At 59.4% G+C, this 56,436-nt stretch carries 53 protein-coding genes and 2 tRNA genes; 17 read left to right on the top strand and 38 right to left on the bottom strand.

Annotated features, from left to right (window positions below; genetic code table 11):
- Positions 1–553 precede the first annotated feature (553 nt).
- Both HNQ99_RS11985 and HNQ99_RS11980 read left to right on the top strand, forming a co-directional pair.
- A complete protein-coding gene (locus tag HNQ99_RS11985) occupies positions 554–730 on the top strand; it encodes a hypothetical protein (protein WP_184475897.1) in 177 nt (58 codons plus the stop codon).
- 168 nt (positions 731–898) lie between these two features.
- Positions 899–1,357 carry a CBS domain-containing protein gene (locus HNQ99_RS11980; RefSeq protein ID WP_184475896.1) on the top strand — a complete coding sequence of 153 codons (459 nt, stop codon included), beginning with the start codon at positions 899–901 and terminating at the stop codon, positions 1,355–1,357.
- 5 nt (positions 1,358–1,362) lie between these two features.
- On the opposite strand, the gene HNQ99_RS11975 is transcribed toward HNQ99_RS11980, so the two are convergent.
- The 12 genes from HNQ99_RS11975 to HNQ99_RS11920 all read right to left on the bottom strand — a co-directional run bounded on the left by HNQ99_RS11975 (position 1,363) and on the right by HNQ99_RS11920 (position 16,979).
- Positions 1,363–3,258, bottom strand: coding sequence for an XrtA/PEP-CTERM system amidotransferase (locus tag HNQ99_RS11975; protein ID WP_184475895.1), 1,896 nt, complete (start codon positions 3,256–3,258; stop codon positions 1,363–1,365).
- A 67-nt stretch (positions 3,259–3,325) separates the two neighbouring features.
- Positions 3,326–4,855, bottom strand: a complete 1,530-nt coding sequence (xrtA, locus tag HNQ99_RS11970; protein ID WP_184475894.1) for an exosortase A — start codon at positions 4,853–4,855, stop codon at positions 3,326–3,328.
- On the bottom strand, positions 4,852–6,096 hold the full coding sequence (locus tag HNQ99_RS11965; RefSeq protein ID WP_184475893.1) for a TIGR03087 family PEP-CTERM/XrtA system glycosyltransferase: 1,245 nt from the start codon (positions 6,094–6,096) through the stop codon (positions 4,852–4,854). The genes xrtA and HNQ99_RS11965 overlap by 4 nt, the downstream gene beginning before the upstream one ends.
- Entirely contained in the window at positions 6,093–7,166 is a 1,074-nt protein-coding gene (locus tag HNQ99_RS11960) for a FemAB family XrtA/PEP-CTERM system-associated protein (RefSeq protein ID WP_184475892.1), read from the bottom strand. Before HNQ99_RS11960 ends, HNQ99_RS11965 begins: the two co-directional genes overlap by 4 nt.
- Positions 7,166–8,038, bottom strand: coding sequence for an XrtA system polysaccharide deacetylase (locus HNQ99_RS11955; protein WP_184475891.1), 873 nt, complete (start codon positions 8,036–8,038; stop codon positions 7,166–7,168). The genes HNQ99_RS11960 and HNQ99_RS11955 overlap by 1 nt, the downstream gene beginning before the upstream one ends.
- Positions 8,039–8,066: 28 nt before the next feature.
- Entirely contained in the window at positions 8,067–9,239 is a 1,173-nt protein-coding gene (locus HNQ99_RS11950; RefSeq protein ID WP_184475890.1) for an XrtA/PEP-CTERM system-associated ATPase, read from the bottom strand.
- A gap of 34 nt (positions 9,240–9,273) precedes the next feature.
- Positions 9,274–10,884 carry a porin family protein gene (locus HNQ99_RS11945; RefSeq protein WP_184475889.1) on the bottom strand — a complete coding sequence of 537 codons (1,611 nt, stop codon included), beginning with the start codon at positions 10,882–10,884 and terminating at the stop codon, positions 9,274–9,276.
- Positions 10,881–11,825, bottom strand: a complete 945-nt coding sequence (locus tag HNQ99_RS11940) for an AAA family ATPase (protein ID WP_184475888.1) — start codon at positions 11,823–11,825, stop codon at positions 10,881–10,883. The genes HNQ99_RS11945 and HNQ99_RS11940 overlap by 4 nt, the downstream gene beginning before the upstream one ends.
- Before the next feature lie 10 nt (positions 11,826–11,835).
- Positions 11,836–13,353: an XrtA system polysaccharide chain length determinant gene (locus HNQ99_RS11935; protein WP_184475887.1), complete on the bottom strand. Its 1,518-nt coding sequence runs from the start codon at positions 13,351–13,353 to the stop codon at positions 11,836–11,838.
- Between the two features lie 46 nt (positions 13,354–13,399).
- Positions 13,400–14,044, bottom strand: coding sequence for an XrtA/PEP-CTERM system exopolysaccharide export protein (locus HNQ99_RS11930; RefSeq protein WP_184476014.1), 645 nt, complete (start codon positions 14,042–14,044; stop codon positions 13,400–13,402).
- Between the two features lie 176 nt (positions 14,045–14,220).
- Positions 14,221–15,453, bottom strand: a complete 1,233-nt coding sequence (locus HNQ99_RS11925; RefSeq protein ID WP_184475886.1) for a pyridoxal-dependent decarboxylase, exosortase A system-associated — start codon at positions 15,451–15,453, stop codon at positions 14,221–14,223.
- The gene (locus tag HNQ99_RS11920) at positions 15,450–16,979 is read right to left on the bottom strand and encodes an acyl-CoA ligase (AMP-forming), exosortase A system-associated (protein ID WP_184475885.1); all 1,530 of its coding nucleotides are present in this window, start codon (positions 16,977–16,979) and stop codon (positions 15,450–15,452) included. The genes HNQ99_RS11925 and HNQ99_RS11920 overlap by 4 nt, the downstream gene beginning before the upstream one ends.
- On the opposite strand from HNQ99_RS11920, the gene HNQ99_RS11915 reads away from it, so the two are divergent.
- From HNQ99_RS11915 to HNQ99_RS11900, 4 genes are read left to right on the top strand one after another with little or no spacing between them, the layout of a single operon-like run.
- Positions 16,980–18,062, top strand: a complete 1,083-nt coding sequence (locus tag HNQ99_RS11915; RefSeq protein WP_221232676.1) for a GNAT family N-acetyltransferase — start codon at positions 16,980–16,982, stop codon at positions 18,060–18,062.
- 41 nt (positions 18,063–18,103) lie between these two features.
- Positions 18,104–18,373: an acyl carrier protein gene (locus HNQ99_RS11910; protein WP_184475884.1), complete on the top strand. Its 270-nt coding sequence runs from the start codon at positions 18,104–18,106 to the stop codon at positions 18,371–18,373.
- On the top strand, positions 18,370–19,068 hold the full coding sequence (locus tag HNQ99_RS11905) for an alpha/beta hydrolase family protein (protein WP_184475883.1): 699 nt from the start codon (positions 18,370–18,372) through the stop codon (positions 19,066–19,068). The genes HNQ99_RS11910 and HNQ99_RS11905 overlap by 4 nt, the downstream gene beginning before the upstream one ends.
- Positions 19,065–19,874 (top strand): hydrolase 1, exosortase A system-associated, encoded by an 810-nt coding sequence (locus tag HNQ99_RS11900; RefSeq protein WP_322790364.1) that lies wholly within the window; start codon positions 19,065–19,067, stop codon positions 19,872–19,874. The genes HNQ99_RS11905 and HNQ99_RS11900 overlap by 4 nt, the downstream gene beginning before the upstream one ends.
- Before the next feature lie 30 nt (positions 19,875–19,904).
- Here the strand turns inward: HNQ99_RS11900 and topA are convergent, their stop codons facing one another.
- The 3 genes from topA to plsY form a co-directional block, all read right to left on the bottom strand.
- Entirely contained in the window at positions 19,905–22,463 is a 2,559-nt protein-coding gene (gene topA / locus HNQ99_RS11895; protein WP_184475881.1) for a type I DNA topoisomerase, read from the bottom strand.
- Positions 22,464–22,618: 155 nt separating this feature from the next.
- Positions 22,619–23,719, bottom strand: a complete 1,101-nt coding sequence (gene dprA, locus HNQ99_RS11890; RefSeq protein ID WP_184475880.1) for a DNA-processing protein DprA — start codon at positions 23,717–23,719, stop codon at positions 22,619–22,621.
- A gap of 11 nt (positions 23,720–23,730) precedes the next feature.
- Complete coding sequence (plsY, locus tag HNQ99_RS11885) at positions 23,731–24,327, bottom strand: glycerol-3-phosphate 1-O-acyltransferase PlsY (RefSeq protein WP_184475879.1); 597 nt, start codon at positions 24,325–24,327, stop codon at positions 23,731–23,733.
- Between the two features lie 152 nt (positions 24,328–24,479).
- Here plsY and murI point away from each other — a divergent pair, with 152 nt between their 5' ends.
- Entirely contained in the window at positions 24,480–25,289 is an 810-nt protein-coding gene (murI, locus tag HNQ99_RS11880; protein WP_184475878.1) for a glutamate racemase, read from the top strand.
- Positions 25,290–25,425: 136 nt separating this feature from the next.
- Positions 25,426–26,646: a 5-aminolevulinate synthase gene (gene hemA, locus HNQ99_RS11875; RefSeq protein ID WP_184475877.1), complete on the top strand. Its 1,221-nt coding sequence runs from the start codon at positions 25,426–25,428 to the stop codon at positions 26,644–26,646.
- A gap of 1,159 nt (positions 26,647–27,805) precedes the next feature.
- Here hemA and HNQ99_RS11870 read toward each other — a convergent pair.
- The 3 genes from HNQ99_RS11870 to HNQ99_RS11860 form a co-directional block, all read right to left on the bottom strand.
- Entirely contained in the window at positions 27,806–28,378 is a 573-nt protein-coding gene (locus HNQ99_RS11870) for a PEPxxWA-CTERM sorting domain-containing protein (protein WP_184475876.1), read from the bottom strand.
- Between the two features lie 98 nt (positions 28,379–28,476).
- Positions 28,477–29,874, bottom strand: a complete 1,398-nt coding sequence (lpdA, locus tag HNQ99_RS11865) for a dihydrolipoyl dehydrogenase (protein ID WP_184475875.1) — start codon at positions 29,872–29,874, stop codon at positions 28,477–28,479.
- A 164-nt stretch (positions 29,875–30,038) separates the two neighbouring features.
- A complete protein-coding gene (locus tag HNQ99_RS11860; protein WP_184475874.1) occupies positions 30,039–31,364 on the bottom strand; it encodes a pyruvate dehydrogenase complex dihydrolipoamide acetyltransferase in 1,326 nt (441 codons plus the stop codon).
- Between the two features lie 141 nt (positions 31,365–31,505).
- Between HNQ99_RS11860 and HNQ99_RS11855 the strand changes: the two genes are divergently transcribed.
- Positions 31,506–31,961 carry a universal stress protein gene (locus HNQ99_RS11855; protein WP_184476010.1) on the top strand — a complete coding sequence of 152 codons (456 nt, stop codon included), beginning with the start codon at positions 31,506–31,508 and terminating at the stop codon, positions 31,959–31,961.
- 13 nt (positions 31,962–31,974) lie between these two features.
- On the opposite strand, the gene HNQ99_RS11850 is transcribed toward HNQ99_RS11855, so the two are convergent.
- Positions 31,975–32,862, bottom strand: coding sequence for an N-formylglutamate amidohydrolase (locus tag HNQ99_RS11850; protein WP_184475873.1), 888 nt, complete (start codon positions 32,860–32,862; stop codon positions 31,975–31,977).
- 236 nt (positions 32,863–33,098) lie between these two features.
- On the opposite strand from HNQ99_RS11850, the gene cpdR reads away from it, so the two are divergent.
- Both cpdR and HNQ99_RS11840 read left to right on the top strand, forming a co-directional pair.
- Positions 33,099–33,476 (top strand): cell cycle two-component system response regulator CpdR, encoded by a 378-nt coding sequence (gene cpdR, locus HNQ99_RS11845; protein ID WP_184475872.1) that lies wholly within the window; start codon positions 33,099–33,101, stop codon positions 33,474–33,476.
- 72 nt (positions 33,477–33,548) lie between these two features.
- Positions 33,549–33,623 (top strand) — tRNA-Val (locus HNQ99_RS11840).
- Positions 33,624–33,677: 54 nt separating this feature from the next.
- Here the strand turns inward: HNQ99_RS11840 and HNQ99_RS11835 are convergent.
- Positions 33,678–34,715 (bottom strand): hypothetical protein, encoded by a 1,038-nt coding sequence (locus HNQ99_RS11835; RefSeq protein ID WP_184475871.1) that lies wholly within the window; start codon positions 34,713–34,715, stop codon positions 33,678–33,680.
- Positions 34,716–34,926: 211 nt separating this feature from the next.
- On the opposite strand from HNQ99_RS11835, the gene HNQ99_RS11830 reads away from it, so the two are divergent.
- On the top strand, positions 34,927–35,580 hold the full coding sequence (locus HNQ99_RS11830) for an SRPBCC family protein (RefSeq protein ID WP_221232675.1): 654 nt from the start codon (positions 34,927–34,929) through the stop codon (positions 35,578–35,580).
- Positions 35,581–35,598: 18 nt separating this feature from the next.
- Entirely contained in the window at positions 35,599–36,768 is a 1,170-nt protein-coding gene (locus HNQ99_RS11825) for a zinc-dependent alcohol dehydrogenase (RefSeq protein WP_184475869.1), read from the top strand.
- Here HNQ99_RS11825 and HNQ99_RS11820 read toward each other — a convergent pair whose 3' ends face one another.
- The 4 genes from HNQ99_RS11820 to hrcA form a co-directional block, all read right to left on the bottom strand.
- Entirely contained in the window at positions 36,769–37,131 is a 363-nt protein-coding gene (locus tag HNQ99_RS11820) for a response regulator transcription factor (protein WP_246414923.1), read from the bottom strand.
- A 132-nt stretch (positions 37,132–37,263) separates the two neighbouring features.
- A complete protein-coding gene (locus HNQ99_RS11815; protein WP_184475867.1) occupies positions 37,264–38,682 on the bottom strand; it encodes a helix-turn-helix domain-containing protein in 1,419 nt (472 codons plus the stop codon).
- A gap of 118 nt (positions 38,683–38,800) precedes the next feature.
- Positions 38,801–39,361, bottom strand: a complete 561-nt coding sequence (grpE, locus tag HNQ99_RS11810) for a nucleotide exchange factor GrpE (protein ID WP_184475866.1) — start codon at positions 39,359–39,361, stop codon at positions 38,801–38,803.
- On the bottom strand, positions 39,358–40,401 hold the full coding sequence (gene hrcA / locus HNQ99_RS11805) for a heat-inducible transcriptional repressor HrcA (protein WP_184475865.1): 1,044 nt from the start codon (positions 40,399–40,401) through the stop codon (positions 39,358–39,360). Before hrcA ends, grpE begins: the two co-directional genes overlap by 4 nt.
- A 174-nt stretch (positions 40,402–40,575) precedes the next feature.
- Between hrcA and rph the strand changes: the two genes are divergently transcribed.
- Entirely contained in the window at positions 40,576–41,292 is a 717-nt protein-coding gene (gene rph / locus HNQ99_RS11800; protein ID WP_184475864.1) for a ribonuclease PH, read from the top strand.
- Positions 41,289–41,906, top strand: coding sequence for an RdgB/HAM1 family non-canonical purine NTP pyrophosphatase (gene rdgB / locus HNQ99_RS11795; protein ID WP_184475863.1), 618 nt, complete (start codon positions 41,289–41,291; stop codon positions 41,904–41,906). Before rph ends, rdgB begins: the two co-directional genes overlap by 4 nt.
- Before the next feature lie 204 nt (positions 41,907–42,110).
- On the opposite strand, the gene HNQ99_RS11790 is transcribed toward rdgB, so the two are convergent.
- The 3 genes from HNQ99_RS11790 to HNQ99_RS11780 are packed head-to-tail and all read right to left on the bottom strand — an operon-like array spanning position 42,111 to position 45,940.
- Positions 42,111–42,389, bottom strand: coding sequence for an ETC complex I subunit (locus tag HNQ99_RS11790; protein WP_221232674.1), 279 nt, complete (start codon positions 42,387–42,389; stop codon positions 42,111–42,113).
- A gap of 52 nt (positions 42,390–42,441) precedes the next feature.
- A complete protein-coding gene (gene hrpB, locus HNQ99_RS11785; RefSeq protein WP_184475862.1) occupies positions 42,442–44,898 on the bottom strand; it encodes an ATP-dependent helicase HrpB in 2,457 nt (818 codons plus the stop codon).
- A gap of 28 nt (positions 44,899–44,926) precedes the next feature.
- On the bottom strand, positions 44,927–45,940 hold the full coding sequence (locus HNQ99_RS11780; protein WP_184475861.1) for a polyprenyl synthetase family protein: 1,014 nt from the start codon (positions 45,938–45,940) through the stop codon (positions 44,927–44,929).
- Between the two features lie 100 nt (positions 45,941–46,040).
- On the opposite strand from HNQ99_RS11780, the gene HNQ99_RS11775 reads away from it, so the two are divergent.
- Positions 46,041–46,322: a chorismate mutase gene (locus HNQ99_RS11775; protein ID WP_184475860.1), complete on the top strand. Its 282-nt coding sequence runs from the start codon at positions 46,041–46,043 to the stop codon at positions 46,320–46,322.
- A gap of 37 nt (positions 46,323–46,359) precedes the next feature.
- Here HNQ99_RS11775 and HNQ99_RS11770 read toward each other — a convergent pair whose 3' ends face one another.
- The 8 genes from HNQ99_RS11770 to HNQ99_RS16910 form a co-directional block, all read right to left on the bottom strand.
- On the bottom strand, positions 46,360–46,719 hold the full coding sequence (locus HNQ99_RS11770) for a HesB/IscA family protein (protein WP_184475859.1): 360 nt from the start codon (positions 46,717–46,719) through the stop codon (positions 46,360–46,362).
- Positions 46,719–47,192 (bottom strand): SUF system Fe-S cluster assembly protein, encoded by a 474-nt coding sequence (locus HNQ99_RS11765; RefSeq protein WP_184475858.1) that lies wholly within the window; start codon positions 47,190–47,192, stop codon positions 46,719–46,721. Before HNQ99_RS11765 ends, HNQ99_RS11770 begins: the two co-directional genes overlap by 1 nt.
- Entirely contained in the window at positions 47,189–48,394 is a 1,206-nt protein-coding gene (locus HNQ99_RS11760) for a cysteine desulfurase (protein WP_184475857.1), read from the bottom strand. Before HNQ99_RS11760 ends, HNQ99_RS11765 begins: the two co-directional genes overlap by 4 nt.
- Positions 48,391–49,143, bottom strand: coding sequence for a SufD family Fe-S cluster assembly protein (locus HNQ99_RS11755; RefSeq protein WP_184475856.1), 753 nt, complete (start codon positions 49,141–49,143; stop codon positions 48,391–48,393). Before HNQ99_RS11755 ends, HNQ99_RS11760 begins: the two co-directional genes overlap by 4 nt.
- 70 nt (positions 49,144–49,213) lie before the next feature.
- Positions 49,214–49,957 carry a Fe-S cluster assembly ATPase SufC gene (gene sufC / locus HNQ99_RS11750; RefSeq protein ID WP_184475855.1) on the bottom strand — a complete coding sequence of 248 codons (744 nt, stop codon included), beginning with the start codon at positions 49,955–49,957 and terminating at the stop codon, positions 49,214–49,216.
- Between the two features lie 80 nt (positions 49,958–50,037).
- Complete coding sequence (gene sufB, locus HNQ99_RS11745) at positions 50,038–51,522, bottom strand: Fe-S cluster assembly protein SufB (protein WP_184475854.1); 1,485 nt, start codon at positions 51,520–51,522, stop codon at positions 50,038–50,040.
- A 2-nt stretch (positions 51,523–51,524) separates the two neighbouring features.
- The gene (locus tag HNQ99_RS11740) at positions 51,525–52,016 is read right to left on the bottom strand and encodes an SUF system Fe-S cluster assembly regulator (RefSeq protein WP_184475853.1); all 492 of its coding nucleotides are present in this window, start codon (positions 52,014–52,016) and stop codon (positions 51,525–51,527) included.
- An 86-nt stretch (positions 52,017–52,102) separates the two neighbouring features.
- Positions 52,103–53,314 (bottom strand): diguanylate cyclase domain-containing protein, encoded by a 1,212-nt coding sequence (locus HNQ99_RS16910; protein ID WP_184475852.1) that lies wholly within the window; start codon positions 53,312–53,314, stop codon positions 52,103–52,105.
- 395 nt (positions 53,315–53,709) lie between these two features.
- On the opposite strand from HNQ99_RS16910, the gene ypfJ reads away from it, so the two are divergent.
- The gene (gene ypfJ / locus HNQ99_RS11730) at positions 53,710–54,576 is read left to right on the top strand and encodes a KPN_02809 family neutral zinc metallopeptidase (RefSeq protein ID WP_184475851.1); all 867 of its coding nucleotides are present in this window, start codon (positions 53,710–53,712) and stop codon (positions 54,574–54,576) included.
- 98 nt (positions 54,577–54,674) lie between these two features.
- Here ypfJ and HNQ99_RS11725 read toward each other — a convergent pair whose 3' ends face one another.
- From HNQ99_RS11725 to HNQ99_RS11715, 3 genes are all read right to left on the bottom strand, one after another.
- Positions 54,675–55,544, bottom strand: a complete 870-nt coding sequence (locus HNQ99_RS11725) for an alpha/beta fold hydrolase (protein WP_184475850.1) — start codon at positions 55,542–55,544, stop codon at positions 54,675–54,677.
- A gap of 4 nt (positions 55,545–55,548) precedes the next feature.
- Positions 55,549–55,941, bottom strand: coding sequence for a VOC family protein (locus tag HNQ99_RS11720; RefSeq protein ID WP_184475849.1), 393 nt, complete (start codon positions 55,939–55,941; stop codon positions 55,549–55,551).
- A gap of 187 nt (positions 55,942–56,128) precedes the next feature.
- Positions 56,129–56,202, bottom strand: a tRNA-Gln gene (locus HNQ99_RS11715).
- Positions 56,203–56,436 lie beyond the last annotated feature (234 nt).

The raw sequence follows: 56,436 nt of genomic DNA, 5'->3' as shown, positions 1-56,436 counted from the left end.
TGAACAAGGCTGGCATCACCCGCACCGACACCGGCGCAAACACAGGCAGATCGAATGCCGGCAGCTCGGATGTCCGAGGCCACCAACCAACAGACCTGATGTCGGATCATCATCCAGGTCCAGAGGATCGCGCTCCCGAAGCCTTCCGGCCTGACCCTACCGCGCCCTTGTCTGCCGAAGATCGAGAAGCAATGCGGCCAGCCACAACACCTGTGAACTTCAGGAGCGAATAGATCAGGAAATCAGTGCCGCGGTGCTCACGATAATTCCTCTCAGGATGCCCCTCCTGTCACAATATTCCAACGGTCCATCAGCGGCGTGACATTCATGCAACGGAAATCGCGTCCAAATGACCATTGTTTGTGGGGATTTACATACAACTCGTTGCTTTTCCTCAATAAACATAAAAAGTTTTCCACAGGAGTTCCACTTTATGCTATCAGAGTCGCTGTACGGAGGCTGTGCCAGCAGCCGATGTCAACGTCTCGCATAATGAAAATAGATATGCATAAAACTAATGAGGCGTGGCCACATGTCGAAGGAGAGGAACGGCATGGACTTGAACTATCTTTTTTATCGTCAGCAGATGTCACTGCTGCGCGCCAGGACCGCCTCTAGCCCGGAAAGCCGCAGGGCCCACGAAGGGTTGGCCCGGGGTTATACGGAGCAGATCCTGGCTTACCGCAACAACAATCGCCTGCTGGAATTGGCTGAGCGCGAGAACGCCTGAGGAGGCGCAGCAACGGCTCCCCTCCCCCTTCCCCCTTTGGGGGGGGACGCCACCTATTTGCCCCTCTGAATTGCCTGCAATTAAAGCAGATTTTTCCGTTCATAGGTATTTTTCCGCATTGTTCCCCTCGCCGCAACGGTCCAAGCCTGCCTTATAAAGGAGAAGATAATGGCCACGATAAATGCAGGTCCGCGTGTCGCGGAGGCAATGAGCCAGGGCCTCTGGACGGCCGCCCCGGACATGACGATCCAACAAGCGGTCGAGTTCATGGCCGCAGAGGGGCTGGACATGCTGACGATAGAAGATAGCGGCGGCTGTGTCGCGGGCATCATTTCACGGGAGATCGCGACCGATGCAGCAGCCCGGAACATTGGCGATCTACCGGTGACGGCGATCATGGAGCCGTTGCGGGAAATCTGCCATCCAGGGGACAGGCTTGAACGGGCAAAAGCGCTTATGTCGGCGCTTGGCACCCATGATCTGCCCGTATGTGATAAGAACGGGCATCCGCTTGGCATCATTTCCTTCGGAGCCAAGTCCAACCGGAGCCTTTATCCTACCGCGATGCCGACCTCTTTCCGACCCACCGGCGCCGGAGGCAGCGGACGCTTTCCCACCCTCCACTAAGTTCGTCAGAGGCTGAACAATCCTTTTAACGAGCGGTCCAGCATCACCAACTGCCAAAGCAGGCGGCCATGATCGGCAAGTCCGCTCCTATGCTCCGCAGCGGCGGTCGCCATGACGTTGCGATCCAACCAGCCGGTCCGCGCCAGAGCCGAGCCTCCCGCAATCGCCGAGGCTTCATGCGCCAACGGTCCGCGGAACCAGTTGCTGATCGGTGTCACAAACCCCATCTTCGGACGGTATAAAATGTCTGTCGGCAAATAGGCTTCCATCGCCTTTTTGAGCAAATATTTGCCCTCTTGCCGGCGCAGTCGCATAGACACGGGAAGCCGTGCAGCAAACTCCACCAGGCGATGATCGAGCAGCGGCTCGCGCGCTTCAAGACCAACCGCCATGCTCATCCGGTCGGTCTTGGTAAGAATGTCGCCCGGAAGCCATATTTTCAGGTCAGCATATTGGGCCCGGTCCAGCGCCTCGCGTGCCGGGGCATCCCGCATCGCGCGAATATATCGGTCCTCCGCCCTGTGACCCTGAAGCGCGGTTCGAGCGTCTTCCGTGAACAAACGATGCCGCATCGATTGCCCCGTCACGCCCACGGATGCTGCATAAGCTTCCGCCCCGTTTTGGGCGAAGTTCAACAAGGTTGTCTTTGCTCGCAAAGGGCGCGGCGCCCAATCGGCCTTGGGATAGATACGCCCAAGCGATCCGAACAGAGGTCCTCGTATAGACTGAGGCACTAGCCGTCGCAGCCGCTCTTCGGCATGCTGAAACCGGTGCCGGCGATATCCGGAAAAAGCTTCGTCTGCGCCATCGCCCGACAGCGCCACCGTCACCGTTTCCCGCGCCAATTGGCACACCCGGTAGGTTGGCAAGGCCGAAGCATCCGCGAAGGGCTCATCAAAATGGCGCGCCAGCGTGTCGATGAGCGCATAATCGTCTGGCGATACGATACGCTTTCGGTGATCCGTGGCAAAGCGCTTGGCGATCCGCTCCGCATAGCCGCTTTCGTCCAAGTCATCGACATCGAAGCCGATGGTGCAGGTCTTCACAGCGCGTTTGCTGACCTCGGCCATGAGCGCCACGACAGAACTGCTGTCGACGCCGCCCGAAAGAAACGCGCCTAACGGCACGTCCGCCACCATACGAGAGCGAACGGCCTGCTGCATCAAGGATATCAGCTCTTCTTCAAGTGTTGCAGGCTTGGCGTTGGTCCGGTCAGCGAAGTTCACGTCCCAATAGCGGACGGGTTGCGGCACCGGCCGCCCGCGCTGGAGCAACAGCGTCTCCCCCGCGCCAAGCTTTCGCACACCTTTTACGATAGAAGCGTCGTCCGGAACATAGCCCAGGCCCAGAAAGTCCTCGACTGCTCGAATGTCCGGCTCCTTGCGCAGGAGGGGATGAGCCAGCAGTCCCTTCAACTCTGATGCGAAGATCAAGCTGCCGTCTGAGAGTGTCGTGTAATGGAGGGGCTTCACGCCCAGCCGATCGCGCGCCAACCAGAGCGACTGCTCCCGCGCGTCAAACAGACCAAAGGCAAACATGCCGTCGAAATGGCGAACGCATTCCGTTCCCCATTGCCGCCAGCCATGCAGAATGACTTCGGTGTCGCTGTGCGTGCGGAACACATGGCCCTTGGCCTGCAATTCGTCGCGAACCGCAGCGAAATTATATATTTCGCCATTGAAGGTTACCGCAAGCGCTCCGTCATCGGTCAGCATCGGTTGCGCGCCGCCGCCCAGATCAATGATCGACAGGCGACGATGACCCAGGCCAACGCCGTGGGCGGTCCAAACGCCCGATCCGTCGGGGCCCCTATGAACCATGGTATCGGTCATCAACCGCACCCTGGCCGGGTCCACCGGCTTGGCCGTTTCAAGGTGAAAAATGCCCGCTATTCCGCACATGCGAACAGGCTCTATGCGCAATTGCGGAGGTAAGAAACCGGCTTTACCTCTAAATGGCTAAAAATGTTTATTTTCTTCCGGCGCTGCGATCGGCAAGGCGGCTGATCGGTCCCAAATCATCCAGAAACGCGGCAATGGCTGCGTCGGCGGGATACCCCTCTCGATCTTCGGCGGATACCAGCACCGCCACCGCCCTTTGATCTCCGCCAATAATCCGGTTTTTCAAGCCAAACAGCTTCACATCCGCGGCGCTGCCGGTCGTTACCCCGCCCACATCGTAAAAGCTCACGACATCCCGAGTCACTGGGCCAGGGGCGACAATGCGATCCCCTGCCCCCCCGCGCGGCGCTTCGATGAAGGACGACCAGGCCCATTTGCTCTCGGGATCGACCGCGCCCTGACCAAATCCCACCAGCTCGCGCCCTTCCTCCTGCCGCGCATAGACAGCTATCGCCAGGTCAGCCTCCCGACCCTGCCGATCACGATAACGGCCGAGCAATTGATGATTGGCACCCGCAAAGCGCGGCTTCCAAGGATAGGAGGGCTGATAGTCCACGACGGTCCAGCCCGGCACTTGGGGCAGTGCTATACGGGCCGGAACTGTGTCCGAAGTCGCCGCAATGGCCGCCGACCAAAGTGGCGGAATGGCGATAAGGGCCAGCAAAAGCGGCAGAATGGTGGATAGTCGAGCAGTCTGACGCACCTCGCCTCTCAGATCCTCGACATTGACAGCCGCCTCATCCGCCCTGCGATCGAAAAGCGGCCAGCCTGCCGCCATCACAAGCGCCAGAATTACCGCAAAAAAAACCCAGCCATAGATCACATGATCGAACCCGACCGCAAAATCGGAACTGGTGCGATGCGCCACATAGATGGTGCCGAACGCCCGGATGCCATTGGCCATTACCGCTATTGATAGCGACATCAGCAAGAACACCGCCCGCCGCGGCCAGCTTTTGAAGCATATATTGCAGACCAGCACCGCATAGGCCGCCATGGCGATCAGGAACTTGGCCCCGGAGCAAGCCTCCGCCACCTCGAAATAGCCGGTGGGGGTTGTGATGAAGACGCCGTTCAAATGGGCAGGCACCCCCGACAAGTCCAGAAAGGCCATGGAGATGTGGGCCGTGACGGTTTGCAGCGCAGGAACAAGCTCCTCGCCAAAGGGGACCAGGAAGAAAGCGTAGAATAGCGGGAATGCCAATGCACGTGAAATCCGGGGTCCCAGCGCCGTTATCAACGCACCCTGCAGCATCACGACCAGACCCACATGGCGCGCCAGCGCCAAGCTGGCCGCGTCACCCATAAGCCAGGACAACCCGCCAACCGCCACCCAGATGAGGCCGGGCCACCACGCGACGGGGTTCAACGACCGTAGTTCGATCATCCGCTGATGCACCATCCAACCGATGATGAAAGGAATGAGCAAGCAATGACCGAATGTCGAAGCGTTCCACCAGATCGATACCATTCCAGCAGCGTCTTGATAGTAGACCGCAAGGCAAGCAGCCCATGCGAGGCCGAGCAGCGCGAGGTGTCGAGACCAATTGCCGCCCCAGAACCGAGCCAGGGGAGCAGGCGGAGCAATCGACGTCATGCGACCTGCACGCGTTCTGCAACAGGCTGGTGCGCCCCGGTAACTATCGCGGGCAGTTCGGCCAGTGTCGCGTCCCAGCTATAGCGCTCTTCCATTTGCTGGCGCGCCGCTCTGCCCATTCGGGCCGCCGCCTGACGATCATTCAGGAGCTTTATTGCCATTGCCACCTCATCGGCGCCGCACTTGGCCACCATGAGGTGGACCCCGGCCGTTGCATTGATGCCCTCAGCGGCCTGTGAAGAAGCGATCACGGGCCGGGCCATCGCCATTGCTTCAAGAACCTTGTTTTGTACGCCCCGCGCCAAACGGAGCGGCGCGACCACTATATCGGCGGCGGAAAGCCATCCCCGAACGTCACTGACCGCGCCTGTCACCTGCACTCCAGGCAAGGAAGCAAGCCCTTTGACCGCTACTGTCGGATTACGCCCTACAATGACGAAACGCGCCTCGGGGTAATGCTCGCGGATGTGAACGAAACTGCTCCGGGCGAACCCATCCACGGCCTCTATGTTCGGGCGATAGTCCATTTGTCCGGTAAAGACGAACAACGGCCCCGACCCGCGCTGCTCCACAGTTAGGGCGTCAAAGACGGCGTCCGGGCTGAAATAATCAAGATCCACGCCATTTTCGAGCGCCTTGATAGAATTTAGACCGAGCCCCGTAAGGTCACGGAACAGCTTCGCCTCCGCCTCGCTCACGAGCAGGCTCATGTTCGCCCGGGCGGCTACCTGCTGTTCAAATGCGAGAAGCTTCCGCCCTTCACGCCGGTTGATCCAAGCCATAGGACCGCTCTGCGCCTGCCCATAAGCCGCATATTTTTCCGAATCGACGTCCACGAAGTCCATGATGAAACGGGCAGAAGGCGGCAGCTTTGGCACATATTGGGCAGCTTGGCTGGAATAGGCGAACACAGCCCCTATCGGGCGCTCCATCAGCAATTCTGTGACGTAATCGTGCATTTTCGCGTAATCGAACAGCTCCACGGAAAGAGGACGACCACCCCACAGGCCGCGCAACGCCGCTGCCGCACGCCCCCTGTTGCGCAGGATGATCCTGCAGCTCGCCGCGACCTTCGCAAGCTCGTCTGCATGCGCCATGTCCTCTGCATCATCGGCAAAGGCGGCAATGTGAACCGGGGCGATTTGCGCCAGCCGCTTCACGATGTTCCACGACCGGATCTTGTCGCCTCGGTCGGGAGGAAATGGAATGCGATGCGCGATGAAGAGTATCTCTCCGATCATCCCAGCCCTCGCGCGATATAGGGGCCAATGCGGTTCGCCAGCGAAAGCGGCAGCTTTTTCCAAAGCATGATCTTCCGCCGATACTGAGGGCTTAGCGGGTTAACGTCGCGCATCTCATGCCCTTCAATCGCGCGCCAATGATAGCTTAGCGCCTCTGGTTCCCAGCCCCAGCTTTTCTTCCATGCTGCCGGGCCGGTTCCGACCTTTGAGCGGCCGAAGTCAAAGTAGCTATAGCCCCGCTCGCGAGCCAAGTTCATAAGCCGAAAATATGCGACCTCGTTGGACCGAAGCTGCCGCGCCGCTGGCGACGACCCTTGCCAATAGGGCATGCAGGCGTTCCCGTGGTAGAGGCTCAGGATTGACGAAACGGGAACGCCCTGGTGCGATACCAGGACAATATCGGCGTCCTGCCCAAAATCGTCGAGCACGGCTTCGAACAAACTGCGGGGAAACACCGGCGTGCCCAGATTATGCACGCTGCGCGCGAACAAGGCGTAATGTGCATCGCGGAATCGTTGGTCTCGTCCCACTTCGAACTGAAGCTTGTTGGCGAGCCCCTTGCGAAGCTCCGCTCTGTGTTTGCGGGGGATGGCTTGTAACTGCGCATCATCATCCGCTTCCAGCGCCTTGCGAAAGCCCAAATAGGCATCGCCTTTCGTTGTCCAGGCCTGGCTTGGCGCTGCCCCGCCGCGCAGTTCCGCCGTGGTGCAGCCAAGGTCTTGCGCCAGCACCCAAGCCGCTTGGGCTAGTTTGTCGACTTCCGTCGGATCGTGGGCCAGCGCACCGCCGCCTACAGCAAATCCGCTGGACACCAGAGCGCGACCAAACAGCCGCGAACGGACCTCCGTCAGCGGCAGGACGCCCTTGACCCCTCCGGTGAGGTCGCGCGCCACCAGATAATGGGGCGTCTGGCCTGTTCCCGCCGCAACCGCCTTTACCCAAGCAGGGCGATGAAACGGTGTGGAGTCTGGATGGTCCCGCACGAAGCTTTCCAGTTCCGCCACAATGGCTGCGTCTTTCAGGTCGGCAGGCATTACTGTGAGGACCGATGGACCGAACGGAGCGTTCATCAGGCGGCCTTTGACGAGGGGGCTGAAAAAGGAATGGCGTGTGCCCGCTCCTGCTCCAACAGTCCATCAATCCGCGTCCAATGAAAGTCGCCGGCTAGTTTGCGAAGCTTGGCAGCCATCGCCGACAGCCTACTGTAATGTCGAAGCTTCGACCGCAATGGCGCATTAGCCACGCGTGGCTGTGTGTCGTCAATTTCCCAGGGATGAAAATAGATGATCGCAGGGCGACCTTCACCATTAACCTGCCGGATCGCCCATTTCGAAAAGCCATAGGGCAGCAGCCGGAAAAACCCTCCGCCCCCGGCCGCCAAAATTCGCCCACCGAGCCGGGCCGTAGTTACAGGCAGTTCTACCAGACCGCTCCCGGTGACTGGAAAAAAGGCAAAACGCGGTGCATCCGGCCAGCCATAATGGTCATGCCTCACCGCCGCGACGCTGCTGGAATAGGCATAGCCTTCCTCCGCCAGCACGACGTGCGCCCAAGGCGTCCGTGCATCGATGGAAAAGCTCGGCGCACGATAGCCCGTCACACCTTGACCCGAAGCATCTTCAATCAGTTGACGAGATTTTTTCAGATCCTGCCTGAATGCGTCGGGAGTGAAGGTGAAGACGCGCTGATGGTCATATCCATGATTAGCAATCTCATGCCCAGCTTCGGCAACACGCCGGATGAGTGCCGGATAGCGCTCCGCTATCCAACCCAGAATGAAGAAAGTGGCCTTGACGCTGGCTTCGTCGAACAGCGCCAGCACCGCATCGCAATTCCGCTCCACCCGGCATGGCAGGCGATCCCATGCGTCGCGCAGAATCGTACGCTCGAAAGCGCCTACCTGGAACCAGTCTTCGACATCCACGGAAAGGGCGTTCAACATTTTTCCGGGCTAGGCCCTCCCTGCCAGTTCAGGCGGCTCTGCTGCCACGCAGGTAAGCGACGTCCTTCTCGTCCCGCTCGACCCAGTCGACCAGCAGTGCAAGCATCTGGCGGATGGCCTTTTCCTGCTCCTCCAGTCTCGATTCAAGATTGGAAATGCGCTGCAAGGCCTGATCGACGCGAGAATCGCTAACCGTTGACGCGCGGCCTGTGCGTGGCCCTTCAACGGCCTCCCGAAGCTGCTCGACTTCAGCTTTCAGGCTCGCTGCCTGACGGGGCGCAGGCTGCTCCAGCGGCGGGGACGGCGCAGTCCAGACCTGCTCGATCTCTTCGGCTGGCTGGGGCTCGGGCACCGGCTCGGCGACCACAGCCATCGGCGCAACGGGCTCATCGTCCTGCGCCATGTCCGCGATTACCGCGTTCACCACCCCTCCGTCGATCATTCCCAACTTGTCTATTGCGCCGAGCAGCAGCACCCGGCTGGCAAGCGCATTGATCCGGCGGGGAATGCCGTCGGTCTCCTGATAGACCCTGGCGAAGGCGTCTGCCGTAAACTGCGGATTGCCGTTCCAGCCGACCAGCGATAGTCGGTGCAGAATATAGGGTTCAACCTCATTAGGCATCATCGGGTCCAGATGATGCGTCGCGATCACCCGCTGACGAAGCTGCTCCAATGCCGGAGACGTCCTCAATGTTTCTCTGAATTCGGGCTGCCCCAGCAGAAATATCTGCAAGAGAGCCTGTCCGCCCAACTGGAAATTGGATAGCATGCGCAATTCTTCCAGAGCCGAAATCGGAAGGTTCTGCGCCTCATCCACGATCAGCAGCGATCGTCGCCCCGACCGTGCCTGCTCATGCAGCCAAGTCTCGATCCTGCCCAGCAGCATGGCCTTGTCCGCGCCCTCCGCCGCCACGCCAAAGGCCTGCGCTGCCAAGCGAAGCATATCGTCTCCGCCCACCTGCGTGGAAACGATCTTCACCGCCGTCAGCCGCGATGGATCGATCGTCGCCATCAAATGCCCGACCAGCGTCGTCTTCCCGGCACCGATGTCGCCGGTGATCACGATAAAGCCTTCCCCCTGCGCCAAGCCATAGCCCAGATAGGACATCGCCTTGCGATGCGTGACGCTCTCATAATAGAAATGCGGGTCGGGGGTGAGCTGAAAGGGCCGTCCCGTAAGTCCGTAAAATTGATCGTACATGCTCACTTCTCCGCGATGCGAGAGTCCGGATAATTCAAAAATCGTAACGAAGGCCTAACTGTGCGAGGGCAGATATCGTGCTTTCGAAGCCATCCGCGTCCACGCTGTCGATGCCCAGCGCCGCCGTGCCGCGCAATCGATCAGTGAAATTACGATAATAGCCTGCGGTTGCGCCCATATTGTAAACGTCGATGGTGCCTAGCGCCGCGCTGTCAAAATAATTGGCATATAGCTGCACATCGATGCCGGACTTTTCGTCCAGCCGTCGGGCGGCGAACAGGTTCAGATAATAATTCTCATCCAGCGTGCCGTTGACCCCCGCGAAAATGCCCGTATCGGGAGCGATGAACTTGCGCCGCGAATATCCCATCGCCACGCCATAATCCCATCGGCCCGAACGGCTGCTCAGCTGCGCTGCTACTCCGCGGTGCCGGAAATTGGCGGCACTGATCGCCTGCAGCACATCGTTGAAACACACCCCGCCACCCTGCGTGCCAAAGGCGCAGCCGGCAAAATCGCCGCTGAACGGATTGCTCGCCACAGTGAAGCTGGTCGGCAGGCTGGAAAGATTATCGTTGATCTGCCGCCCGAAGCTGCTGATCCCATCATAAACGGCAATTTGCAGACTGGTCCGTTCGCTCGGACGATAACTTAGCGCGCCCGTGTAGGTCATTGAACCATAGCGCCGCCCGACATGTACCTCCAGCGACGTTCGGCGGCTGGGCCGCCACATCACGCCCGCATCCCAGATAAGGCCGTCCTGATCATAGGTCAGTTCGCGTGGAGAGCTCTTGTCCGTCTGGAACCGGCCTTTGCTATCCACCACCGGATTGCCTCCGGCGTCGAGCAGTACGTCCCGCTGGCTGATTTCGATATCTTCATAACCCACGCCCCCGACAAGCGCGACATGACCTGATACGGGCACGGTGACGTCGGCGCGGACATGCCTGCCTTCATAACGCTGGTCGAGCTGATCGGAATCTTCCCGGTCGTAACCGCCGCTGACGGACCAGCCCAATGGTCGTCCATTGGGCTGCATGCCAACCGCGACCTGCGCGCTATGGAAGACGCTGTCGTCATAGCCGCCCAGCGTCTGCACCCCGGCAGGGGTAGTGACATCCGTGTCGCTATCGACCCGCGAATAGCCCAGGCGATAAGCGGCATTGACGCTGAGCTCCCCGACATGGGTCGCAAGGGTCGGCCCGGCATAGGCCGAATAGATCTGGCTGACATTATCGCCGACCAAGGTTCCGTTGGCTCCGCCCAGTCCGTCGGTCCGGGCGCGCGTCGCTATGGCGCCGCCTTCAAGGCTTAGCACATCACCAACAAGGTTCACCCGGGCGCGGGCGAGGCCGCTCACTACATCTTCGTCGCCAAGGTCGTTGTTCCAGGAGAAATGATGCTCGTAGCGCAGGTTCAACTGCCCTTCCGCATTGCGCGACTGGATGCTGGTATCCACTCCCACAGCCACCGAGCTATAGGTCAGAACGTCGTCGCTTCCGCCCTTCAAATCGGTGATGAACACTTGATCCAGTTCGATATAAGGCGAAACGTCCGTACGCTTGCCCGCCCAGGCAGGCGACGCCAGCCCAACCAGTAACAGCGCGGCCCCCGCCGTCGCCATTTGCCCCCATCGAAATGTCATTTGCCGCCCTGCCCATAATAGGTTCCGAACCGCCGACCACCGGGCGAGTATTTCACGCCATTCAGCAGCAGCTGGATATTGTCGCATGCCGCAAGCAGCCCGACGGCGTCACGCAGCGCATCTTCCGTCGTTTCGTCGGCGCGAATGACAAGCACCGCCTGCCCCACATGGCGCGCCAGCGCGGTAGCGGGCGAAGCCGCCAGAATGGGCGGAGAATCGAAAATGATGAGGCGATTGGGATAAGGCGCCGTCAGCTCATCGAGCACGCTTTCCGTACGGGCCGAGGCAAGATATTCGGTATCCGCATTGGTTTGACGCCCTGCGGGCAGCACTGACAAACCGGGGATATCGGTGCGGATGACGCAGTCCTGCACATCCACCTGCGGATCGGCCAGCGCATCCATCAGTCCGGGCCCGCCGGCGAGGCCAAGGGTAGAGAGCACGCTAGGCTTGGCGAAATCAGCATCGACGAGTAGCACCTCGACGTCTTTCTCGGCTGCGATCGACAGTGCCAGGTTGACCGCGCAGAACGTCTTGCCTTCCCCCATATGTGCCGAACAGACCAGGATCCGTTCGCCACGGGAAATCTTCTCCGCATGCTTGCTACTGGTGGCGGCAACGAGCAGTTGCCGCTTGATAATGCGAAATTCTTCGGAAAGTCCGGTGACCGGACCATCGGGCAATGCAAAACCGTTCTGCAAGAGCGCGCCCCGATCGACTGGCTGCACCGCCCCATCTTCGTCATGACGACTTGGACGAAGATTGGGATCCAGAGCCGCAGAGGCGGGCGATATTGCCGTCGCAAGCGAGGCTTCGTCTTTAGGTGCTAAGACAGGCGCAACCGGAGCGCTTTTCCCGCGCAGCGCCTCGGCAAAATCATACACCTCGGCGGCGCGTTCCAGAAGCGAGCCAGTGCGCTTTATCGGGCTATGTTGATTCATGTCATTCCCTTCAGGCCACCAGGCCGCGCTGGATGAATTCCACCGCCACCAACAAAAGGCAGACCGCCACCAATGCCCCGCTCGCGCCTGCGAAGAGACGCAGCTTCTTGTGACGCAATTCCCGATGAGCAGACGTCAGTGTCTCGGTCACCGCGCCGAGAACGGGCAGGCCGGTCAGCCGCTCCAGCCGCGTCGCAGTAGGATAAGTTGTACGAAGCTGCCCCTTGGCAAAGGCCGCGCCAACACCGCCTCCGATGCCGACCACAAGAACGGCGAGCAGCAGCAAGGGCCGATTGGGAGCGGCCGGAGTTCGCGGGCTGCTCGGCGGGTCGATGATCCGGAATTGGACGGCGTCGGTCTCTGTCTGCACGTCGCCGCGCAGACGGATATCCTCCCGGTCGGCAAACAGCTTGTCATATTGCGCCTTCAGCACGTCATAATTGCGGCTGAGTTGCGCTTGTTCTGCGGCCACACCTGGCTCGTTAGCCTGTTTTTCGGCCAAACGCTGCATGTCCGCCGTCAGTTGCGCCTTGCGCGCCGCAAGCGCCGACACCGTCGCCTGCTTTTCGGCCTGCATACTGCGGATGGAAATATAGGCCGGATTGGGGGTGCCGCCTCCGCTGCCACTACCGCCCGAGCCCATGGACTTCAGGTTAGCCAATTGGCGTTTGAGGGCGATCACATCGGGGTGATTATCGGTCCAACCGCGCGCGCGCGCCGAGGCCAGTTCCGCCTGAGTAGAGCTGTAAGCGCCACCTCCGCCGACACCCGGGGTCGCAATCGTCGCGGGAGTGGCGGCCAATTGGCCATTCATCGCAGCCGAAGCGCTCTGCGCCGCCACAAGCTGCGATTCAATTTGGTTCAACTCCTGCCGCGCTGCGTCCATGCGCTCGCTCATCGAACCTGTGCCAGGCAGCAGGCCCAAATATTGCTCCTCAAACTCCATCCGCTTCTGCTCGGCTTCCTGGAGTTGCCGCTCACGCTCCGCCAGCTGAGAATCCAGGAATTTCAGCGTCTGGCTGGTCTCGGCCCGGTCGCCTGCCAAATTTTCCTCGACAAAAATATCGATCAGCTTCTGAACGACGGCGGTCGCCATCTTGGCATTCGCGGCGTCCGACATACCGCTGTCAGACGAAATCGCCGTGATTTCGAACAGATTATCCTGTTGCGCGACCACCTTGATGTTGGTCCGCAGCATTTCGACCTTACCCGCCATATCGCGCGGACTGGCGACGCTGAGGCTGAGATCCGTGCCGCGCACCACCTTTTCCAGATTGACGGCGGAAGTCAGCGTCTGCCGAACACGGTCCACATCCTTTTGCTGCTCCATGGGCGTGATACCCATCTTGCCGGGCAGGATCGATTGCATCTGCACGAAAATGCGCGCGCGCGATTCATAGCTGTTGGGAATGATCGCAACCACCAGCCAACCGACCGCGCAAATCGCCCAGGCCATTCCCAGGGCCAGCCAGCGCCGGTTCCAAACGCTATGCGCCGCAATCAGGATTTCGTCATAGATATTGTTCATAACTTACTCAAAATCCTGCCCAGGGTTGGTTCAAGATCATGCCTGCTCAAAACATGCTTTCAGGAATGATGATGACGTCGCCTGGCTCCAGCCGAACATTCGCGTTGCTCTCACCCTTTTTAAGAAGGTCGCCGATCCGCAGGGCATATTCGGCTTGCTTTCCCGACCCCTTGTCGAACCGGACCAGCCGCGCCTTGTTACCCGCCGCAAATTCCGAAAGCCCGCCAACCGAAATCATGGCGTCAAGCAGCGTCATGTTCGCGCGATAGGGTATGGAAGCCGGCTTTTCCGTTGCCCCGACGATGCGGACCTGTTGGGAAAAGGTTCCAGCAAAATTGTTTACGATCACGGAGACAATGGGCTGCTGAATATATTGCGTCAGCTGCTGCTTGATGTCCTCGGCGAGCACTGACGGCGTTTTGCCGACCGCGGGCATGTCGGTAATCAGAGGCGTTGTGATGCGCCCGTCCGGCCGCACTTGCACCTTCGCGCCAAGCTCAGGGTTGCGCCAGACGAAGATTGTCAACTCGTCCAGGGGGCCGATGATATATTCCTCGCCCGGCCCCTCTTCGGTCGAAACGAAGGAAGCGGCTGGCAATTGCTGGCCTCCGCCCGTTGACGAGCAGCCGGAAAGCGCCACGGCACCCAGGCCAACTGTCCATAGAAAAGCAGATTGCCGCAACACACGCATGATGTTCACCCTCACTTGCCCGCACGCGCGGATCATCGCGGGCAGCGACAATCCGCACAGGATTTCAAACCGCTATGCCGACAAAGGGTGAAAATTAGGTTAGTGTTGATTTCGCAGAGGAAATGAACGGATTAAATTGCCCGGCATGGTGACGCTTGCACCTCCGCAACAATGCGTCACTCGACCAGCATCTCCAGCGGCGGACCATGCCCCAAAAAAGCCGAGGGACTGGCGCTGGCGCCATAAGCCCCGGCCATGAAAATCGCTACGATATCTCCCGGCTCCGCCTCTGGAAGCGCGACCTTCTCCGCAAGCCGATCGAGCGGCGTGCAAAGGCAGCCGACTACACTTACGGGTTCGTCCGCCGGTTCTATGCCGAACTTATTGGCGATGGCGACGGGATAGTTGCGACGGATCACCATGCCGAAATTCCCGCTGGCGGCGAGTTGATGATGAAGTCCGCCGTCGACCACCAAATAGACCTCTCCCTGACTGACCTTTCGGTCGACGATCCGCGTCAGGTAAACGCCGGATTCGCCGACCAGCCAACGGCCAAGCTCGATGGCGAACTCAGTATCCTGCAATATCGAAGGACGGCCTTCCAACGTGAGCGCCAGCGCTGCCCCCACTTTCTCCACGTCCACGGCCTTATCGCCGGGGAAGTAAGGTATGCCGAAGCCCCCGCCCAGATTGACCAAGGGCGGCGAACGTCCGACTTCCTCGGAGAGCTGTGCCGCGAGGGCCACTGTGGCGCACTGGGTTTCGATCAGCGCATCGGCGTCCAGCGTTTGCGAACCCGCGAAAATATGAAAACCGCGCCAATCGGCTCCGGCCTCGATCACCCGGCGGGCCAAGGTCCCAGCCCGATCGGCATCGATTCCAAAAGGCTTTGAACCTCCCCCCATCCGCATGCCGGAGCCGCGAAGGTCGAAATCCGGATTGACCCGAACGGCAAGGCGTGGGGTCTTGCCAATTGCCGTTCCGATCTCCAACGCCCGTTCTGCCTCACGTTCCGACTCGAGGTTCAGCGTCACCCCAGCCATGATCGCTGCCTTGAGTTCATCATTGCGCTTTCCGGGGCCGGCAAAACTCATCTTTTGAGGTGGCATTCCTGCCCGCAACGCCATTTCCAGTTCCCCGCCCGATGCCAGATCAAAGCCGTCGGCCAGATTCACCATCTGCTCCAGAAGTCGTGAATAAGGGTTTGCTTTCATTGCATAATGTAGCGAAATGGCCTTTGGCATGGCCGCTCGGAACCGCTCCACCTGCGCCTTCACGATGCTGAGATCATAGACGAACAACGGCGTATCGCCCGCCTCGTCGATCAGCGATGCCGCTCCGCACCCACCGATCAGCAGCATGCCGTCTTCACCCGAAAAGAAGGGCGGAATGGGACCCATAGGCTTCATGCCGAAAACTCCTGCGCCAGCGTGACCCGATCGATTTTGCCATTGGGATTGCGGGGAAAGCTTTCAACGAAGCGTATATATTTGGGCTGCATGAAATTAGGCAGCTCGGCCTTCAAATGCTCTTTCAACATATGTTCGGCCTGCCCCTGCTCCAAATCCCCTTTCTGTCTTAACAGCAGCGCGATAGCTGCGCCAAGCCGCTCGTCCGGAGTACCCAAGGCGACAGCTTCCACAATATCTAAACTTTGAACTGCAACCTCTTCAATTTCCGTCGGACTGATCCGATTGCCAGCGCTTTTGATCATCGCATCATCACGCCCGACAAAATAGAGCAGTCCCTCCGCATCCCGCCGAACAGTATCGCCCGACCAAACCGCCGTCCCTCCATATTGAGATGCTGGCGGCGCCGGACGGAACCGCTCGGCGGTGCGCTCCGGATCGCGCCAATAGCCTTGAGCGACCAACGGCCCAGCATGGACGAGCTCTCCTGGTTCATTATCCGCCGCCAGGCTTCCATCAGGCCGGACCACCATTATTTCGGCGAAGGGAATGGCCTTGCCCATGCTCCCCGGGTGGCTGTCCACCAGCGACGGAGCGAGATAAGTCGAGCGGAATGCCTCTGTCAGGCCATACATCGGATAAAGGTCGGCGGTGGGAAATAATTCACGCAATCGCCTCACCAAGGGTTGCGCCAGCGCCCCACCGCTATTTGTCAGACGCTTGAGCTTTGCCCCAATTTCCGGAGGCCAGGCATGTTCTGTCAACTGGACCCAAAGCGGCGGCACACCCGCCAAGGTCGTGATCCCATAATTGCCCACCGCCTTGATCACGTCGCGCGGAGTCAAATAGTCGAGCGGAACCGCACACCCACCTGCAGCCCAGGTCGAGAACAACTGGTTCTGGCCGTAGTCGAAACTTAAGGGCAGCAGGCACAAAGTGCGGTCCTCTGGGGTCAACTTGAGATAATCCGCCACCGCGACTGCGCCCAACCATAGGTTGGCGTGACTTAACATCACACCCTTGGGCCGCCCGGTCGACCCGCTGGTATAAAGGATGGCCGCCAACTCCTGCGGATCGGCCGACGAGGGAGGCAGGCTCTCTCGCCTGAGTTCCACGGCCGCCTCCACCTCGCCCTCAATCCCGATATCGCATTCTTTCGGCACATTACCGGGCTCCAGCGTATCCAGCCGCGTCTTGGTGCCGATCAGCAGTTGCGAACCACTATCGGTCAAAATATGCGCGACCTGCATATGCTTGAGCAAGGGATTTACCGGCACGTGCACCAAGCCAGCCCGCGCGCAGGCCAGCGGCATCAGGCAAGCGAGCTTTGTTTTCCCCATCCAGCTTGCAATCCGGCCGCCACATTCCGGCGCGGCCTGCGCCAGCCAGGACGCCAGCCGCCCGACGGCCAGATCCAGTTCTTCATAGCTGAGGCGACCGAAGCGCCCCTCAAGCGCCGGACGGTCGGCTGTCCCTTCCCGGCACAAATGATCTATCGGCCGAGCTTTTGAATTCAGTGACGTCATATGATGCTTTTTGTTATATCCCCGACCGAAATAACAAGGGAGAAAAGCGTTTTGTGGGTCAAAGGGGAATATCATGATGATTTCGCCGACGTACGAAAGGCATCGCGCGATGGCCTGAGCCGCCAAAATCAGCCACATCTCTTCGACCGGCTCGACTGGATCGAACCACTTTATAAATATTGTCTGTCGGGGTATCCGCCTCTGTATGTGCGGGCGCGGGCGGAGGGGGCGGAAGCGTGGCTCTTCCTTTATCATCGGCGTACCGGCGAATATCAGGCGCTCGCCAACTGGTATAATTTCACCTTCAGGCCCGTTTTTATCGGAGACCCCGATGAAAAAACCAAGCTTGCGCTTTTAAAAGCCATGGCGCGGCGGCTCCGTACCAGAGCGGCCCATATTGTGCTGAACCCTGTGCCCGATGAAGAAGGACTCATCGAGCTTGTGACCCGCGCCTTTCGGTCGGCTGGATGGGCCGTTGCGGCCCAGGCCGTTGACATCAACCATTTTCTTGAAGTGGGTGATCGAGACTTTGATAATTATTGGTATGCGCGGCCTGGCGCGCTTCGCAGCACTGTCGACCGCAAGGCTTCAAAGTTTCCGGTTAACATAGAGATACTTAGCCACTTCTCGCCCGATATGTGGGCCGATTATGAGGAAGTGTACGAAAACAGCTGGAAACCTGAGGAAGGCAGCCTCCCCTTCCTCCGCGCACTTGCGGAGCAGGAAGGCGAGGCCGGAAATCTGCGGATCGGAATAGCCCGAAGCAATGGCAAGGCCGTTGCGGCCCAGTTCTGGACGGTCGACAACGGCATCGCCCTCATCCACAAGTTGGCGCACAGGAAAGATGCAGCCGCCGGATCACCCGGAACCCTGCTTAGCCATGCCATGTTCTGTCACGTTATCGATGTCGACAAGGTGCGTCGCATCGACTTTGGAACCGGCGATGACAGTTACAAGAGGGACTGGATGGAGGAGGAACGACCGCTCTATAAAATCGACTTGTACAACTTGCGCCGACCCAGCTCCTGGTTTCCAGCGCTTAAAAGCTGTATTTCCGCCCTTGTCCGCTGCCGCAAGACATAATAGTGGGAAGCCCCGAAGACAGAGTCAGCTTGGGGGATTTAATGCACGAAGGCGTTGATATCGTCGAACATACTGTGCGCTCCGTACTGCATGACGTGCTGGGCATCTCTGAGGAGAGATTAGCGCTTTTCGCTGAGGCCACTCCCCTGTTCGGCGCCTTACCAGAACTTGACTCAATGGCGGTCGCGGGCCTCCTGACAGAACTTGAGGACAGGCTGGGCATCATCATTGAGGATGACGATGTCGACGGAGAAACCTTCGAAACGCTGGGTAGCCTTGTGCGCTTTGCGGCCGACAAGGCGCTGGGGTGATCTGCCAGTACAGCTTTTCGGGCAATAGCGAGCAATATCTGCATCTTGGCCGAAAACATCCGCGCCAAATATTGATCATCCCACCTTTTTTCGAAGAAATGAACCGCACCCGCTGGCTGTTGCTGGCGGCCATGCGAACGCTTGACGAGGCGCGGATCGGGACGATCTTGCCCGATCTTCCGGGGCAAAATGAAAGCCTGGTTCCCGACAGCGGCATAAGTCTTTCCACATGGCGGGCAGCCTTGGAAAGGCTGGTGGCGCAATCAGGGGTCATTATCGACATGATCGCGGCGTTCCGTTCCGGCTCCATCATTGATGACGCAGTAAATTGCGCGCGCCATTGGCGGCTCGCGCCCGAAGATGGCGTCAACCTCCTGCGCCAACTGGTACGGACCCGCCTTGCTTCTGATCGTGAAGCGGGCCTTGCCCCCAGCAAAGCCGGCTTGCTTGCCCAAGCCCGGCAAGAAAGTGTGATGTTTGCGGGTTGGGAAATTCCACCAGCGATGATCCAGGAACTCGAAACCAGTGGTCTTCCGACCCATGATGAGGTTCGCACCGTTCTGCTGGAAGACAGCACTGCTTCTGCTGACGCCTATGTCTCCGGTAAACCGCTATGGCGGCAAAGCGAGCCGCAAGAAGATCATTGGTTGGCGCAACAGATCGCTGCGGACATAGCCGCCTGGGTCCCCCGGTGAGGCAGCATCTGCAGTTCTCCTGCCGTGGGTGTCAGCTTGCCGGCACCGTTGACGAAGGCCGCTCAACCACTGGCCTGCTTATCGTTTCTGGAGGCAATGAACTACGTGCCGGCGCTCATCGCGGGATGGCCAAGCTGGCGGCGCGCCTGGCGCGTGATGGTTTTTCGGTATTTCGCTTCGACCGGCGAGGGGTGGGGGACAGCGAGGGCGACAATGCTGGCTTCATGTCATCCGCGCCAGACATTGCAGCTGCTCTCAAGGCTTTTCGAAATGTCTGCCCCCAGTTGGAGCGTATCGTCACGTTCGGCAATTGCGATGCAGCAACCGCTCTTGCGCTTCATCATGATCCCGACGACGTGGCGGCGCTGCTTCTCGCCAATCCCTGGGTCATAGAGAATGAAGACGGTATGCCGACGGCCGCCGCGATCCGTAGACGTTATTGGGAACGTTTGCGTAATCCCCGCAAATTATGGGAATTGGCAACCGGCCGAGTCAATTATGGCAAGCTTTTGCAGGGAATGAAGGCAGCCAGTAGCCATGGCGAAGAAAGCCGTCTTGGCCGCGACTTAGCCAGCGCTTTATGCAACAGCAGGCTGCCCGTTACTTTCTTGCTCGCGGAGCGCGACAATAGCTCTATCGCGTTTCAGGACATGTGGCAGCGGCCGTCATTCAGGCCGCTCCACGGCGGCGGGCGGGTTCGCACCATCAAAATTCCGACCTCCTCCCACAGCTTCGCAAAATCCGAGGACGCAGAAGCCCTCTATCGAGCGGTGCGAAACATGCTGCACCATATCTCCATGGGATGATCTTTCGCAGACGAACTACGACAGCTGAACTCAGTCCGCCTTCTCCTTCGTCTTTTTCACCGTGGCTTTCTTCGCTGGAGCCTTCTTTGTTGTCTTCTTGGGAGCAGCCTTTTTCTTCCCCTTCGCGGGTGCCCTGGCTGCGCGTTCGTCAATAAGCTGCGCTGCCTCCTCTAACGTCAGCGCGTCCTTTTCCACTGTCTTAGGTAAGGTTGCGTTGGTGGTGCCGTCGGTGACATATGCGCCGTAGCGCCCGTCCATCAGCCGGATTTCGGCTCCCGTACGCGGATGTTCGCCCAGCACCTTTAACGGCTCGCGGCTCGATGCTGCTGCGCGTCCGCCACGATTCGCCGCATCCGCCAGCTTGGCGACGGCGGCATTCATGCCCGTATCGAACACCTCGACGGTGCTCGAAAGCTTGGCGTATTTCCCATTGTGAGCGAGATAAGGGCCATAGCGACCAATGCTTGCCGATATCGGCTTGCCGCTTTCGGGGTGATTGCCGATCTCGCGCGGCAGGCTCAACAGCTTTACGGCCCAGTCGAGACCAAAATCTTCGCCCGGAATATCGCGGGGAATAGAGGCGCGAGCGGCCTCCTTGCCACTGCCCATTTCGATATAAGGACCAAAGCGGCCGGACTTGCGTACAATGTCCTGTCCGGTTTCCGGATGCTGCCCCAGAATTTCTGGCTGGTCGCTCTCGCCATTGCCTTCGCTTCCGCCAGGCTGGCCGAACTTGCGCGTATATTTGCACTCCGGGTAATTGGAGCAAGCAATGAATGCACCGAAACGTCCGCCCCGAAGCGACAGCTTGCCCTCCCCGCACATGGGGCAGGCGCGTGGATCGCTGCCATCGTCGCGGTCCGGAAAAAGCATTGGAGACAGGAATTTGTCCAATTCGGCGGTGATGTCGGATGGCTTCTGCTCCATCACTTCCGCCGTCTTGGGCTTGAAGTCCCGCCAGAAGGCTTCGAGGACCTTCTGCCATTGCGCGCGGCCGCCGCTGACTTCGTCCAGCTCGTCCTCAAGCCCGGCCGTGAAGTCATAGGACACATAGCGTTCGAAGAAGCGCTCAAGGAAGGCGGTAACCAGCCGGCCGCTCTCTTCTGCGTAAAAACGGTTCTTCTCTACCCGCACATAATTGCGGTCCTTGAGCGTCTGCAACGTGGAGGCGTAGGTGGAGGGACGGCCGATGCCCAACTCCTCCAGCTTTTTCACCAGACTCGCTTCGCTGTAGCGGGGGGGCGGCTGCGTGAAATGTTGCTCAGCCGAAACGGACTTCTTGGCCGGCGCATCCCCTTCCTTCATGCGGGGAAGAAGCTTGCCGCCTTCTTCATCGCTGTCGTCCACACCTTCTTCATAGAGCGTTAGAAAGCCCGGAAAGATCACCACTTGTCCCGTCGCACGAAGCCCCGTGCGTCCGGTGCCGTCCCGCAGTTCGACCGTGGTGCGCTCCATGCGCGCCGAAGCCATCTGACTGGCGAGCGCGCGCTTGAAGACCAAGTCGTAAAGCTTCGCATGATCGCCTGATCCAACGCGTTCGCGCGTGAATTCCGTCGGGCGGATGGCTTCATGCGCTTCCTGCGCGTTCTTGGCCTTGGTCTGGTACTGGCGCGGCTTCTCCGGCAGGTAGGAGCCATCATAGCGATTGGCGATTGCGTTGCGCGCGGCGGAGATGGCGCTGCCATCCATTTGGACGCCATCTGTTCGCATATAGGTGATCGCGCCATCCTCATAGAGCTGCTGGGCGATCCGCATGGTGTGGCTGGCGGAAAAGCCCAGTTTGCGCGCCGCCTCCTGCTGCAATGTCGAGGTAGTGAAAGGCGGCGGGGGGTTGCGCGTGAGGGGCTTGGTCTCTACGCTTTCGACCTTGAACTGCGCGGCTTCGACGTCGGCTTTGGCCGCCAGGGCATCGCCTTCCTTGCCGAGGGTCAGCTTTTCAACTTTTTCGCCTTTCCAGCGAATAAGGCGGGCGGTGAAGCTTTGGCCGTCCTGTTCCATTTCGGCGGAAACGGACCAATATTCCTGCGGCTTGAAGACCTCGATCTCTCGTTCGCGGTCGACGACCAAACGAAGCGCGACTGATTGGACACGGCCAGCGGATTTCGCGCCGGGGAGCTTGCGCCAAAGTACCGGCGAAAGGGTGAAGCCGACCAGATAATCGAGCGCTCGGCGGGCGCGATAGGCGTCGATCAGATCTTCATCAAGCGCGCGCGGATGCGCCATCGCCTGGGTCACTGCGTCTTTTGTTATTGCGTTGAAGGTAACCCTTGCAACATTTTGAGGTAGAACTTTTTTCTTCCTCAAAACCTCCTGTACGTGCCAGCTGATCGCTTCGCCCTCGCGATCCGGGTCAGTGGCCAGGATCAGGCGGTCGGCCTTCTTCGCCTCATCGCTGATCGCCTTGAGCTGCTTGCCCTTGTCGGCATAATTTTCCCAGGCCATGGCAAAGCCATTGTCGGGATCGACCGAGCCGTCCTTGGCCGGCAAATCGCGGACATGGCCGTAGGAGGCCAGCACACGAAAATCGCTGCCCAGATATTTCTCGATGGTCTTCGCCTTCGCGGGCGATTCAACAATGACTAGCTGCATGTTTCCGGTATTTCCGATCCTTACGCGTACACGCACGAGGCTGGCGACTAATCGTACCTGCCGTCAAGAGGCGGGTGGATAGGCGTATTTTGGGCTGATGGGCAAGAGTTGTTGGATCAGCCGCTGGAAAACGAACGGCGGCCCTCTTCAAAACTTCAAACCAGCGACACCCTGCCCCCGGCATGCCGGTCGAGCCGTCCGGCCAATTCAAGTTCCAGCAACACGGTCTGGACGATGGCGGGCGGCAGGCTGGATTGGCGGATGATCTCATCCACCGCCACCGGCGTCATGCTGAGCAGAGCCGCTACGTCGCGCCTCTCCCGCTCGGTGGTATCGCTGGGCACGGGTTCCTCGGCAAAAGGCATTTTTTCCTGCCGCATCAGCCGCGAATCCATGGGACCAACGGCTTCCATGACGTCCGCTGCATTCTGGATAAGCGTCGCGCCTTCGCGGATCAGCAGGTTACAGCCCTGCGCCCTGGGATCGAGCGGCGAGCCTGGCACTGCCATCACCTCCCGGCCGCTTTCCGCCGCCAGACGCGCGGTGATCAGCGATCCGGAACGCGGCGCGGCCTCCACGACTACCGTCCCTGCAGCCAGGCCGGCGATTATCCGGTTGCGATAGGGAAAATGCCTTGCTCTGGGTTCCGTCCCCGGCGGTTGCTCTGCGAACAGCAGCCCCTCCTGAGCTATCCCTTCCTGAAGAGCGGCGTTTTCCGGGGGAAACACAATGTCGATACCACTGGCGATCACGGCTATGGTGCCTGTCGCCAACGATCCCTCATGCGCCGCCGTATCGATACCCCGCGCCAGCCCCGACACCACGCTGGCGCCCGAACGCCCGAGATCCTGCGCCAACCCCCGGGCAAAGCGGCAGGCGGCAGCGGACGCATTGCGTGCGCCGACCAGCGCAATCATCGGCCGTTCGAGCAACTCCAACCGCCCGCGAAAGATGATGGCGGGCGGCGCGTTATCGATCTCTGCCAGCAGGGCGGGATAGTCATGCTGCTCCAGGAACAGATAGCGTGCGCCCAGCGCCCGCACCCGCTCGACCTCCCGTTCGATATCGCCCAGGCCCGCAAGCCGTGGCGGGCGTCCACCACCCCGAGCCGCCAGTTCCGGAATCGCCTGCAACGCCGCCTGCGCTGTGCCGAAGCGTGCAATCAGCTGGAAATAAGTGACAGGCCCGATATTGGCCGACCGGATGAGTTGCAAACGGGCAAGTTTGTCCCGTGCGCCGAAATTATCTGCTGTCACGCTGTCAGGTCCTAATGGGAGTTGCCGACCTTGGGTTCGGTTCCTGTGAGAAGCCGCAAGATATTGCTGCGATGCTTCCACAGCAGGACGACGGTAAGACCCAGGAACAATGGCACGAGGTCGAAACGGCCAAGGGCCGCCGCGCTTACCGGGGCCGCAATCGCCGCCAGCATGCCTCCCACCGAGGAATAGCGCAGCGTCGCAAACGCCGCGATCCACACCAGGGCGTAAACCACGCCGCAGGGCCAGTGCAGCGCCAGAGCTATGCCCAGGTAAGTCGCCACCCCCTTGCCGCCGTTAAGCCTCAGCCAGATCGGATAACAATGGCCCAAAAAGGCTCCTGCCCCCGCCAATAGGGCTCCATGCGGGGCGAGCATGGCGCCAACCAGCACGGCCACCGCGCCCTTCGCCACGTCCAGGATCAGTGTTGCGGCGGCAATGCCCTTCCTCCCGGTGCGAAGCACATTGGTCGCGCCGATATTACCCGATCCGATCTTGCGCAGATCGCCCGCGCCCGAAGCCTTTGCGAGCAGCAGCCCGAAAGGTATGGATCCAAGCAGATAGCCGAGCAGAAGCGCCGCTGTGGGCGCGAGCCACGAAATATACATGAAATTAGCCTTCGCCCTCCGTTTTCCGACTATAATGCCTTTGCCCTGCACCGCAATCACCTTACAGTACGTATTCGCAATAACCTGTCGGGTTAACACGCATCTGATCAGGCCGGGTTATGGCAAAGGCTATAGATCCGCTAACGAAACGAATGGCGCTCATGATCCCAGCAAATGCTCCGCTCCTCTTTTTCGATTCCGGTGTCGGGGGACTGTCCATTCTTCAACCAACACGCAAGCTTTTGCCCAACGCGCCCGTCATCTATGCCGCCGATCCCGCCTTCTATCCTTATGGAACCAAGACAGAGGCTGAGATATCGGCGCGCGTTCCGGCCTTGCTGGGGCGGCTGGTCGAACGCTACCGTCCGCGCCTGGCCGTCATCGCCTGCAACACCGCCTCGACCATCGCGCTTTCGGTTGTACGCGCGGCGCTCGATATACCGGTGGTGGGAACGGTTCCCGCGGTAAAGCCCGCTGCTTTGACTTCCAGGACGAGGGTGATCGGCGTGCTGGGCACCCAGGCGACCGTCCGCCAACCTTATGTCGACCGGCTGGCGCAGGAGTTTGGCGCCGACTGCCTGATCCTTCGCCATGGCAGCCCGGAACTGGTAGACTATGCGGAATGCAAATTGCGCGGCGCGGCTGTGGATAAGACGATTCCGGCGAGGGCTTTGGAGGGGCTGTTGGGGCAGCCTGGAGGCGACATGATGGATGTAGTGGTCCTTGCCTGCACCCATTTTCCCCTTGTGGAAGCGGACCTTGCCGCCGCGAGTCCTCGGCCGCTCACTTTCATGGACGGCGGCGAAGGCATAGCCCGGCGGGTCGCCTATCTGACACAGGGCCAAGAATGGCCGGAACGCCCGGCTGACGGAATCGCGGTGTTTACGCGACTGGGTGCCGATATCGCGGTCCTTGCTCCTGCCCTTAGAGACTTTGGATTGGCCGATACATTGATGTTGTAGGGCGCCCATGTGCACTTGGCGCAGATTTTACCTATTATTGAGAGCCGTTATCGCTGGAAATTGCTGCGCTTAGCCTGTAAGGGCGCGAATAACCGTATATATATGGGTCGGGCAAAGGCTGCGAGCGGGACATCAGGTGAACTACCAGCATATTTTTTCACAGGCGATCGACCGCTTGCATACGGAAGGCCGCTATCGCGTCTTCATCGACATCCTGCGCAACAAGGGCGCATTTCCCAACGCCCGCTGCTTTGCCGGACATAATGGCCCCAAGCCGATTACCGTGTGGTGCTCGAACGATTATCTTGCGATGGGGCAGCATCCCAAGGTTATCGCCGCAATGGAAGAAGCGCTGCACGATGTTGGCGCCGGATCGGGCGGGACCCGCAATATCGGCGGCAACACGCACTATCATGTCGATCTGGAAGCAGAGCTTGCAGACCTTCATGGCAAAGAGGCGGCGCTGCTTTTCACCAGCGGCTATGTTTCCAACGACGCTACGCTGTCGACGCTGGCCAAAATTCTGCCGGGTTGCATCATCTTTTCCGACGAGCTCAATCATGCCTCGATGATTGCGGGCATCCGCAATTCAGGCTGCGAAAAGCAGGTTTTCCGCCACAATGATGTCGATCACCTGCGCCAATTGCTTGAAGCCGCAGATCCGGACGCGCCGAAGCTCATCGCTTTCGAATCGGTCTATTCCATGGATGGCGACGTCGCCCCGATTGCAGAAATCTGCGACCTGGCCGACGAATATAATGCGCTGACCTATCTGGACGAGGTCCATGCCGTCGGCATGTACGGCAAGCGCGGCGGCGGCATTTCCGAACGCGACGACGTGGCCCATCGCCTGACCATCATTGAGGGCACGTTGGGCAAAGCCTTTGGCGTGATGGGCGGCTATATCGCGACGGACAAGGTCATCATCGACGTCATCCGTTCCTACGCGCCGGGCTTTATCTTCACGACCAGCCTGTCGCCAGTGCTGGTTTCGGGCGTCCTGGCGGCCGTACGGCATCTGAAGGAGTCCAGCGTGGAACGCGACGGCCAGCAGGCAGCGGCCCAGACGCTGAAGGACATGTTCAAGGACGCCGGCCTGCCGGTGATGCCGTCCACGACGCACATCGTTCCGCTGATGGTTGGGGACCCCGTCAAAGCCAAGCGGATCAGCGACATCTTGCTGGCCGAATATGGCGTCTATGTGCAGCCCATCAACTATCCCACCGTCCCCCGCGGATCAGAGCGCCTGCGCTTCACCCCCGGCCCCTCGCATACGACCGAAATGATGCAGGAACTGACCGACGCTCTGGTCGAAATCTGGGGCCGCGAGGACCTGCAACTGCGCAAGGCGGCGTAAGGGACGAGTTTCTGCTTTTTGCGGAGATTCGATGGCTGGGTGGCGTGAATGCAGGACCGCACAGTCGATGTCAGCTATGAGCATTTTTTGCCATTGAGAGCGGTGGTTGACCCGCCTAAAAGCAGACTACCTCAAGCGGCTAATCATCGCGTGTCGAGGCTCTACCTCATCTGCGGAGGGTCTGTGTCTGCTGCCTGGATTCTAATGAGCGTTTTGAGTCCGCTTGCGGTGTCCGCAGAAGGGGCCGAGCGTGTGACTACTGCCTGTATAGTGACCGAGAAATGGGATTCACTGGCAGGACAGCCGTATTTAACCCAGGAGGCTGACTGCAATTATGATGCGGCGGAGCTGGAAAAGCGATTGCTCTCCATATTCCAGTGGCCAAGCAGCGGCCTCAGCGTTGAGACGCTGGAACGAACTTTCTCGCTCCCGCCCCTGAAAACATCATACGAGGCTCCACGCCAGGCCCACTATACCGTTTGGGCATCCGGCCCTACGAGCGCTAACCGATGGCACGTTAGCTTCACTTATGACGAGGCGTTTGTGCCGATGGATGCTTGGCGACGTCCACGTTTTCGCAAAGCTAAGCGCCCAATCCTAATCAACCCCAGTATTCGTGGCGATCGACGCGTTGACATTGACATCGTGCAGACTCCAAAGAGTGATCCGCTGGGATCGAATTGCTTCGGAGCAGAGCTATTTAGGACTGCGGCACGGCGTGCAGGATGGCGAAAACCCAAGGGCATCATTATTCCGTTTTCCTTACACGGAGCATCTTTCCCCCCCACTGTCAGTTTCGAGCGTGGGCGCTGGAATGTCAGCGTTGTGTTCGACCGCGAAGGTAAATGCGCCGAGGGACTGTCCTATGGAACTGAGGCGGACCCGGGGGCTAACTAACCGAGAAGAAAACGAAAGTAGCGGCTTTACCACCACTCCCGGCTGTCTGAAGCACTTGGCAAACGGCAGCTTATTAGGTTTGGGGCTTTAAATCAGACAGTCCACTCACCACCCATGCCGGTCATTGGTCCATCGAACCCCATCCTTTGTATCGAAACAAAATCATCCGCCGAGGTTCGGAGGGCGAATGGGGGAACACGCGAAATGCCGCGGAGACGGAGTTTGCCCGCTGTGGTGGCTCGGAGCCTGAAAATGGACTTACTTAAAGCCACCCCAAGCCCACTCGAACCCTCTGCCGCCGCAAGGCTGTACCCAGGGCCAGGAAGCCGGCGATCAGCATGGCCCAGCTTGACGGTTCGGGCACCTCCCCTACTCGTTCGAAACCATAATCGAGGCGCACGGGTGCTGGGGAGTCGAAAGTAAATTCTCCAAAGGCCGCGTTCACGGAATAGACACCGCGCTCCTCGACATCGCCGATCTCGCCGGCCCAATGCCAAAGCTGCCGATAGGGCCGCTCGACGCGCAAAAGGGTCGAGAATGTCGAGCCTGTGAAGCTATGATCCCAAAAGGTCGGGACATCGTCGCCACCATAATGGATGCCATCCGCCACGCCGTAAAAGTCATAATCGACATTGTGAATGAAGGTCAGGAGGCATTCCGGACCAACAGGCCGATCGAAGGCGAAGCGGGCCGCATAGACCCCCTCCCCCAGAAACATGTCGATATTGATCGCGGCACGATGCTCCGCCCCGTCAGGATGCAGCAAAATCGTCGCCGCCGACGCAGGCGCGGCGATGGCGAGCCCTGCCAAGGCGAACAAAGGGCAAAGATTCATGGCAGATATTCCCCCGATTTTATCCGGGGGTTATATCCTGCGTCCGTTCTTGCTGCCGATCTTTCAACTCCATTATGGAGAGAACAGGCGGCAGTTCCTCAGAAATGCAAGGTGCGCCCGTAAGCGTTGAGCACGCTTTCATGCATCATCTCAGACAGCGTGGGATGCGGGAAGACGGTGTGCATCAACTCTGCCTCGGTTGTTTCCAGCGTCTTGCCGATGGTATAGCCCTGGATCAGCTCGGTCACTTCCGCGCCCACCATATGCGCGCCAAGAAGCTCTCCGGTGGCTTCGTCGAACACTGTCTTGATGAAACCCTCAGCCTCGCCAAGCGCGATGGCCTTGCCATTGCCGATGAACGGGAACTTGCCGACCTTCACCTTGTAGCCGGCCTCCTTGGCTTTGGCTTCGGTAAGGCCCACGGAGGCCACCTGCGGGTGGGAATAGGTGCAGCCTGGAATGTTGTTGGGGTCCATCGGGTGCGGATGCGCGTCCGCAATATGTTCGGCCGCGATCACGCCCTCATGGCTCGCCTTATGCGCCAGCCAGGGTCCGCCCGTGACGTCGCCGATGGCGTAGAGGCCCGGCACATTGGTGCGACAATATTCGTCGGTCTTGATGTGGAACCGCTTGTCGGGCTCAACGCCCACATCCTCCAAACCGAGATTTTCGACATTGGGGACGATGCCGACCGCGACGATCACATGGCTGAACTCCTCGGTCGTGACCTTGCCGTCCTTGCCCTTGATCTCGGCAGTAATACCCTTGCCGGTGTCAGTGATCTTCTGCACGCCAGTCGAGGCGCGAATGTCCATGCCCTGCTTAGTGAGCGCCTTGGCCATGAAATCGCTGACGTCGGCATCTTCGACCGGGAGGATGCGGTCGAGCATTTCGACGACCGTGACCTTAGCGCCCATGTCATTGTAGAAGCTGGCAAATTCGATGCCGATCGCGCCCGATCCGATTACCAGCAGCTTTGTCGGCATTTCGGGCGGCGTCATTGCATGGCGGTAGGTCCAGATGCGCTTTCCGTCGGCCTTGGCAAAAGGCAGGTCGCGCGCGCGCGCGCCGGTAGCGATGATGATGTTCTTCGCCTCGAGGTCGGTCGTGACGCCATCCTTCGTGACACTCAGCTTGCCCTTGCCGGTAAGCTTGCCATCGCCGAAATAGACCGTGATCTTGTTCTTCTTCATCAGGCCAGTGACGCCCTGGTTGAGTTGCTTGGCAACGCCGCGCGAACGCTGGATGACCTTGTCGAGATCAAAGGAGGGCTTTTCCACTGAGAGGCCATAATTGTCGGCCTGCTTCATATAATGATAGATTTCGCTCGTCCGCAGCAGCGCCTTGGTCGGGATGCACCCCCAATTAAGGCAAATCCCGCCTAAAGCCTCGCGCTCAACAATCGCGGTCTTAAGCCCCAGCTGGCTCGCACGGATAGCGGCGACATAGCCGCCGGGTCCGGATCCAAGAACAATGAGGTCGAAAGTGTCAGCCATGTCCTATGTCTTTCCTTGGGTCGATACGCAAATTGGTGGGGAGATCACGATGGGATTACATAACAGCAATCTTGCGACAAACTGATCGAATGGACTTGCCGAAATACCGCCTAAGCAACCTAAAATAAGAGGGAGTAAACTGAGAACCATATAAACCATGGCCATCAGGCGAGCATCCCCAGCGGCTTTTCGACCAACTCCTTGAACGCCTGCATCAACCGCGCACCGTCCGCGCCATCGATGGCGCGGTGGTCAAAGCTGCCAGTGGCGCTCATCACGGTGGCGATCTGCAGTGCGTCGTCGATGATGTAGGGGCGCTTTTCACCCGCGCCGATGGCCATGATCATGGCCTGGGGCGGGTTGATGACGGCCTCGAACTGCTTGATGCCAAACATGCCCATGTTGGAAAGCGATGCCGTGCCGCCCTGATATTCCTTCGGCGCGAGCTTACCCTCCTTGGCGCGATTGGCGAGATCTTTCATCTCGTTGGAAATCGCCGCCACGCCCTTGGTATCGGCGCTTGTCACGACGGGTGTGATAAGTCCGCCGGGGATGGAGACCGCGACTGAAATGTCCGCGCGCGCGAATTTAAGCATCTGGTCGCCTGCAAATTGCACATTGCATTCGGGCACCTGCATCAATGAGGTAGCCAGCGCCTTAATCAGCAGGTCGTTGACCGACAGCTTGACCTGGCGGCCTGCAAGGCCAGCATTGAGTTCGTTCCTCAGCTTCAACAGCCTATCTAGCTGGATATCGACGGTGAGGTAGATGTGCGGCACCGTCTGCTTGGATTCGGTCAGACGCCGCGCAATGACCTTGCGCATATTAGACAGCTTGATCGCTTCGTGCGGTATGCCGAAATCTTGCCCCACGCCGGAAGCAGCCGGCGCTGCTGCTGCCGAAGCGGCCGCCGCAGGAGCCGACGCAGCTGGAGGAGCGGCGGCTTTGGGCGCTGCCGGGGCGGCTTTGGCATCGGCCTTCGCCCCATCGACATCGGCCTTGATAATGCGTCCGCCGGGACCAGAACCAGTGAGCGCGGACAAATCGAGCCCTTTTTGCTCCGCCAGACGGCGCGCCAACGGGCTCGACTTCAGGCGGTTGTCGGGCGCGGAGGGAGAAGCGGCCTTGGCGGGAACGGGGTCGGGGCGCGGCGCGGGCACCTGAGCCGGAGCGGACTCCTGCGCCGCCGGAGCCTCGGCCTTGGGCGCTTGAGTGGCTGCTGGGGCCTTGACGTCACCCGCGCTCTCGCCTTCTTCAGCTATGACGGCGATGACGGTGCCGACCTTAACATTGTCCGCACCTTCAGGGACCAGTATCTTGGCAATGGTCCCTTCATCGACTGCCTCGAACTCCATCGTCGCCTTGTCGGTTTCAATTTCGGCCAGCAGGTCTCCAGCAGACACTGTGTCCCCCTCCTTCACCAGCCATTTGGCCAGCGTCCCTTCTTTCATCGTCGGTGAAAGTGCGGGCATTTGGATGTTGATTGCCATGGCGATCTAGTGCCTTCTATTTCTGATTCCGCAACGAATGCCCGTTACTTGACGGTTTGAGGCCGCTGGTCAAGGCCATGGCTTGAACAGAAGCCGTTTATGGCGCAAATTCCGGCCGTCAGTGGCTTGGAGTTTGCCCAAATGCGAACCTATTTGGTTGTAGTCGATGAGACGAAGGAAGCAGGCGTGGCGCTCCGCTTCGCTGCTCGCCGGGCCGCGAAAACCGGAGGCGCGGTGCAAATCGTCGCGCTGGTTCCGCCCCCTGAATTTGTCCAATGGGGTGGAGTTCAAGCCACAATCGAGGAAGAGGCTCATCAACGAGCTGAAGCGCTGGTGGCGGGCGCTGCTGGTTCGCTGGTGGAGGAAACCGGCATTCGCCCGTCCATTACGGTTCGTGCCGGCGACCCGGTTCAGATCGTGCGCAAGATGCTGATGGAAGACGACAAGATTGCCGCGCTGGTCCTTGGCGCCGCCGCAACCGGAGCCCCTGGTCCGCTGGTAAACCATTTTGCCGGAAATGACGCAGGGTCCCTCCCCTGCCCGGTCATGATCATTCCCGGTTCGCTAAGCAGAGAAGCGATCGACCGCTTGAGTTAGAATCATATTGTTGTCATTCGGCCGCCTGTGCAAATTCGCCGGACGGCAATTCGGCCGCCAATCCTTCAGCTAGATCGAGCACAACCTTCTGAACGTTCGCCAGGTTCGAAGCGGGCCACCGGAGCGACGCGTCAAGGTAAAGCGACCGGTCGATCTCCAACTGGATCGCATGGATGTTGTTGAGGGGCGAACCGTGCCGCTCCAGCAGGTAATTGCCCGGATAGGGATGATTTTGCGCGGCCTTCAGCCCATGCGCGGATGCAATGGAGGCGGCCAGGCAGGAGAGGCGGCTGCCGGCGCTCCTCCCGAAGCGATCGCCTATGACAATCCGGGGCGGCGTTCCGTCCCCTGCAGAAAGCGGCGGCATGCTATGAATGTCCAGCAATATGGCATGACCAAAGCGGGCTCGCGCAGTTGCGAGTGTTTGCTCAAGCGCCAAATGATAGGGCCGATGATATTGCGCGACTCGCCGTTCCACCTCGCTCCATTCCAACGGCCTCTTCCATAGATCGCCGATGGCCGAAAGCCGCCTGGGGATCAGTCCCAACCCCCCGCGTACCTTGGCGCTTGCCATAAATGCCAGCCGCGAAGGCGCATGAGCGACCATGGCGCCATCAATCTCGGTCTCCGCACGGTTAAGGTCGATCACCGCCCGTGCCTGACGCGCGACAAACACGTCGTAACCCGCAGTCATACAAGCATGAACCAGCAGATCTGCCAGACGATCTTCAAGTCTTTCAAGGCCGTCGCGGCCGGTCCGCGCATCATCCATCACCGCGGCGGGATAATGCCGCCCTGCATGTGGCACGGAAATTACCACCGGACTTTCCGGGGGATCGGCCCCATAGCGATAATAGGCAGGGCAGGCATGGGAAGGCGCGACAGGCGCTGGAAACTGCACGCTTTGCTCCTTCCCTGTGCCAAAAAAATGCACGCCGACTGGAAAATATTAAGAGCTTGTCGCATAAGGATACAAGCAATTCCATGGCCAGAGGGACTTGGAAGCGCTTTTTGAAAAGGCCCGGCCAGTGTATAAGGGGTCGGGGCGCCGGTTAATCGGGCAGAAAGCACGGAAAAACTATTGTTAGAGCAGTTCCAGACTCTATGTAGTCGGGCGCTCCGTCGGTCGAGGGTTGAATGGTCCGGATTTTGCTTGCTGAGGACGACGATGTGATGCGCCAATATCTGGCGCGCGCACTTGAGAAGTCCGGATATGAGGTGGTCGCCGTGGACCGGGGAACCGCCGCATTGCCGCTGCTCGAAGCGGAGCATTTCGACCTGCTGCTGACCGATATTGTGATGCCCGAAATGGACGGCATCGAGCTTGCCCAGCACGTCGCGACAGTTGCACCCGACATGCGCGTCATGTTCATCACCGGCTTCGCCGCAGTGACGCTCAAGGCCGGAAAGGCCGTCCCGCAGGCGAAGGTGCTTTCGAAGCCCTTCCATCTGCGTGATCTGGTGCTGGAGGTCGACCGTCTGTTCGGCGTCAACAGCGCCACCGGGCTTAGCTGAATTTCTTTAACCTGAGCGCTGATTCGCGCTTGCGCGCTTAACAAAGCCCAGCTAATGGCTGCCTTCCCGTGTGGGCGTGTAGCTCAGTGGTAGAGCACTGTGTTGACATCGCAGGGGTCGCAAGTTCAATCCTTGCCACGCCCACCACTTTTAAAAAAACCCGGCAGAGATGCCGGGTTTTTTGTTTCACATCTTCCCACATCAAAATTTGGGCGGACCGCTTTTCCAGATGATCTTCAGCAGATCGGCATGCGTGCCGCCCACCAGGGGAGTGCCCCGTGGGGTCTTGATGTCATAACTATCCACGACAACCGTAGCCGGCGCATTTCCTTCCATGAGAAATATGGGCGTTTGCTTGTCGGATCGGATTACCAGCTTTTTGATACTGACGTCGCTGACGCCATTATACAGGCCGATATGCGCCGCACCCCCTGTGCCACCATGCTTGAAGGGATTGACGCTTTCGAATGTTCCGATCTTCGCGTCCTCCCACAGCCGCAGACTGCGGGTGCACCCTTCCACGCGCACCCGATCGATGAGGACATTGGTCGCCTTGCTATCGATTCCCCCGTCGCTGCAATTACGGATAACTACATCGCGCACCACAACATCGCGAACGCCCCGCTCCATGCTGATACCGTCTGCATTCCAATATTTCTTTTGATCGCGAAGTTCGGTCAGGACATTCTCTATAAGCCCCCGCTCGATGACGACATTATGGACCTGGTCGACCATGCCGATACCGACAGGGATATCGCCTCTGGCGTGATTAGGACCAAGATGAGTGAGCTGGAAATCGCGTATGACGATCCCGTTGCTGCCATAACGCAAACGAATGCCCCGTTTCGTAAAACCGGCGCGGATACGCTGAACTGTCAGATTGGAAACAGTCGGCTTGGTTTTTTGGTCGTATATGTCGAGGAAATGCCGCACTTTGTCGGCGCTCACGTCTTCGATTAGAAGCGGGCTGGAACGTGGCGATCTGATTTGGACCAAATCCATGGCCCGTGTCACATGAACGTCGCGCAAGACTTTGGTGCCTTCCCCCGCGCGCGACCACTGACCCGAAGATCCGAAATCCCGAGTTTTTCCCGCCCCAGGGCGCGCCGGAGGTGCGATGGCCACGCGCACGGATTTTTCCGGCGCAGCGCTACTGTCACTACCATAGAATGCCGCAGCCGCGACTGACGCGAGCCCGGCTACAGCCAATGCCACACGTCCTTGGAATTTTATGCTCATAAGGCTCGCTTCCTCGCTGTGCCTTCCCGCCCCATTTTAGGAAATGGTCCAAAACGTAACAACCGGCTCTACAGCACAGTTCATCTCTCTCCGGCTGCGCATTAGGCTTAATAAGAAAGAAGTGCCCTGTACTGCTCCTGAACCATTTTTCCTTTGGGACGGATCGTTTCTTCCGGCCTCTCGTTCGTTTCTGGACGAAATGGAGGAGCCGATGGCACGCCGAACATCGCGGTCGAGCAGTGGTTATGCAAAGGCCATCTCGTTGCTGGCACTTGGAATGGGAACCCTGGCATTGGGTGCCACAGCGGCGCGCGCCTACAACCGACGACGGCAGAATGCCCCCCATGATGATGCGCCGGCAACAGCCCGACGAGGCATCGGCCGCCACTTCGGGGCCCAACGGACTGTAGGAAAAACCGTCACCGTCAATCGGCCGAGGCAGGAACTCTATTCCTTCTGGCGAAATTTCGAGAACCTGCCGCAATTCATGGAGAATATCCAGTCGGTGAAGCCGTCCGGTAAGGATGGCCAAAGCATCTGGACGATTTTGGCCCCCGCCGGAGGTATGGTCGAAATCGAAACCGAGGTCACAGACGATCGCGAGAATGAATATATCGCGTGGCGTTCGATCCCGGGATCAGAGATCAGAACGCAAGGGCACGTCGCCTTCCGCGACGCGCCGGGCCGCAGAGGCACTTTGGTGCAGGCAATCGTTTCGTACAAGCCACCTGTCGGTGCTGCTGGAGCGGTGATTGCCGCAATGTTCAGGCGCGAACCGGAGGTTCAGGCACGGCATGAACTCAAGCGTTTCAAGATGCTGATGGAAACGGGCGAAATTGCCCATGCCGACAAACATGATAGCTGAAATCGAAAAGGACAGCATATGCGTGCGCTAACCTGGCACGGAACGCGAGATGTTCGGGTGGAAACGGTTCCAGACCCGGAGATCGTCAACCCACGCGATGCCATCATCAAAGTAACGTCGACCGCCATCTGCGGCTCTGACCTGCACCTGTATGACGGCGTGATACCCGGCCTTCAAAGCGGGGATATTCTTGGCCATGAGTTCATGGGCGAGGTCGTCGAAACCGGGACGGACAGTACGCTCCAAAAAGGACAGCGGGTCGTCGTGCCGTTCGTCATTGCCTGCGGCACCTGCTATTTCTGCAACAAGCACCAATATTCCGCCTGCGACAACGGCAATCCGGTCGAAAAACAGGATGCGACAGAGACATTATACGGCCATGCGATGGCTGGCCTGTTCGGCTATTCCCATATGACGGGCGGCTATCCGGGCGGCCAGGCCGAATATGTGCGCGTGCCGTTTTCGGATGTCGGCCCCATCATAGTTCCCGACGAACTGGAAGATGACAAGGTTCTGTTCCTTTCCGATATCCTGCCCACCGGATGGATGGCCGCCGACAATGCCGACATAGAGCCGGGCGATTTCGTTGCGGTTTGGGGTTGCGGCCCAGTGGGACTGTTCACCATCCAGAGCGCATTACTGATGGGGGCCGAAAAAGTGATAGCCATCGACCACTATCCGCACAGGCTGGAATTAGCCAAAGAACTGGGCGCAGCAATCATCAACTTCCGGGAAAGCAACGTCCGCGAAGCCTTGATGGAAATAACGGGTGGGATCGGGCCCGACGCCGTCATCGACGCGGTGGGGTTGGAAGCGCATGGCTTTGCCATCGACAACATCATCGACATCGCAAAGCAGAAGGTTGGCATCGGATTTGACCGGACGTCGGCATTGAAACAGGCGATTTTGGCATGCCGCAAGGGGGGCCGTATTTCCATGCCCGGAGTTTATGGCGGCTTTTCGGACAAGTTTCCCCTGGGAGCGCTGATGCAAAAGGGTCTTCAGCTCAAGACCGGCCAGACGCATGTTCAGCACTACAGCCACGACCTGCTGCGCCGGATCGAGGAAGGGCAGATCAACACCACCTTCCTCATCAGCCATCACCTTCCGCTAGAAGACGCGCCAACCGGGTACAAGAATTTCAAGGACAACCAGAATGAATGGACAAAAGTCGTTCTGACCGCCTGATCAGGCGGCCATAAGGCCGCGTAAGGTGTCCATCAGCTTGAAATCCGCAATGGGCTTGTCGAGAATAGCGCCAAATCCGATTGCTGTGGCCCGAATCCTATGTGCGGCGCTCATATAGCCGCTGATCAATATTGCGGGACCTTTCCAGCCTTCAGTCCGCAGATTTGTAAGCAGCATAAGCCCGTCCAGGCCGGGCATCATCAGATCGGAAATAAGACAGGCTGCACTGCGATTCTGCTTATCGGCAAGCGCATATCCTGGCGAGGCATAAGCCTTTACGTCAAATCCGTACGAGCGCAGCAGAAGCTGCAGCGATCGCCTGACCGCGTCATCATCCTCAACAACCAGAATAGTGGGCCGCATATGCGATCCATTCAGCTTTTCTCGTGGCATTCGACCCTTCCGATGCGGCTGTAGACTCCGCTTTTGGGGCGAAGCCTGCCGCACATGGGTAGGGATCGTCTTTACGTATTGTTGCCTATAGCCGGCTGTCGCCTATTTGATGCGATAAGGCACGACTTCTCGTACGTCCGGATCGACCGACAAGCTGCGATCAACAGGAGGAAAGGCGCGCTGGTCGCAGTTAAGGCGCGGACAGATGCGGCAACTGATCCCTATGGGGGTGGCTGCCTGTTCGTTGGCCAGGTCAAGCTGGTCGGCATAGACGAAGCTGCGCGCATGTTCGACCTCGCAACCCAGCGCCACGGCATAGCGGCGCGGAGCCCGGGTGTAGCTGCCGGAGGGCTTCACCAGTCCCTTCGCCATGCAGACATAGCGGGCGCGATCGGGCGTCTGGGCGAGTTGCACGACGATGCGATCCGGAATGGCCACGGCCTCATGCACGATCCAGAGAGGACACGCGCCTCCAAAGCGGGCGAATTCCAGCCGCGTGGCCGAATGCCGCTTGGTGATGTTGCCCGCCATGTCGACCCGGCAAAAGAAAAAGGGCGTTCCGCATTCCCCCGGCCGTTGGAGAGTGGAAAGGCGATGGCAGGCCTGCTCGAAACTCACGGAAAAAAACTGGCACAGCCGGTCGATATCGTGCCGCAGGCTGCGCGCGGTGCGACGAAAGCGCTCATAGGGCATCAACAATGCCCCCGCCGCATAATTGGCAAGCCCTATGGACAGAAGCTGCCGCGCCTCTTCCGACCGCAACTCCGCCTCGTCCCTCACTTGCGCAATCTGCTGCTCAAGTTCCAAAGCCGCCAGTTGATGCGCCAGCGCAAACCGGCGGCTGTCGGGGGGCATCGCGCTTGAAAGCGTCAATATCTGTCCGCGCCGATCATATCTCCGAAGGAGGCGCGCACTATCCTCCCGCGACGTCATCTCAATCGTGACGCGGTGTCTCTCCAGCAGTCGCTGAGCGATGGCATCTTCAGGAATCTGGTCCTGACGCCACAAAGTAGCAGCCATTTGTTCCGCCGCGCGATCGATCGAGTCCACATAATTGCCGGCCAAATGAAACCAGTCGCGCACCTCTTCCCAAGGCAAGCGGCCATCCATGCCGACCTCGCTCGAAATGACATCATCCACGAATTGCAAGCGATTGATCGCGCCGCGATAGGCCTGATGCAGTACGGCCAAACGGTCCGCTATGGCGGGCTGCAATTCCACCAACCGATCGACCGCGCCGTCCGAAATATCCATGCCTGCAAATAGCGGATCGGAGAGAGCGTCGCGCACGCCCGATGTACGACGCTGCTCGTCATCAACTTCAAAATCCGCGCCGTTCAACGGAAAGACACGAGTAATCGCCTGCCGAATTGCCGGCGTCATAGGCCGGTCGTCATGTTCCAACTGGCTGAGATAACTGTTTGAAATGCCGATCCGCGCCGACATGACCGACTGGGACAAACCCAGCCGCAACCGCAATGCCCGAAGCCGTTCGCCGGCATAAAGTCGCTGCTTTACCATCTCTCCGCATCCTTGCAAAATTGCCATTTGCAAAAGTAATTGGCGAAAGCAAGGGCGATGTGTGGTTTTGAATATTGGCCGGCTTGGGCTCCTGAAGTCAGGAGCCCAGACCTTTGCCTTAGTCAGGTTTCTTCGCAACGCCCACCAATGCGGGACGTAACAAACGGTCCTTGATCATATAACCGGGCTGCAACTCCTGCACGATTGTGCCGGGCTCCACGTCACTGGGAATCTCCATCATTGCCTGATGACGATTTGGATCCAGCGGTTGCCCCATAGCCTCGATCTTCTCAATGCCGTTCTTGCGGAATGCGCTTTCCATTTCCTTGCCGGTGGCTTCCAGGCCGACAATGAGCCCCTTGAGCTTTTCATCCTCGCGCAGTTCCGCCGGTATTGCGGCGAGGGCTCTGGCAAGATTATCTGCTACCGACAATATGTCTCTGGCAAAACCCGTAGCTGCATAGGCGCGGGCATCCTGAACTTCTTTCTCCAGACGCCGGCGGACGTTCTGAGTGTCGGCCTGCGCATATAAAATGTCCTGCCGTGCCCGCTCCAGATCGGCCTCCAATTCGGCAAGCCTATCGATCTCGGATGAGAGGGAGGACGCATCCTGCCCCTCTTCATCCAGAACATCTTCTGCGATCTCAGTGTCTTGTGGTACTTTCTTGTCGTCTGTCATCTCATCAATCTCGATAAGGTCTGTGCGGTGAAATCCACCATGGGAACGATTCGCGCATAGTTCAAGCGTGTGGGGCCGATAACCCCCACGACGCCGACGACACGCCCGTCGCCACTCCGGTAGGGGGCTGCTATCACGGATGAGCCGGAAAGCGAGAAAAGTTTATTCTCCGATCCGATGAATATTTTGGTGGCGCTTCCGTTCCGCGCGCTATCAAGCAGGTGATAAATTTCTTCCTTGCCCTCCAGTTCATCAAGCAGTTGCCGCACGCGATCCAGATGTTCGGCAGCACTCTCGTCGATAAGGTTCGCTTGCCCCCTGACGATGAGCACGGGCCGGTCCTCGCTGTCCGACGACCAGACCGCAAGGCCTCGCTCGACCAACTCCCGGCTGGCGCCATCCAGCGCCGTCCGCCCGGCTTCGATCTCTTGCTGCAGCACCGCCTGAGCCTGCACCAAGGTTCGTCCGGCAAATTGGACGCTCATATAATTCGCTGCTTCTGCCAGTGCTGAGGGAGCCACTCCCTTTGGAAGATTGACGACACGGTTTTCGACGCTGCCGTCCTCCCCGACAAGCACGGCAAGCGCCTGCTTTTCCGAAAGGGGTACAAAGCCGAACTGCCGCAGCACTGGTTCACGTTTAGGAACCAGCACAATTCCAGCACAGGCGGAAAGGCCAGACAATACAGCGCTCGCTGCGGTAAGAGCTTCCTCAATAGGGCCGCTTTCCGAGAGGCGGGATTCGATCGCACGCCGCTCCTCCTCGGAAGGTTCGGTGGCCTGCATCATGCCGTCGACAAATAAGCGAAGACCGCTCTCCGTGGGCATCCGCCCTGCCGACGTGTGCGGAGCGGCGAGCAGGCCCAGTTCCTCCAGGTCCTGCATCACATTCCGGATAGATGCAGGCGACAGGTTCAAGCCCGACAGCTTGCTGATCGTCCGGGATCCTACCGGCGTTCCAGAGCCGAGATAACTCTCCACCACCACGCGGAACACATCCCGCGCGCGGTCATTCAGTTCGCTGATCGGAGACACCGTCATGGCGTTTATCTAAGCAATAGGGACAGAAGGCTCAATATCCTGTATTTCGGCATAAGCCGAAGAATGAGCGAAACTCATCTGGCCAGCGATTTACAGCGTCAGCCGGAATAGGTGCTGGCAACCGGTCCCCAGTGTCGCTAAAGCCCCTGCACGACAGCCACAGGAGACACCAATATGCGCCCATCCGGCCGTGCGCCCGACGAAATGCGGGTTATTACCATGGAGCCCGGTTTCACCATTCATGCAGAGGGCAGCTGCCTGGTGAGCTTTGGCAACACACGTGTTCTCTGCACCGCATCAGTCGAAGAGCGCGTACCGCCATTTTTGCGCGGCAAGGGTGAAGGCTGGGTCACCGGCGAATATGGCATGCTGCCCCGCGCCACGCACACGCGCGGCAATCGCGAAGCGGCCAAGGGCAAGCAGTCCGGCAGAACGCAAGAAATTCAACGGCTTATCGGGCGCTCCTTGCGCGCGGTCACTGACCTGAAGAAACTAGGTGAGCGGCAAATCGTTCTCGATTGCGACGTCATTCAGGCGGATGGCGGCACCCGGACGGCCGCAATCAGCGGCGCCTGGGTCGCCTTGCGCCTGGCCGTTGACAATCTCATGGCAAAGCAGCTTCTGGACGAGGACCCCATTGTGCAGAAGGTAGCGGCCGTCAGCTGCGGGATTTACAACGGCACTCCAGTTCTTGACCTTGACTATGACGAGGACAGCAATGCCGGGGCGGATGCGAATTTCGTACTCACCAGCGATGGCAAGATTGCCGAGGCGCAGGCGACGGCAGAGGGCGATTGCTATGATGAGGAAGGCCTCCTCCGCCTTCTCCGTCTGGCCCGTATCGGCTGCAACCAGATTTTCGCCTTTCAGGATCGGGTCACCGGACGGTGAGCGAGGAACAGGCCATTCGGAAGCTGCAACCTGGACAGCTCTGCATCGCCAGCCACAATGCAGGCAAGGTGCGAGAGATCAGGGCATTGTTGAACCCTTATGGTGTGCAGCCGGTCTCGGCTTCCACGCTTGGCCTGCCTGAACCGGCGGAAACCGGCACCACCTTCATCGCCAATGCGGAGCTCAAAGCGCTGCAGGCGGCAGATCTGTCCGGCCTTCCTGCTCTGGCTGATGACAGCGGCTTGTGCGTTGAGGCGCTGAATAATGAGCCGGGCATATTCTCCGCCCGTTGGGCAGGACCGGACAAGGATTTCGGTTTCGCGATGCGGCTGGTCTGGGAAAATCTTCGCGCGAAGGGGCCTGAGATCGGCCATGATGCCCATTTTGTCTGCGCTTTGGCGCTTGCCTGGCCGGACGGACATGTGGAGGCATTTGAGGGCCGCGTTAATGGCGTCATCACCTGGCCTCCACGGGGCACACAGGGCTTTGGCTATGATCCGATCTTCCAACCCAACGGCTATGACATCAGTTTTGGCGAAATGGAGCCCGAGAAAAAGCACGCCATGAGCCATCGTGCGGATGCTTTCGCCAAGCTGGTGGCTGCGGTTTTTTGAAGCTACGAGAGTGGGCCCGCGCAACAAGGGGCTCGGAAAAGCTCGAAGCAGCGCTTGTCATTAGAATGATCCATCCCCGTTCGTGTCGAACCAAGTCGAGACACGTCGCACCAAGGTCAACTCCCTCGACTTGCTCGGGACAAACGGTTTCATGTGTAACCCTGCTAAACAGGGTTAGATGCCATTTCGAACGTCGAACCCGCTTTACCGGAAATTATCCGCATAAGCCTGAATCTTCAGCTTTCGTTCGGGCGCGGGGACGACGTGATAGGCAATCCCTTCACGTTCCGCATAAGCCTTGGCCGCCTCCAGCGTCGGGAACATCAGCTTCAGCTGCCGACGGGTATCAGCCGAACCGGCCCAGCCGGTCAGCGGATCGGGACGCTGCGCATCCTGGGGTTCGAACTCCAGCATCCATTTGTCGGTATTTGCGCGGCCAGACTGCATGGCATTTTTGGGGCGCTGGAAAATCCGTGCTGACATGATGGCTCCGCTGAAATTATCCCGGCTTCGTTGCCCAAATCGACCGTCGTCGTCAAGGGTTCCGCCGCGCGTCCGCTTTCTTGGTGCGCAGCGTTGCGCCTGCAAAAATGGGATTTTCCGGCCAGGGATGCCTTGGATAGCGGCCGCGCATTTCCTTGGCCACCGCCGCCCAGCTTCCCGCCCAAAAGCCGGGTAAGTCCCGCGTCGTCTGGATCGGTCGCCCGGCCGGCGAGGTCAGGCTCAACACCAAAGGAATGCGCTCGGTGCCGATGCAGGGATGTTCGGCCAGGCCAAACAGCGCCTGCACGCGCAACTCCACCCTCGGCCCGCCTTCCGCAGCATAGTCGATGACATGGCGACTTCCCGCCGGCGACAGGAATTCAGGGGGCGCCAACCGGTCAATCTGCTGCTTTACATCCCAGCCGACCAGCCCTTCCAAAACCGCCAATAGCGCCGATGGATCGACGGCCGACAAACGCCTCTTGCCCGTCAAGAGCGGCGGCAGCCAGTGATCCAGTATTTCGAGCAACGCGGCATCGCTCAATTCCCCTTGCCCGGCAAAGACCGCCCTCATTCGTAGCGACCGGGCATTGTCGGGCCATGGAAGCTGATCCAACCCAAATAACCTCACTCCGTCCAGTAGCGCAGTAGCAACGCTTTCGCTGTTCGGGCTGTCATCGGTCCCTCCCGCCAGCCGGATTGAACCCAGCCGCCGTTCTCGCATCGCCTCCACGCCACCTGTCTCACCGCGAAAGCGTACGGTTCGCTTCTCTTCAATGCGGTGCGGGAAAAGCGCCAGTACGGAAGCTTCATCAAGGGGCGCGGCAGACAGGATGCGTGCGCCCGCAGCGCTCCCCTGCACCTCCCCGACCGCCAGCCATTCCTCCCGCGCCAATGGGGAGGCCGGATCAAGCCGGAAAGCCCGACCGCCGACGCTGATCCAGTCCTCGCCATTGGCCTTTCGGCGCTTGGACACCCGATCGGGAAAGGCGAGCGCGAGACAGATGCCGACCTCATCTCCGCTCCCGCTAACCCCTTCCGCCAACGGGAGGGGAATGAGCCTGCTCCACCGCCGAGCCAAGGACCGTCCCGCTTCGGCCCTTCTGCCGCTCTCGCGACGCCACCGCTGAAGCCTGTGGGTCAGGTCCGCATCCATTCCACCAAGGCCGCGCTCGGTGATCAGCACCGCCACATCTGCCGCGAGAGCACCCAGCCCCTTCTCCCCCGCCCACACGAGCATATGGGCAAGCCGAGGTTCCAGCGGCAGGCGGGAAATCAATCGACCGTGCGCGGTGATCCGCCCTTCTTCATCCAGCACTTCCAGACCTCGAAGCCGCGTTTTTGCCTCCGCCAGAGCAACGGCAGGCGGCGAGTCGATCCATTTAAGCTGCGTCGGATCATTTACCCCCCATTGGGCACAATCGAGCAGGAGCGCGGAGAGGTCACTTTCCAATATGGCGGGCGGATCGTAGGGCGGCATGCCGCTGATGGCCGCAGCCTCCCACAACCGATAAGCAACACCTGAACCCTGACGCGCCGCTCGCCCAGCCCTTTGCGTCGCCGCCGCCTGACTGGCCTTTTCGGTTACCAGCCGCGTAAGCCCCGCCGCCCGATCATAGCGAGGCCGCCGTGAGAGACCGCTGTCCACCACGATGCGGACGCCGTCTATGGTCAGACTGGTCTCCGCAATGCTGGTGGCGAGTATGACCTTGCGGACTCCCGACTCGCCAGCCCGGATCGCGGCGCGCTGTTCGGCCGGTTCCAGCGAACCATGCAGTCGATGGATGACCACATTGCCCGGCAATGTCTCAAGCCGCTCTGCGGTTCGCTCAATTTCAGCGACACCGGGAAGGAAGGCAAGTACATCCCCCTCCGCTTCATTGAGCGCCCGCCGGATCACGCCCGCCATATCCTCCTCGATCCGCTTGTCGGTGGCCCTCCCAACATGACGAAGTTCAAGCGGCCAAGATTTCCCTTCGCTCTCGATCACTGGCGCATCGCCCATCAAAGCTGAAAAACGCACGCCGTCCAACGTAGCGGACATGGCGATCAGCCGCAGGTCGGGCCGCAGCGCCTCTTGTGCATCGAGCGCCAGCGCCAAGCCGAAATCGCTGTCAAGGCTGCGCTCATGCACTTCGTCGAACAGCACTGCGGATATCCCGACCAGCTCGGGATCCTCCAGGATTCGATTACGGAAGATGCCCTCCGTCAACACCAATATGCGGGTTTTCGCGGAGTGCCTGCTTTCCATGCGGGTCGCATATCCAACGGCCTGCCCTACCGACTCCCCCGCCACCTGGGCCATCCGCTCGGCAGCGGCGCGAGCGGCAAGGCGCCGGGGAGACAGGAGGAGGATTTGGCCACCACACCAGGGCTGATCCAGCAGCGCAGGCGCAACCGCAGTCGTTTTACCTGCGCCCGGAGGAGCCACAAGGACTGCGCTGCTGCATTTGCCGACCGCGGCCAGCAAGTCCGGCAGGACAGCGTGGATGGGGAGAAGGCCGCTCATACGCCGCCCGCCTTATATCTCACCCAGATCAATAAGCCCGGGCAATTGCGAATTCCACCGCTTCGACAAGCGCCGCCTTCGCCTTGCCCCCTGCAAAACCGCCCAGCGCATCAATGGCGCGCTGGCCATAATGCCGCGCTCTGGCGAGGGTGTCGGCAATGGCCCCGTTTTCCTCAAGCAGCCGCGTGGCGTGCGCCAGGTCTTCGTCGCTCGTCCGATGACCCGAAATCGCGTCGCGCCAGAATTGCTTCTGTTCCTCGTTGCCACGGGCATAGGCGAGAATTACGGGAAGCGTTACTTTTCCGTCGCGGAAATCGTCGCCCGCATCCTTGCCCATGGTTTCTTCGTCGGAGGAATAGTCTATGGCGTCGTCGACGAGTTGAAACGCGATGCCCAGATTGCGCCCGTAGCTGTCGAGCGCCATTTCCTGCGCCTCGTCGCGTTCCGCCACCACCGCGGCGATCCGGCAGGCCGCGGCAAACAGGACGGCGGTCTTGGCGCCGATAATCTCAAGATAATGTTCCTCGTCCGTATCGATCCGCCGCTGGGCGGTGAGCTGATTGACTTCGCCCTCGGCGATCACGGCCGAAGCGTTGGACAAAATACGCAGTACCTTCAGCGATCCGTCTTCCACCATCAGTTCAAAGGAACGGCTGAACAGAAAATCACCTACCAGCACGCTGGCGCTGTTGCCCCAGATGATGTTCGCTGTCTTGCGCCCGCGCCGCATGCCGGATCCATCCACCACATCGTCGTGCAGCAGCGTCGCTGTGTGGATGAACTCCACCGCCGCCGCGAGCTTGTGATGCCGCGTGCCCCGATATTCCAGTAATTCGGCGCAAGCGAGCGTCAGCATCGGCCGCATCCGCTTACCCCCGCCCGCGATGAGATGTCCCGCAAGTTCAGGGATTAGGGGTATCTTCGACTGCATGCGTTCCAGGATCACGCTGTTGACAGCGTTCATGTCGCCGGCAACCAGCGACATCATCGGTTCAAGCGAGGGCACTGGGCGGCGATTCAGTTGATGAACGGTACCGGTCATATGAGGCGCGATGTGGCGATGCCGGAACGATAAGGCAAGCATAATAGCTTGCCTCCTACCACGATCTTAGCAAAAAGCCGGGTTCAGAAAGGATTCGAGCATGGACGAGACGTTGACACGCTACCGCGAAAGCATCGACAATATCGATGCGGCTCTCGTGTTCATGCTCGCGGAACGTTTTAAGATTACTCAGGATGTGGGCCGGTACAAGGCTGAGCACGCCTTGCCACCCGCTGATCCCGGTAGAGAGCAAGCCCAAATTGCGCGTCTCAGGAAATTGGCACAGGCCGCACATCTCGATCCGGATTTCACCGAAAAATTCCTGCGCTTCATCATTGACGAAGTCATCCGTCATCATGAAGGATTGCGGGGCGAAAAATAACCGCAGCCCACTATCCGGCGTCCGGTTTCCACCAAATTTAGACGGTAAAGCTTTCGCCGCAGCCGCAGCTGCCCTTGGCATTGGGATTTTCAAACACGAAGCCGGCGGTAAAATCATCCTCCCGCCAATCCATGGTCGATCCGATCAGGTAGAGCACCGAAGCGCCGTCGATATAAAAGACGCCGCCTGGCGTTTCGATCTTTTCGTCGAACTTCGCCTCTTGGGTCACATAATCCACAGAATAGGCCAAACCCGAACAGCCTCTGCGCGGGGTCGAAAGCTTTACGCCAATCGCCCCTTCCGGCGCGCGTGCCATCAGATCGGCAATGCGCTGCTCAGCAGCCGGCGTCAGTATGACGGCGGCAGGTTTGGCGCGAAATTTGGTTTCAACAGCCATTATAGCATTCCCAGTTCCAGCTTGGCCTCGTCGCTCATCTTCTGCGGGTCCCAGGGCGGGTCCCACACCAGATTGACCTCGGCAACTCCGACACCCGGCACCGATCCAACGCGCAATTCAACCTCTCCAGGCATGGACTCCGCTACGGGACAATGCGGTGTCGTCAAAGTCATGGTGACCACTACATGGCCTTCACCGGTCACGTCCACGCCGTAGATCAAGCCAAGATCATAGATATTGACCGGAATTTCGGGATCGTAGATTTCCTTCAGGGCGTTGATAACGCCCTCATAGATATCGCCGCCCGGCTCACCCGCCGACACGCCGGAAGGCTGCTGGCTCAGGAAGCCTTCCAGATAATCGCGTTTGCGCTCCATGGTGTCGCGAGGCGTCTCTACATCCTCCACGCGCACCTTTGGTGGTGCCACGACGCTGTCCACTTCCTCGACCGCTATCTTCCGCTCCTCGTTCATCCGAAGATCTTCCTCACCCGTTCAATTCCTCGCGCCAGCGCCGCGATGTCGCTTTCGTCGTTATAAACCCCAAAGCTCGCTCGCGCTGTTGCCTCGACCCCAAGGTGACGCATCAGCGGTTGGGCGCAATGATGCCCTGCCCGGATAGCGACGCCTTCCTCGTCCAATATGGTGGCCACATCATGGGGATGCACCCCCTCCACCTCGAAGCTTAAAATTCCCGCGCTATCCACCGGCCCAAAGACCCGTACGCTGTTCAGGCCATGCAGCGCATCCCTTGCCTGACCCACCAAAGCGCATTCATGTGCATGAATGACGCCCAGCCCGATTTGCTCGACATAGTCGATCGCCGCGGCCAGCCCCGCGACGCCCGCGATATGCGGGGTCCCGGCCTCAAAACGGGTCGGCGCAGGGGCGTAGGTGGTTTTCTCGAACGTCACTTTCTCGATCATCGATCCGCCGCCCTGATAGGGAGGCATCGCGTCCAATATCTCCGCCCGCGCCCAAAGCGCCCCAATCCCGCTCGGACCGTAAAGCTTGTGGGCCGAAAACGCGTAAAAGTCGCAATCCAGCGCCTGCACATCAACGGCGAGCCTGGGAACGGCCTGACAACCGTCGAGCAATATCTTCGCTCCAACGGCATGCGCCATGTCGGCGGCGCGGCGCGCGTCAAGCACGGAACCAAGCACGTTGGACACATGGGCCAGCGCCACCAACTTGTGCTTCGGCGTCAACATCGCCTGCATGGCGTCAAGGTCGATCTTGCCGTCCTGCGTCAGCGGGGCAACGTCGATCTCTGCCCCCGTCCGTTTCGCGATCAGCTGCCAGGGTACGATATTGCTGTGATGTTCCAACATCGACAGCATGATCCGGTCACCCGACTTCAGGTTCGCTCCACCCCAACTGTGCGCCACCAGATTGATCGCTTCGGTCGCGCCGCGAACATATACGATCTCGCTGTCGGAATAGGCGTTGAGGAACCCGGCAACCTTCCGCCGCGCCGCCTCATAGGCGAGTGTCATGTTGGCCGAACGGGCATAAACACCGCGATGCACGGTCGCATAATCCTCACCATAGGCGCGGGCGATGGCTTCAATCACCTGCGCCGGCTTTTGTGCGGTGGCGGCGGTGTCGAGATAATGCCAATCCGCAATTCCCGGAAAATCAGCGCGCCAGCTTTTCTGGAGGAGAGTTGCGTTCATACCATCGCCTCCAGCTTGGCCATCGCCGCCTGCTCCATTTCCTCGCGCGCAGCGTCTTCCGCTACATCGTCGAACACGCCGGCGATGAAGGCGCGGAGCAACAGCCGTTTGGCAAGGCCGGGCTCCATACCGCGACTCTCCATGTAGAACAGCGCAGCCTTGTCGAGTTCGCCAACCGTTGCGCCATGAGCGCATTTTACATCGTCAGCGAAAATCTCCAGTTCTGGCTTGGCATTGGCCGTAGCAGTGCGGTCGATCAGCATCGCTTTCACCGACTGTTCCGCATCCGTCTTCTGCGCATGGCGTGCGACCTTGATCGCCCCCAGGAAGCTGCCCGTCGCCTTTTGCGACAGGATGGAGCGCACCGTCTGGCGGCTGGTCGCATTGGGCAATGCATGGCTGACTGTCGTCACGATCTCCAGCGTCTGCGATCCGTTCCCCAGTATCGCTCCTCCCAGTTCGAAATGGGCGCCCTCGCCCAGCGTCACATCCAGCGTAACCCGGCCAAGCTTGCCACCCATGTTGAGAATGTGGAAATCAAGCCGAGCTCCGTCCGCCACCTCGATAACATAATCGCGCACGATCACGGCATCGTCAGCGGCATTCTGAATCAGATGCCGAGCCGCCGTTTCTCCAGCAGCCACGATGATTCGTTCGGCCTGGGGCAGCGGCCAGATGCTTTCCAGCGCGGCGAGGTCGCTATAGCGCCATGCCTCGTCATGGGTCGTTGGGAGGGTCGCCAGTGTCATGCCCCCTCCACCACGCCGCTTGGCGTCGCGGTTCGCCTTCCCGTACCGGGGAGAAATCGGGAGGCCATCCTCACGCCACCACCTCCGCATAGCCCTCGCGCTCAAGCTCCAGCGCCAATTCCGGCCCTCCGGACTTCACGATCCGTCCAGCGGCGAGCACATGAACGAAGTCCGGCTTCACATAATCGAGCAGCCGCTGGTAGTGCGTGATCAGCAGCACAGCCTTGTCGGGCCGCCGCATGATGGAGTTGATCCCCTCGCCCACGGTGCGCAGCGCGTCGATGTCGAGGCCGCTGTCGGTTTCATCGAGGATCGCAAGCTTCGGGTCGAGGATGCCCATCTGCACCATCTCGTTGCGCTTCTTCTCGCCGCCTGAAAAGCCCACATTCACGGGGCGCTTCAGCATATCCATGTCGAGCTTCAGGAGCGCGGCCTTTTCCTTGGCGAGCTTGATGAACTCACCGCCGGAAAGCGGCTCCAAGCCATTGGCCTTGCGCTGGCTGTTGAGGCTCTCCCGCAGGAATTGCAGGTTGGAGACGCCGGGGATTTCGACGGGATACTGGAAGCCCAAGAACAAGCCCGCCGCAGCGCGCTCATGCGGCTCCAAGCTGAACAAGTTCACACCATCAAAAGAGACCTCGCCGCCCGTCGCTTCATAGCCCGGACGGCCGCCCAGCGTGTAAGCCAGCGTCGACTTGCCGGCGCCATTGGGTCCCATGATCGCATGGATCTCGCCCGCGTTGATAGAGAGCGACACGCCCTTCAGGATGGGCTTGCCGTCGATTTCATTGGTGAGGTTAGTTATTTTGAGCACTTAGATCATCCTAAAAGTACGAATATCTCAACTCTTTCAACCCTTCCCCTTCAGGGGAGGGATTGGGGTGGGGCGGCTCGTCATCCCACGCTCCCCTCAAGCGAAATGCCCAGCAGCTTTTGCGCCTCGACCGCAAACTCCATCGGCAGCTGCTGCAGCACTTCCTTCGCAAAGCCATTGACGATCAGCGACACCGCCGCTTCGGTATCCAGCCCGCGCTGCATCGCGTAGAAAAGCTGGTCGTCGGAGATCTTGCTCGTCGTCGCCTCATGCTCGATCTGCGCGCTGGGGTTCTTGACCTCGATATAGGGCACGGTGTGCGCCCCGCATTGGTCGCCCAGCAAAAGGCTGTCGCACTGGGTGAAGTTGCGGACGTTCTCCGCCGTTGGACCGACGCGGACCAGGCCGCGATAGGTGTTGTTCGACTTACCCGCGCTGATCCCCTTGGAAATGATCGTGGAGCGGCTGTTCTTGCCGAGGTGGATCATCTTCGTGCCGGTATCGGCCTGCTGGTAATTATTCGTGAGAGCGACCGAATAGAATTCGCCCACGCTGTTCTCGCCCGCCAGCACGCAGCTTGGATATTTCCAGGTAATGGCGCTGCCCGTTTCCACCTGCGTCCAGCTGATCTTGCTGTTCTTGCCCTGGCAGAGGCCGCGCTTGGTGACGAAATTATAGATGCCGCCCTTGCCCTGCGCGTCGCCGGGATACCAGTTCTGGACGGTCGAATATTTGATCTCCGCATCCTCCAGCGCGATGAGCTCGACAATGGCGGCGTGAAGCTGGTTCTCGTCCCGCTGCGGCGCTGTGCAGCCCTCGAGGTAGGAAACGTAACTACCCTTGTCCGCGATGATCAGCGTGCGTTCGAACTGCCCGGTATTTTCCGCATTGATACGGAAATAGGTGCTCAACTCCATTGGGCAGCGCACACCCTCCGGAATGTAGACGAAGGTTCCGTCCGAAAAGACCGCGCTATTGAGGGTCGCAAAATAATTGTCATGCTGGGGCACAACCTTGCCGAGCCATTTCTTCACCAGCTCCGGATACTCGCGGATCGCCTCGCTGATCGACAGGAAGATGACCCCCGCCTCAGCCAGTTCCTTGCGAAAGGTCGTGGCCACCGAAACGCTGTCGAATACCGCATCGACCGCTACTTTGCGCGCGCCTTCTACACCGGCGAGGACTTTCTGCTCCTCCAGCGGAATGCCAAGCTTCTGGTAAACCGCCAAAATCTCAGGGTCGAGTTCATCCAGCGACTTGAGCGAAGCCTTCTGCTTGGGCTCCGCATAATAATAGGCCTCCTGATAATCGATGGGGGGCACGTTGAGCTTGGCCCAGTCAGGAGCGGTCTTCGTCAGCCACAGGCGGTAGGCCTTCAGGCGCCATTCCAGCATCCATTCCGGCTCGTTCTTCTTGGCCGAAATAAAACGGACGGTGTCTTCGTTCAGGCCCTTTGGAGCGAAATCCTGTTCGATCTCGCTGGTCCAGCCGAATTCATATTTCGACGCCTTTTCGGCGGCGGCGAGCGCTTCGGCATTACGGACGGTGGTGGTTTCATTCGTCATAGTTAAATCCGTTCATCCCGAGCGAAGTCGAGGGACGTTTGGCTTGCCGCGGACGTGTCTCGACTTGGCTCGACACGAACGGAGTCGGGGAATTCTTGTGCGAGACTTTCGAGCGTCACTCCCGCCAGCGCGCCGCGGATGGCTCCATTGACCGCACCCCAGTGCGGGCGGACGCGACAATTTTCCTCCAGCGCGCATTCGTGGCGAGTTTCTTCGATGCAGGCCGTCATCGCGATGGGCCCTTCCACTGCCTCGACTATATCGGCAAGACTTATCTGGTCAGCCGGTCGGGCAAGGGCGAATCCCCCGCCGGTGCCTCGCGCCGATTCGAGCAGGCCGGCACTCGCAAGCCGCCCCATAAGCTTTTGCGCGGTGGGCAGAGGAACGCCCGTCTCATCGGCCAGGCAGGTCGCTGAAAAGCGCACGTCGCCGTCGTGCCGCGCAATGGCGGACATTACGACAATGGCATAATCGGCAAGGCTCGAAAGCCGCATCACCCGCTCCTGTCGGCTCAATCAAATCGGATGGATTCGTTCCGATTGCGCATGTGGAGGTCGGGGACGGGGAAATCAAGACTTTTCTAAAGCGATTGACTCGCGACCCTGCGATGCCGATCAGTTGCCGGAACGACCCGCCAGTCGCTTGTGCCAGGCTCGGCAACCACGCAGCGCCGTCCCCCCGACGACTTGGCCCGGTATAGCGCCGTGTCCGCGGCGTGGAGCAATGTTTCTATGTCTTGTCCGTGTTCGGGGTAAAGCGCAATGCCAATGCTCAAGCCTATTCGCGCAGTGCAAGGGCCGATTGCATATTCGGCGCTGGAGACTTCGAGCACCAACCTTTCTGCTACAAGATGCGCGCGCCCCCGATCGCCAATTGGCGTCAGGATCACAAATTCGTCTCCGCCGATCCTGGCTATCACGGCGTCTTCAAACGCAAAGGCCTGAATCCGGTTCGCCACCATCTGCAGCAAATGATCGCCCACACCGTGCCCGTAGCGGTCGTTGACCGCCTTGAAGCCATCCAGATCAAGGTACAGCAAGGACCATCGCGCCCCTCGCCCGCCGCCTATTGCAAGCCTTCCGCCCAATTCCTGCATCAGGCCCGCCCTGTTCAACAATCCTGTCAGATGATCGTGCCGCGCCAGATGGTCCTTGGCTCTTTCAGCCACCATGGTGGACACAAGCATGTCCTGTAGCCGGTGAGAGGCGATTGTCATGCTGACGAAATATAAAGGAACCTGCACGAGGCTGAGCAGAAGAACTGGCTGCCCCGATAGCAAGGCCCCGACCGCCGTCGGCCCCAGGCTGAGCATGATCATGACAGCAACAAAGCGCGGCGCGCCGAAATTGCGGAAACATATTCCTCCAACCATTGCCGCTGCCGATAAACAGGCAATGATCGATGCCACCCAGTCGCCGCTCAAAATGCTGACGAAGGAACCATATCCAACGCTGAAAGCCCATAGCAGGCCCAGCAAGAGATAAATGTCAGTCCTTGTGTCCTCCCCACGCGCGGCGGCCCGATGCGCGCCAAGAAGGACGAACAATCGCACGATGCAAACGACAGTTTCCAGCGCCAGCCATGAGATGAATATTGGATTTGGATGTCGTGCCGTAACGATGCCGGCGACCAGCAGGGTATTGACCACACCGCCGACATAGATGGGCAGCGTTCCAAAAAGGCTGCCGACCAATGCTTGACGGATATCGGGGGGGACATCCCGGCTCGCATCTGTCAGCCATCTGGTGACTTGCCAGCGCGGAAGCGAGAATATCTTGTTGTTTCCGCGCACTTCCCATCCCGACTCTGCCGTCCGGCTCTGGTGACCTTATCACCGCTAATATGCTGATAATGTTAGCCGCAACGGGTTAACGGATGATTTGCCGCACGCATTTTTTTCGGTTGGAAACTTGTCCGTTAACAGGCCGGTCGAATGAATTGGCGGCGGCGAAACCATGCTTGTTTCGCCGCCACCACCGCCCCCGCTCCCCCGACGACCCGGAAGGGACAGAATAATCTCAAGCGCCAAATGAATGGCCACATCGGCCTTATGCCCAATGAGATCTGCCTCGCCCATAAGTAAAGTTACGCAGGAGGACTGAGGTCACACACGCCACCCCGGCCCGACGAGGCTCGGGCTGGAACAAAGTCGATGAAAGCGGTGTTCGATTTATCGGGAGAATTGCCATGCGGCTCGACGATCTGGGAACCAACATCAACGTAGAGGATCGTCGAGGTCGTTTCGGTGGCCGTGGCGTGCGCATGGGTGGAGGCTTGAGCCTTGGCAGCCTGGCTCTGATCGCCATCGCCAGCCTGGTGTTCGGCGTGAACCCGCTCGACCTGATAAGCAACTCCGGCCAGGAGCTGTCAGTGGATGAAACGGCCAACGCGCCCGCTGGCTCCGCAGATGCCGGCACGGCCTGCCGCAAGGATGAAGTGAGCCTTTTATCATGTCGCGTGCTTGGGAGTACGGACGCGCTTTGGACGGCGCAATTCGCAGCGGCAGGAGCCCAATATCGAAAACCCACGCTGGTGTTCTACAGCCAGAGCGACGTGTCAGGATGCGGTGCGGCGCAGGCGGCCATGGGACCGTTTTATTGCCCCAGCGACGAACGTATCTATCTTGATACCGATTTCTATCGCGAGTTGTCCGAACGATTCGGAGCAGCAGGCGATTTTGCCCAGGCCTATGTGATTGCGCATGAAGTAGGTCATCATGTGCAGCATCTCATGGGGCTGGCCGATCAGGTCCGCACCGCTCAGCAGCGCGCCGGACAATCCGAGGCAAACCGTTTACAGGTGAAGATGGAACTGCAGGCGGACTGTTTTGCCGGAATGTGGGCAGGGCAAAATCGCGATCGCATCGAACCTGGCGACATTGAAGAAGGAATGCGCGCCGCCAATGCCATTGGCGACGACACGCTCCAGCGTCAGGCGGGGCAACGAGTCACGCCTGACAGCTTCACCCATGGTTCGTCCGAGCAAAGAAAAGCCTGGTTACGAAGAGGCCTTGAAAGCCCTGATCCGCAGCAGTGCGATACTTTCAACCGATGAGCAATGACCGGGCATGACGTTTCTATCGTTGAATTGATTTATGACAGAACCCGAACAATATGCTGTTCTGCCACTTCCCAATTCTCCAGCAGTCCAGGTCAGAGGAATGCCTTCAATTCAGCCACAAATCGCTGAAATTGATCATGATGCAGCCAATGGCCGGCATTCTCGAATTCCACCACTCGCGCGGTGCGGAAATGTCGAATTCGCCCGTCGCGCGCCGGGTTCGATGCCCAGCTGTCTGCACCATATATCAACAGCGTGGGGCAGCTGATCTCACCCCACAACGTCTCTATGTCGCCCTGCGAAATATCCGGAAAAGCCCAGAGATTTAGGTAGTTGTCAAACTTCCAGCTCCAGGTGCCATCCTCATTGCGGTTGATGCCGTGTATAGTCAGGTGGCGCGCCTGCTCTTCGCTTAGATAGCTGTTCTCTGCTTGCATGCGCGCCAACGCATCCTCAATAGATGCGTACCGCTTTGGTATGCGTCCGGCGGCCGCCCGCTTGTCGGCGATCCAGCGTCGGAAATGCTCTGCGTTTGGAGTAGAGGCACGTTTCGCCTGAAGCGGGGGCGACAGCCCCAGTCCTTCTATGGCCACCAGCTTGCGTACCAAGGCCGGATAAAGGCCTGCATAACGCAGTGCGATATTGCCGCCAAGCGAGTGTGCCACAATAGTAATGGGCTTTTCGCCGAGTTGATGTATCAACTGCGCCAGATCGTACACCAAACTGGCCATGTCATAATTGCCCTCGGGCGACCATGCGCTGTCGCCATGCCCACGCAGATCCGGCGCAATGACATGCCAGTGTGAACGAAGCTCACGAGCCACCCAGTCCCAACTGCGGCAATGATCGCGGCCGCCATGGAGGAGGAGCAGCGGCGGCGCCTCCGGATTGCCCCAGTCGGCATAGTGGAGCCGCAGCCGCTGTGAGATAAATATCTGAGAGGTTGGCCCGTGTCCCTGCATGGCGTCAATGTTCAGCCGGCAAGCGATAGAGCGCACATATTTTATTGCCCGCTGGGTCGCGCAAATACGCCAAGTAAAGCATGCCGTCGGCACCCATGTCACGCACTCCGGGTGGGTCTTCACAGGGAGTACCGCCTGCCGCAACGCCCGCTGCGTACCAGGCATCGGCCGCTTCGATCGAACTGGCGGCGAAACCGATGGTGCCACCGTTCGCGCCCGCCGCCGGTTCGCCATTGATCGGTTTCGTGATCGCAAAAATGCCAGATTGCGTCACATAGAATACCCGTCCTCTTTCGTCAGGCGTCCCGGGCAAAACGCCCAATGCGTTTAAAGCCCCATCATAGAAGTTTTTCGACACCTCAATGTCATCCGCGCCGACCATGATATGACTGAACACTCGCTTGATCTCCTCTAAACTAAGACAGCTTTGGGGCTGTTCATTCCATGAATGCATTAATCTGACACGGAAGAAAAGGACCCGCTAAATCGCCGTTGGGGGCAATTGGAACGACATTGCAGCCTGTGTTCTATGACGCACTGGGACGCAATGGTCGGGAAATCGCGATTCAATAATGCCGGAAGATTGGATGCCCCGCGAGGATTCGAACCTCGATTGACGGAGTCAGAGTCCGTAGTCTTACCTTTAGACGACGGGGCAACGTCCGGCGCAGATAGAGTTAGGATTTCTGCGGGTCAAGGGGTTCTTGTCACCGTCATGCGACGAAATTCTGATCACATGTGCGACAAAAGCAGGATTGGCCCCCCTTAACCGGGCTGGCGGACGTTCGCTTATGTCGTTAGAGCGTCGGATTGGAAATGTGAATCGCTGGGGATTCCCCTGGCGTGAGATTTGTGATTCCTTCTCTTTGGAGGTGGATCATGGGCAAAGCAC

The sequence above is a fragment of the Rhizorhapis suberifaciens genome (assembly GCF_014200045.1).
Taxonomy (GTDB): domain Bacteria; phylum Pseudomonadota; class Alphaproteobacteria; order Sphingomonadales; family Sphingomonadaceae; genus Rhizorhapis; species Rhizorhapis suberifaciens.
Note: the sequence above shows the minus strand (reverse complement) of the source record. Positions and strands in the feature narration are given on the sequence as shown.

Excerpts from the sequence above, each read along its gene's own strand:
- HNQ99_RS11985 (WP_184475897.1), top strand. The coding sequence starts at position 554 with ATGGACTTGAACTATCTTTTTTATCGTCAGCAGATGTCACTGCTGCGC.
- HNQ99_RS11770 (WP_184475859.1), bottom strand. The coding sequence starts at position 46,719 with ATGGCTGTTGAAACCAAATTTCGCGCCAAACCTGCCGCCGTCATACTG.
- HNQ99_RS11815 (WP_184475867.1), bottom strand. The coding sequence starts at position 38,682 with ATGGTAAAGCAGCGACTTTATGCCGGCGAACGGCTTCGGGCATTGCGG.
- xrtA (WP_184475894.1), bottom strand. The coding sequence starts at position 4,855 with ATGACGTCGATTGCTCCGCCTGCTCCCCTGGCTCGGTTCTGGGGCGGC.
- hrcA (WP_184475865.1), bottom strand. The coding sequence starts at position 40,401 with ATGACGGTGTCTCCGATCAGCGAACTGAATGACCGCGCGCGGGATGTG.
- HNQ99_RS11910 (WP_184475884.1), top strand. The coding sequence starts at position 18,104 with ATGCACGAAGGCGTTGATATCGTCGAACATACTGTGCGCTCCGTACTG.
- HNQ99_RS11725 (WP_184475850.1), bottom strand. The coding sequence starts at position 55,544 with ATGCAGGGACACGGGCCAACCTCTCAGATATTTATCTCACAGCGGCTG.
- HNQ99_RS11925 (WP_184475886.1), bottom strand. The coding sequence starts at position 15,453 with ATGAAGCCTATGGGTCCCATTCCGCCCTTCTTTTCGGGTGAAGACGGC.
- lpdA (WP_184475875.1), bottom strand. The coding sequence starts at position 29,874 with ATGGCTGACACTTTCGACCTCATTGTTCTTGGATCCGGACCCGGCGGC.
- HNQ99_RS11945 (WP_184475889.1), bottom strand. The coding sequence starts at position 10,884 with ATGACATTTCGATGGGGGCAAATGGCGACGGCGGGGGCCGCGCTGTTA.
- HNQ99_RS11855 (WP_184476010.1), top strand. The coding sequence starts at position 31,506 with ATGCGAACCTATTTGGTTGTAGTCGATGAGACGAAGGAAGCAGGCGTG.
- hrpB (WP_184475862.1), bottom strand. The coding sequence starts at position 44,898 with ATGAGCGGCCTTCTCCCCATCCACGCTGTCCTGCCGGACTTGCTGGCC.
- plsY (WP_184475879.1), bottom strand. The coding sequence starts at position 24,327 with ATGTATATTTCGTGGCTCGCGCCCACAGCGGCGCTTCTGCTCGGCTAT.
- HNQ99_RS11870 (WP_184475876.1), bottom strand. The coding sequence starts at position 28,378 with ATGAATCTTTGCCCTTTGTTCGCCTTGGCAGGGCTCGCCATCGCCGCG.
- HNQ99_RS11790 (WP_221232674.1), bottom strand. The coding sequence starts at position 42,389 with ATGTCAGCACGGATTTTCCAGCGCCCCAAAAATGCCATGCAGTCTGGC.
- HNQ99_RS11825 (WP_184475869.1), top strand. The coding sequence starts at position 35,599 with ATGCGTGCGCTAACCTGGCACGGAACGCGAGATGTTCGGGTGGAAACG.
- topA (WP_184475881.1), bottom strand. The coding sequence starts at position 22,463 with ATGCAGCTAGTCATTGTTGAATCGCCCGCGAAGGCGAAGACCATCGAG.
- ypfJ (WP_184475851.1), top strand. The coding sequence starts at position 53,710 with ATGCGGCTCGACGATCTGGGAACCAACATCAACGTAGAGGATCGTCGA.
- rph (WP_184475864.1), top strand. The coding sequence starts at position 40,576 with ATGCGCCCATCCGGCCGTGCGCCCGACGAAATGCGGGTTATTACCATG.
- HNQ99_RS11920 (WP_184475885.1), bottom strand. The coding sequence starts at position 16,979 with ATGACGTCACTGAATTCAAAAGCTCGGCCGATAGATCATTTGTGCCGG.
- HNQ99_RS11830 (WP_221232675.1), top strand. The coding sequence starts at position 34,927 with ATGGCACGCCGAACATCGCGGTCGAGCAGTGGTTATGCAAAGGCCATC.
- HNQ99_RS11915 (WP_221232676.1), top strand. The coding sequence starts at position 16,980 with ATGATGCTTTTTGTTATATCCCCGACCGAAATAACAAGGGAGAAAAGC.
- HNQ99_RS11930 (WP_184476014.1), bottom strand. The coding sequence starts at position 14,044 with ATGCGTGTGTTGCGGCAATCTGCTTTTCTATGGACAGTTGGCCTGGGT.
- grpE (WP_184475866.1), bottom strand. The coding sequence starts at position 39,361 with ATGACAGACGACAAGAAAGTACCACAAGACACTGAGATCGCAGAAGAT.
- HNQ99_RS11780 (WP_184475861.1), bottom strand. The coding sequence starts at position 45,940 with ATGACCGGTACCGTTCATCAACTGAATCGCCGCCCAGTGCCCTCGCTT.
- HNQ99_RS11960 (WP_184475892.1), bottom strand. The coding sequence starts at position 7,166 with ATGAACGCTCCGTTCGGTCCATCGGTCCTCACAGTAATGCCTGCCGAC.
- HNQ99_RS11755 (WP_184475856.1), bottom strand. The coding sequence starts at position 49,143 with ATGACACTGGCGACCCTCCCAACGACCCATGACGAGGCATGGCGCTAT.
- HNQ99_RS11860 (WP_184475874.1), bottom strand. The coding sequence starts at position 31,364 with ATGGCAATCAACATCCAAATGCCCGCACTTTCACCGACGATGAAAGAA.
- HNQ99_RS11950 (WP_184475890.1), bottom strand. The coding sequence starts at position 9,239 with ATGTACGATCAATTTTACGGACTTACGGGACGGCCCTTTCAGCTCACC.
- HNQ99_RS11740 (WP_184475853.1), bottom strand. The coding sequence starts at position 52,016 with ATGCGGCTTTCGAGCCTTGCCGATTATGCCATTGTCGTAATGTCCGCC.
- HNQ99_RS11760 (WP_184475857.1), bottom strand. The coding sequence starts at position 48,394 with ATGAACGCAACTCTCCTCCAGAAAAGCTGGCGCGCTGATTTTCCGGGA.
- HNQ99_RS11975 (WP_184475895.1), bottom strand. The coding sequence starts at position 3,258 with ATGTGCGGAATAGCGGGCATTTTTCACCTTGAAACGGCCAAGCCGGTG.
- murI (WP_184475878.1), top strand. The coding sequence starts at position 24,480 with ATGGCGCTCATGATCCCAGCAAATGCTCCGCTCCTCTTTTTCGATTCC.
- HNQ99_RS11765 (WP_184475858.1), bottom strand. The coding sequence starts at position 47,192 with ATGAACGAGGAGCGGAAGATAGCGGTCGAGGAAGTGGACAGCGTCGTG.
- HNQ99_RS11935 (WP_184475887.1), bottom strand. The coding sequence starts at position 13,353 with ATGAACAATATCTATGACGAAATCCTGATTGCGGCGCATAGCGTTTGG.
- HNQ99_RS11980 (WP_184475896.1), top strand. The coding sequence starts at position 899 with ATGGCCACGATAAATGCAGGTCCGCGTGTCGCGGAGGCAATGAGCCAG.
- HNQ99_RS11835 (WP_184475871.1), bottom strand. The coding sequence starts at position 34,715 with ATGAGCATAAAATTCCAAGGACGTGTGGCATTGGCTGTAGCCGGGCTC.
- HNQ99_RS11775 (WP_184475860.1), top strand. The coding sequence starts at position 46,041 with ATGGACGAGACGTTGACACGCTACCGCGAAAGCATCGACAATATCGAT.
- cpdR (WP_184475872.1), top strand. The coding sequence starts at position 33,099 with ATGGTCCGGATTTTGCTTGCTGAGGACGACGATGTGATGCGCCAATAT.
- HNQ99_RS11820 (WP_246414923.1), bottom strand. The coding sequence starts at position 37,131 with ATGCGGCCCACTATTCTGGTTGTTGAGGATGATGACGCGGTCAGGCGA.
- HNQ99_RS11940 (WP_184475888.1), bottom strand. The coding sequence starts at position 11,825 with ATGAATCAACATAGCCCGATAAAGCGCACTGGCTCGCTTCTGGAACGC.
- HNQ99_RS11955 (WP_184475891.1), bottom strand. The coding sequence starts at position 8,038 with ATGTTGAACGCCCTTTCCGTGGATGTCGAAGACTGGTTCCAGGTAGGC.
- sufB (WP_184475854.1), bottom strand. The coding sequence starts at position 51,522 with ATGACGAATGAAACCACCACCGTCCGTAATGCCGAAGCGCTCGCCGCC.
- HNQ99_RS11965 (WP_184475893.1), bottom strand. The coding sequence starts at position 6,096 with ATGATCGGAGAGATACTCTTCATCGCGCATCGCATTCCATTTCCTCCC.